General features: G+C 69.8%; 49 protein-coding genes, 1 tRNA gene and 4 pseudogenes (1 of these 54 cut by a window edge). 24 read left to right on the top strand and 30 right to left on the bottom strand.

From position 1 onward, the window contains the following. The 4 genes from ACFYZF_RS00510 to ACFYZF_RS00495 all read left to right on the top strand — a co-directional run. A protein-coding gene (locus tag ACFYZF_RS00510) for an acyl-CoA dehydrogenase family protein (RefSeq protein ID WP_387014180.1) crosses the window boundary here: on the top strand, nt 1-844 show its 3' portion. 296 nt of this gene lie to the left of the window's left edge; 844 of the gene's 1,140 nt are visible here — the last part of the coding sequence; its start codon lies beyond the left edge, outside the window; it ends in the stop codon at nt 842-844. Between the two features lie 55 nt (nt 845-899). Beyond that, entirely contained in the window at nt 900-2,501 is a 1,602-nt protein-coding gene (locus ACFYZF_RS00505) for an acyl-CoA carboxylase subunit beta (protein ID WP_387014177.1), read from the top strand. Between the two features lie 68 nt (nt 2,502-2,569). Next, on the top strand, nt 2,570-4,561 hold the full coding sequence (locus ACFYZF_RS00500; protein WP_387014174.1) for a biotin carboxylase N-terminal domain-containing protein: 1,992 nt from the start codon (nt 2,570-2,572) through the stop codon (nt 4,559-4,561). Further along, nucleotides 4,558-5,721, top strand: coding sequence for an acyl-CoA dehydrogenase family protein (locus ACFYZF_RS00495; protein WP_387014171.1), 1,164 nt, complete (start codon nt 4,558-4,560; stop codon nt 5,719-5,721). Before ACFYZF_RS00500 ends, ACFYZF_RS00495 begins: the two co-directional genes overlap by 4 nt. A gap of 161 nt (nt 5,722-5,882) precedes the next feature. Here the strand turns inward: ACFYZF_RS00495 and ACFYZF_RS00490 are convergent, their stop codons facing one another. The 7 genes from ACFYZF_RS00490 to ACFYZF_RS00460 all read right to left on the bottom strand — a co-directional run bounded on the left by ACFYZF_RS00490 (nt 5,883) and on the right by ACFYZF_RS00460 (nt 15,785). Next, nucleotides 5,883-6,731: an Eco29kI family restriction endonuclease gene (locus tag ACFYZF_RS00490; RefSeq protein WP_387014168.1), complete on the bottom strand. Its 849-nt coding sequence runs from the start codon at nt 6,729-6,731 to the stop codon at nt 5,883-5,885. 94 nt (nt 6,732-6,825) lie between these two features. Further along, complete coding sequence (locus ACFYZF_RS00485; RefSeq protein ID WP_387014165.1) at nt 6,826-8,226, bottom strand: sigma factor-like helix-turn-helix DNA-binding protein; 1,401 nt, start codon at nt 8,224-8,226, stop codon at nt 6,826-6,828. Next, the gene (locus ACFYZF_RS00480) at nt 8,223-8,807 is read right to left on the bottom strand and encodes a hypothetical protein (RefSeq protein ID WP_387014163.1); all 585 of its coding nucleotides are present in this window, start codon (nt 8,805-8,807) and stop codon (nt 8,223-8,225) included. The genes ACFYZF_RS00485 and ACFYZF_RS00480 overlap by 4 nt, the downstream gene beginning before the upstream one ends. A 2-nt stretch (nt 8,808-8,809) precedes the next feature. Continuing rightward, on the bottom strand, nt 8,810-10,480 hold the full coding sequence (locus tag ACFYZF_RS00475) for a DEAD/DEAH box helicase family protein (RefSeq protein WP_387014160.1): 1,671 nt from the start codon (nt 10,478-10,480) through the stop codon (nt 8,810-8,812). Then, nucleotides 10,477-12,840 (bottom strand): ATP-binding protein, encoded by a 2,364-nt coding sequence (locus ACFYZF_RS00470; protein ID WP_387014157.1) that lies wholly within the window; start codon nt 12,838-12,840, stop codon nt 10,477-10,479. Before ACFYZF_RS00470 ends, ACFYZF_RS00475 begins: the two co-directional genes overlap by 4 nt. Nucleotides 12,841-13,686: 846 nt before the next feature. Then, nucleotides 13,687-14,484 carry a very short patch repair endonuclease gene (locus tag ACFYZF_RS00465; protein ID WP_387014154.1) on the bottom strand — a complete coding sequence of 266 codons (798 nt, stop codon included), beginning with the start codon at nt 14,482-14,484 and terminating at the stop codon, nt 13,687-13,689. Continuing rightward, a complete protein-coding gene (locus ACFYZF_RS00460) occupies nt 14,481-15,785 on the bottom strand; it encodes a DNA cytosine methyltransferase (RefSeq protein WP_387014152.1) in 1,305 nt (434 codons plus the stop codon). The genes ACFYZF_RS00465 and ACFYZF_RS00460 overlap by 4 nt, the downstream gene beginning before the upstream one ends. Before the next feature lie 183 nt (nt 15,786-15,968). Between ACFYZF_RS00460 and ACFYZF_RS00455 the strand changes: the two genes are divergently transcribed. Then, nucleotides 15,969-16,391, top strand: a complete 423-nt coding sequence (locus tag ACFYZF_RS00455) for a DUF4259 domain-containing protein (protein ID WP_387014150.1) — start codon at nt 15,969-15,971, stop codon at nt 16,389-16,391. 50 nt (nt 16,392-16,441) lie between these two features. On the opposite strand, the gene ACFYZF_RS00450 is transcribed toward ACFYZF_RS00455, so the two are convergent. Together ACFYZF_RS00450 and ACFYZF_RS00445 are read right to left on the bottom strand one after the other, a co-directional pair. Then, complete coding sequence (locus ACFYZF_RS00450; protein WP_387014148.1) at nt 16,442-16,636, bottom strand: DUF397 domain-containing protein; 195 nt, start codon at nt 16,634-16,636, stop codon at nt 16,442-16,444. A gap of 11 nt (nt 16,637-16,647) precedes the next feature. Beyond that, on the bottom strand, nt 16,648-17,478 hold the full coding sequence (locus ACFYZF_RS00445) for a helix-turn-helix domain-containing protein (RefSeq protein WP_387014145.1): 831 nt from the start codon (nt 17,476-17,478) through the stop codon (nt 16,648-16,650). A gap of 221 nt (nt 17,479-17,699) precedes the next feature. Here ACFYZF_RS00445 and ACFYZF_RS00440 point away from each other — a divergent pair, with 221 nt between their 5' ends. The 3 genes from ACFYZF_RS00440 to ACFYZF_RS00430 are packed head-to-tail and all read left to right on the top strand — an operon-like array spanning nt 17,700 to nt 18,366. Beyond that, nucleotides 17,700-17,885 carry a hypothetical protein gene (locus ACFYZF_RS00440; RefSeq protein WP_387014142.1) on the top strand — a complete coding sequence of 62 codons (186 nt, stop codon included), beginning with the start codon at nt 17,700-17,702 and terminating at the stop codon, nt 17,883-17,885. Beyond that, nucleotides 17,882-18,100, top strand: a complete 219-nt coding sequence (locus ACFYZF_RS00435; protein ID WP_387014140.1) for a hypothetical protein — start codon at nt 17,882-17,884, stop codon at nt 18,098-18,100. Before ACFYZF_RS00440 ends, ACFYZF_RS00435 begins: the two co-directional genes overlap by 4 nt. A gap of 17 nt (nt 18,101-18,117) precedes the next feature. Then, nucleotides 18,118-18,366: a hypothetical protein gene (locus ACFYZF_RS00430; RefSeq protein WP_387015982.1), complete on the top strand. Its 249-nt coding sequence runs from the start codon at nt 18,118-18,120 to the stop codon at nt 18,364-18,366. Between the two features lie 30 nt (nt 18,367-18,396). Here ACFYZF_RS00430 and ACFYZF_RS00425 read toward each other — a convergent pair. Continuing rightward, a pseudogene (locus ACFYZF_RS00425) lies at nt 18,397-18,654 on the bottom strand (endonuclease/exonuclease/phosphatase family protein); the annotation flags it as partial. A gap of 178 nt (nt 18,655-18,832) precedes the next feature. Between ACFYZF_RS00425 and ACFYZF_RS00420 the strand changes: the two are divergent. The 3 genes and pseudogenes from ACFYZF_RS00420 (at nt 18,833) to ACFYZF_RS00410 (ending at nt 20,361) form a co-directional block, all read left to right on the top strand. Beyond that, entirely contained in the window at nt 18,833-19,708 is an 876-nt protein-coding gene (locus ACFYZF_RS00420) for a sulfotransferase domain-containing protein (protein ID WP_387014137.1), read from the top strand. Between the two features lie 85 nt (nt 19,709-19,793). Beyond that, nucleotides 19,794-20,036 (top strand): annotated as a pseudogene (locus ACFYZF_RS00415) (transposase); the annotation flags it as partial. 88 nt (nt 20,037-20,124) lie between these two features. Beyond that, nucleotides 20,125-20,361, top strand: a complete 237-nt coding sequence (locus tag ACFYZF_RS00410; protein WP_387014135.1) for a hypothetical protein — start codon at nt 20,125-20,127, stop codon at nt 20,359-20,361. A 30-nt stretch (nt 20,362-20,391) separates the two neighbouring features. Here the strand turns inward: ACFYZF_RS00410 and ACFYZF_RS00405 are convergent, their stop codons facing one another. Beyond that, on the bottom strand, nt 20,392-21,318 hold the full coding sequence (locus ACFYZF_RS00405; RefSeq protein WP_387014132.1) for an endonuclease/exonuclease/phosphatase family protein: 927 nt from the start codon (nt 21,316-21,318) through the stop codon (nt 20,392-20,394). A gap of 345 nt (nt 21,319-21,663) precedes the next feature. Between ACFYZF_RS00405 and ACFYZF_RS00400 the strand changes: the two genes are divergently transcribed. After that, the gene (locus tag ACFYZF_RS00400; protein WP_387014129.1) at nt 21,664-22,020 is read left to right on the top strand and encodes a hypothetical protein; all 357 of its coding nucleotides are present in this window, start codon (nt 21,664-21,666) and stop codon (nt 22,018-22,020) included. Between the two features lie 100 nt (nt 22,021-22,120). On the opposite strand, the gene ACFYZF_RS00395 is transcribed toward ACFYZF_RS00400, so the two are convergent. From ACFYZF_RS00395 to ACFYZF_RS00385, 3 genes and pseudogenes are all read right to left on the bottom strand, one after another. Beyond that, complete coding sequence (locus ACFYZF_RS00395) at nt 22,121-22,354, bottom strand: hypothetical protein (protein WP_387014127.1); 234 nt, start codon at nt 22,352-22,354, stop codon at nt 22,121-22,123. Between the two features lie 428 nt (nt 22,355-22,782). Next, nucleotides 22,783-23,194, bottom strand: a pseudogene (locus ACFYZF_RS00390) (VOC family protein). Nucleotides 23,195-23,428: 234 nt separating this feature from the next. Further along, a complete protein-coding gene (locus ACFYZF_RS00385) occupies nt 23,429-26,491 on the bottom strand; it encodes an NACHT domain-containing protein (protein WP_387014124.1) in 3,063 nt (1,020 codons plus the stop codon). 331 nt (nt 26,492-26,822) lie between these two features. Between ACFYZF_RS00385 and ACFYZF_RS00380 the strand changes: the two genes are divergently transcribed. Further along, the gene (locus ACFYZF_RS00380; protein WP_387014121.1) at nt 26,823-27,503 is read left to right on the top strand and encodes a peptidoglycan DD-metalloendopeptidase family protein; all 681 of its coding nucleotides are present in this window, start codon (nt 26,823-26,825) and stop codon (nt 27,501-27,503) included. Between the two features lie 124 nt (nt 27,504-27,627). Here the strand turns inward: ACFYZF_RS00380 and ACFYZF_RS00375 are convergent, their stop codons facing one another. After that, the gene (locus ACFYZF_RS00375) at nt 27,628-28,038 is read right to left on the bottom strand and encodes a VOC family protein (RefSeq protein WP_387014119.1); all 411 of its coding nucleotides are present in this window, start codon (nt 28,036-28,038) and stop codon (nt 27,628-27,630) included. Nucleotides 28,039-28,043: 5 nt separating this feature from the next. Then, nucleotides 28,044-28,493 carry a helix-turn-helix transcriptional regulator gene (locus ACFYZF_RS00370; protein WP_387014116.1) on the bottom strand — a complete coding sequence of 150 codons (450 nt, stop codon included), beginning with the start codon at nt 28,491-28,493 and terminating at the stop codon, nt 28,044-28,046. Nucleotides 28,494-28,641: 148 nt separating this feature from the next. On the opposite strand from ACFYZF_RS00370, the gene ACFYZF_RS00365 reads away from it, so the two are divergent. Next, a complete protein-coding gene (locus tag ACFYZF_RS00365) occupies nt 28,642-29,382 on the top strand; it encodes a hypothetical protein (RefSeq protein ID WP_387014114.1) in 741 nt (246 codons plus the stop codon). 12 nt (nt 29,383-29,394) lie between these two features. On the opposite strand, the gene ACFYZF_RS00360 is transcribed toward ACFYZF_RS00365, so the two are convergent. The 4 genes from ACFYZF_RS00360 to ACFYZF_RS00345 all read right to left on the bottom strand — a co-directional run bounded on the left by ACFYZF_RS00360 (nt 29,395) and on the right by ACFYZF_RS00345 (nt 34,392). Further along, entirely contained in the window at nt 29,395-30,432 is a 1,038-nt protein-coding gene (locus ACFYZF_RS00360) for a hypothetical protein (protein ID WP_387014112.1), read from the bottom strand. Then, nucleotides 30,432-31,370, bottom strand: a complete 939-nt coding sequence (locus ACFYZF_RS00355) for a transporter substrate-binding domain-containing protein (protein ID WP_387014109.1) — start codon at nt 31,368-31,370, stop codon at nt 30,432-30,434. Before ACFYZF_RS00355 ends, ACFYZF_RS00360 begins: the two co-directional genes overlap by 1 nt. A gap of 132 nt (nt 31,371-31,502) precedes the next feature. Beyond that, on the bottom strand, nt 31,503-33,314 hold the full coding sequence (locus tag ACFYZF_RS00350) for an alpha/beta hydrolase (RefSeq protein WP_387014107.1): 1,812 nt from the start codon (nt 33,312-33,314) through the stop codon (nt 31,503-31,505). A gap of 142 nt (nt 33,315-33,456) precedes the next feature. After that, complete coding sequence (locus tag ACFYZF_RS00345) at nt 33,457-34,392, bottom strand: zinc-binding alcohol dehydrogenase family protein (protein ID WP_387014104.1); 936 nt, start codon at nt 34,390-34,392, stop codon at nt 33,457-33,459. 77 nt (nt 34,393-34,469) lie between these two features. On the opposite strand from ACFYZF_RS00345, the gene ACFYZF_RS00340 reads away from it, so the two are divergent. Continuing rightward, a complete protein-coding gene (locus ACFYZF_RS00340) occupies nt 34,470-34,946 on the top strand; it encodes a MarR family winged helix-turn-helix transcriptional regulator (protein WP_387014101.1) in 477 nt (158 codons plus the stop codon). A gap of 200 nt (nt 34,947-35,146) precedes the next feature. Then, nucleotides 35,147-35,500: a hypothetical protein gene (locus ACFYZF_RS00335; RefSeq protein WP_387014099.1), complete on the top strand. Its 354-nt coding sequence runs from the start codon at nt 35,147-35,149 to the stop codon at nt 35,498-35,500. On the opposite strand, the gene ACFYZF_RS00330 is transcribed toward ACFYZF_RS00335, so the two are convergent. The 7 genes from ACFYZF_RS00330 to ACFYZF_RS00300 all read right to left on the bottom strand — a co-directional run bounded on the left by ACFYZF_RS00330 (nt 35,487) and on the right by ACFYZF_RS00300 (nt 43,442). Then, nucleotides 35,487-37,076 carry a serine/threonine-protein kinase gene (locus ACFYZF_RS00330; RefSeq protein WP_387014096.1) on the bottom strand — a complete coding sequence of 530 codons (1,590 nt, stop codon included), beginning with the start codon at nt 37,074-37,076 and terminating at the stop codon, nt 35,487-35,489. The two genes, ACFYZF_RS00335 and ACFYZF_RS00330, sit on opposite strands and share 14 nt — an antisense overlap. A gap of 29 nt (nt 37,077-37,105) precedes the next feature. Beyond that, nucleotides 37,106-37,585 carry a hypothetical protein gene (locus tag ACFYZF_RS00325; protein ID WP_387014093.1) on the bottom strand — a complete coding sequence of 160 codons (480 nt, stop codon included), beginning with the start codon at nt 37,583-37,585 and terminating at the stop codon, nt 37,106-37,108. 185 nt (nt 37,586-37,770) lie between these two features. Further along, on the bottom strand, nt 37,771-41,358 hold the full coding sequence (locus ACFYZF_RS00320) for an adenylate/guanylate cyclase domain-containing protein (RefSeq protein WP_387014091.1): 3,588 nt from the start codon (nt 41,356-41,358) through the stop codon (nt 37,771-37,773). Next, nucleotides 41,355-42,167, bottom strand: a complete 813-nt coding sequence (locus tag ACFYZF_RS00315; RefSeq protein ID WP_387014089.1) for an MBL fold metallo-hydrolase — start codon at nt 42,165-42,167, stop codon at nt 41,355-41,357. Before ACFYZF_RS00315 ends, ACFYZF_RS00320 begins: the two co-directional genes overlap by 4 nt. Nucleotides 42,168-42,289: 122 nt before the next feature. Continuing rightward, on the bottom strand, nt 42,290-42,751 hold the full coding sequence (locus ACFYZF_RS00310; protein ID WP_387014086.1) for a RidA family protein: 462 nt from the start codon (nt 42,749-42,751) through the stop codon (nt 42,290-42,292). Between the two features lie 5 nt (nt 42,752-42,756). Further along, complete coding sequence (locus ACFYZF_RS00305) at nt 42,757-42,912, bottom strand: DUF4177 domain-containing protein (protein ID WP_013736319.1); 156 nt, start codon at nt 42,910-42,912, stop codon at nt 42,757-42,759. Between the two features lie 44 nt (nt 42,913-42,956). Next, complete coding sequence (locus ACFYZF_RS00300) at nt 42,957-43,442, bottom strand: hypothetical protein (RefSeq protein ID WP_387014082.1); 486 nt, start codon at nt 43,440-43,442, stop codon at nt 42,957-42,959. Between the two features lie 615 nt (nt 43,443-44,057). Here ACFYZF_RS00300 and ACFYZF_RS00295 point away from each other — a divergent pair. From ACFYZF_RS00295 to ACFYZF_RS00285, 3 genes and pseudogenes are all read left to right on the top strand, one after another. Continuing rightward, nucleotides 44,058-44,621, top strand: a pseudogene (locus ACFYZF_RS00295) (hypothetical protein); the annotation flags it as partial. Between the two features lie 83 nt (nt 44,622-44,704). After that, a complete protein-coding gene (locus ACFYZF_RS00290; protein WP_387014079.1) occupies nt 44,705-45,682 on the top strand; it encodes an ArsA-related P-loop ATPase in 978 nt (325 codons plus the stop codon). Between the two features lie 53 nt (nt 45,683-45,735). Beyond that, on the top strand, nt 45,736-46,887 hold the full coding sequence (locus ACFYZF_RS00285; protein ID WP_387014077.1) for an ArsA family ATPase: 1,152 nt from the start codon (nt 45,736-45,738) through the stop codon (nt 46,885-46,887). Nucleotides 46,888-46,893: 6 nt separating this feature from the next. Here ACFYZF_RS00285 and ACFYZF_RS00280 read toward each other — a convergent pair whose 3' ends face one another. Next, nucleotides 46,894-47,226 (bottom strand): WhiB family transcriptional regulator, encoded by a 333-nt coding sequence (locus tag ACFYZF_RS00280; RefSeq protein ID WP_387014074.1) that lies wholly within the window; start codon nt 47,224-47,226, stop codon nt 46,894-46,896. Between the two features lie 398 nt (nt 47,227-47,624). Here ACFYZF_RS00280 and ACFYZF_RS00275 point away from each other — a divergent pair, with 398 nt between their 5' ends. Next, nucleotides 47,625-50,060: a penicillin-binding protein gene (locus ACFYZF_RS00275; RefSeq protein ID WP_387014071.1), complete on the top strand. Its 2,436-nt coding sequence runs from the start codon at nt 47,625-47,627 to the stop codon at nt 50,058-50,060. A 160-nt stretch (nt 50,061-50,220) separates the two neighbouring features. Here the strand turns inward: ACFYZF_RS00275 and ACFYZF_RS00270 are convergent, their stop codons facing one another. Together ACFYZF_RS00270 and ACFYZF_RS00265 are read right to left on the bottom strand one after the other, a co-directional pair. Further along, on the bottom strand, nt 50,221-50,925 hold the full coding sequence (locus ACFYZF_RS00270; protein ID WP_387014068.1) for a vancomycin high temperature exclusion protein: 705 nt from the start codon (nt 50,923-50,925) through the stop codon (nt 50,221-50,223). 1 nt (nt 50,926) lies between these two features. Continuing rightward, nucleotides 50,927-51,382: a GatB/YqeY domain-containing protein gene (locus ACFYZF_RS00265; RefSeq protein ID WP_387014066.1), complete on the bottom strand. Its 456-nt coding sequence runs from the start codon at nt 51,380-51,382 to the stop codon at nt 50,927-50,929. Nucleotides 51,383-51,407: 25 nt separating this feature from the next. Between ACFYZF_RS00265 and ACFYZF_RS00260 the strand changes: the two genes are divergently transcribed. The 4 genes from ACFYZF_RS00260 to fxsT all read left to right on the top strand — a co-directional run bounded on the left by ACFYZF_RS00260 (nt 51,408) and on the right by fxsT (nt 56,480). Beyond that, complete coding sequence (locus ACFYZF_RS00260; protein WP_387014063.1) at nt 51,408-52,301, top strand: metallophosphoesterase; 894 nt, start codon at nt 51,408-51,410, stop codon at nt 52,299-52,301. Between the two features lie 347 nt (nt 52,302-52,648). Beyond that, nucleotides 52,649-52,722: transfer RNA gene (locus ACFYZF_RS00255), tRNA-Pro, on the top strand. Nucleotides 52,723-53,184: 462 nt separating this feature from the next. Next, nucleotides 53,185-53,622, top strand: coding sequence for a hypothetical protein (locus ACFYZF_RS00250; protein ID WP_387014061.1), 438 nt, complete (start codon nt 53,185-53,187; stop codon nt 53,620-53,622). Next, the gene (gene fxsT / locus ACFYZF_RS00245) at nt 53,619-56,480 is read left to right on the top strand and encodes an FxSxx-COOH system tetratricopeptide repeat protein (protein WP_387014058.1); all 2,862 of its coding nucleotides are present in this window, start codon (nt 53,619-53,621) and stop codon (nt 56,478-56,480) included. Before ACFYZF_RS00250 ends, fxsT begins: the two co-directional genes overlap by 4 nt. Nucleotides 56,481-56,709 lie beyond the last annotated feature (229 nt).

Here is a 56,709-nt window from a genome sequence, read left to right as displayed (position 1 = left end):
GGTGGCCTCCGGCGACGAAGACCTGGTCGACCGGTACGTCCGGCCCACGCTCGACGGGGCGATGATCGGCGCGCTGGCCATCACCGAGCCGGACGGCGGCTCCGACGTCGCCGCGATCCGCACCCATGCCCGCCGCGACGGCGACCACTACGTGGTGAGCGGGTCGAAGACCTACATCACCAGCGGCGTACGGGCGGACTTCGTGACCACGGCGGTCTGCACCGGCTTCCCCGGCAGCGGGGAGCTCACCCTGCTGGTGATCGACAAGGGCACGCCCGGTTTCACCGTCGGCCGGCGGCTGGAGAAGCTCGGCTGGCACTGCTCGGACACCGCCGAGCTGTCCTTCGCCGACGTGCGGGTACCGGTGGCCAACCGGATCGGCGAGGAGGACACCGGCTTCCTGGCGATCGTGCAGCACTTCGCCGCCGAGCGGCTGTCGCTGGCCACCCAGGCGTACGCGACCGCGCAGCGCTGCGTCGAGCTGGCCGTGGGCTGGTGCCGGGACCGGTCCACGTTCGGCCGGCCGCTGGCCAGCCGGCAGTTGATCCGGCACCGGCTTGCCGAGATGCACACCCGTGCCGAGGCGGCCCGCGCGTACGTGCACGACGTGGCAGCCCGGGTCGCCGCCGGCGAGCCGGTGGTGACCGAGGTGGCGATGGCGAAGAACGTCGCGGTGGCCGCCTGCGATTTCGTCGTCGACGCCTCGCTGCAACTGCACGGCGGGTACGGCTACCTGCGCGACGCCGAGGTGGAGCGGCACTACCGGGACGCCCGCATTCTCGGCATCGGCGGCGGCACCACGGAAATCATGAACGAGATCATCGCGAAGGGCATGAGCCTGTGAGTGCGAGGAGTGAGCCGGGCCTGCGAGCCCCGCAGTCACGAACGAAAGGACCGCTGTGACCACACTGGACAGCGCGCTCGACCCGTCCTCGCCGGCCTGTTCCGCCAACCGGGAGGCGCTGCTTGAGCGCCTCGCCGAGCTGGACGCGGCCCTCGACCGGGCCCGCGCGGGCGGCGGCGAGAAGTACGTGACCCGGCACCACAGGCGGGGCAAGCTCCTTCCCCGGGAGCGGATCGAGCTGCTGCTCGACCAGGACAGCCCGTTCCTGGAGCTGTCGACGGTCGCCGCGTACGGGACGGACTTCCCGGTCGGGGCCAGCGTGGTGACCGGCATCGGGGTGGTCGAGGGCGTGGAGTGCCTGATCGTCGCCAACGACCCGACGGTACGCGGCGGCGCGGTGAACCCGTGGTCGCTCGCGAAGACCCGGCGGGCCGGCGAAATCGCCCTGACCAACCGGCTGCCGATGGTCAACCTGGTGGAGAGCGCCGGGGCGGACCTGCCCACCCAGGCGGAGATCTTCATCCCGGGTGGCCGGGTGTTCCGCGACCTGACCCGGCTCTCGGCCGAGCGGATCCCCACGGTCAGCGTGGTCTTCGGCAACGCCACGGCCGGCGGCGCGTACGTGCCGGGAATGTCCGACCACGTGATCATGATCCGGGACCGGTCGCAGGTCTACCTGGCCGGGCCGCCCCTGGTGAAGATGGCCACCGGCGAGGTCACCGACGACGAGTCCCTCGGCGGCGCGGCCATGCACGCCACGACGTCCGGCCTGGCGGACTTCCTTGCTGAGGACGAGCGGGACGGCATCCGGCTGGCGAGGCAGTGCGTCCGCCGGCTCAACTGGCGCAAGCAGGGCCCGCCGCCGCGCAACCCGGTCCCGCAGCCGCCGAAGTACGACCCGGAGGAGCTGCTCGGCATCGCCAGTGCCGACCTGAAGGTGCCGTTCGACCCGCGCGAGGTGCTGGCCCGGGTGCTGGACGGCAGCGAGTTCGACGAATTCAAGCCCGCGTACGGGACGGCCCTGGTCACCGGCTGGGGCGAGCTGCACGGGTACCCGGTCGGCGTGCTGGCCAACGCCCGGGGCGTGCTGTTCAGCGAGGAGGCGCAGAAGGCCGCCCAGTTCATCCAACTCGCCAACGCGTCCGACACCCCGCTGGTCTTCCTCCAGAACACCACCGGCTACATGGTCGGCACCTCCTACGAGCAGCGCGGCATCATCAAGCACGGCGCACTGATGATCAACGCGGTGTCGAACTCGAAGGTCCCCCACCTGACGGTGAACCTGGGCGCGTCGTACGGGGCCGGCAACTACGGCATGTGCGGGCGGGCGTACGAGCCACGGTTCCTGTTCACCTGGCCGAACGCCAAGTCGGCCGTGATGGGGCCGGCGCAGTTGGCCGGGGTGCTGTCGATCGTGGCCCGGCAGGCCGCCGCCGCCCGGGGAAACGAGTACGACGAGGACTCCGACGCCGCGATGCGGATGATGGTCGAGCAGCAGATCGAGTCCCAGTCCGGGGCGCTCTTCCTCTCCGGCCGGCTCTACGACGACGGGGTGATCGACCCCCGGGACACCCGTACCGTCCTCGGGCTGTGCCTGTCGGCGATCCACAACGGACCGGTGAGGGGCGCCGACGGCTTCGGCGTCTTCCGGATGTAGCCCGTGAGCGCGAGGAATGCAGCGAAGCGAAGTCCCGCAGTCACGAACGAAAGGCAGGCTCAGCGTTCATGATCACCCGACTGCTCGTGGCCAACCGGGGCGAGATCGCCCGGCGGGTCCTTGCCACCTGCCGGATCCTGGGCGTCGAGACGGTGGCCGTGCACTCCGACGCCGACGCGGACGCGCCGTTCGTCGCCGAGGCCGACCAGGCCGTACGCCTGCCGGGGAACACGCCCGCCGAGACGTACCTGCGGATCGACCTGATCCTCGACGCGGCCCGCAAGGCCGGCGCGGACGCCGTGCACCCGGGCTACGGCTTCCTCGCCGAGAACGCCGAGTTCGCGGCGGCGGTGACCGACGCGGGCCTGACCTGGGTGGGCCCGCCCGCGAAGGCGATTGCCGCGATGGGCGACAAGATGGCCGCGAAGTCGCTGCTGGCCGACGCGGGCGTGCCGATGCTGCCCACCTGGACCGAGGCCGACGAGATCACCGACTTCCCGGTGCTGGTGAAGGCGTCCGCCGGGGGCGGCGGCCGGGGCATGCGGATCGTCCGGGAGGCCACCGGCCTGGCCGAGGCCGTGGCCTCCGCCCGGCGCGAGGCGGCCGGCGCGTTCGGCGACGGCACGGTCTTCGTCGAGCGGTACGTCGAGCGGGGCCGGCACGTCGAGGTGCAGGTCTTCGGCGACACCCACGGCACGGTGCTGGCCCTCGGCGAGCGGGACTGCTCGATCCAGCGCCGGCACCAGAAGATCGTCGAGGAGGCCCCGGCGGTCCTGCCCGACGGGGTGCGGGAGCGGCTGCACGCCGCGGCGGTCGCGGCCGGCCGGGCGGTCGGCTACGTCGGCGCGGGGACGGTCGAGTTCCTGCTCGCGCCCGACGGGGCACTCTTCTTCCTGGAGATGAACACCCGGCTCCAGGTGGAGCACCCGGTCACCGAGGCGGTCACCGGCCTGGACCTGGTCCGGCTGCAACTGCTGGTCGCCGAGGGCGAGCCGCTCCCGCTGGCGGCCACCCCGCCCGTCAGCGGCCATGCGATCGAGGTGCGGCTGTGCGCCGAGGACCCGGCGGAGGGCTTCCGGCCCGCCACCGGCACCCTGCACCGCTTCGCCGTCCCCGGCATCGCGGGCGAGTTCGCCCCGACGCGCGGGCTGCGCCTCGACTCGGGCGTGGTCGACGGCTCGACGGTCGGCGTGCACTACGACTCGATGCTGGCCAAGCTGGTCGCCTGGGCCCCGACCCGCGCGGAGGCGGCCCGGCTGCTGGCCGGCGCGCTGGCCCGGGCCGAGCTGCACGGGGTGACCACCAACCGGGACCTGCTGGTACGGGTGCTGCGCAGCCCCGAGTTCCGCGCCGCCGAGGTCGACACCGGTTTCCTGGACCAGCACGACGATGTCTTCGCCCCGCTGTTGCCGCCTGACGGGGTGCCCCTCGCCGCCCTCGCCGCCGCGCTCGCCTCGGCGGCGGCCCGCCGGTCGGCGACCACGGTGCTCGCCGGGCTCCCCTCGGGCTGGCGCAACGTGCCGGCCTTCCCGCAGGTCGCCCGCTACGCCGGCCAGCACGGGGAGATCGAGGTCCGGTACCGGCTGGACCGCGCGGGCACGCTCGCCGAGTGGTCGACGCATCCGACGACCGGGGATGGCTCCGGCGACGACGCCCCGACCGTCGCCCTCGTCGGGGCCACCCACGACCGGGTGACGCTCGACGTCGACGGGGTCCGACGGGCTTTCCGCGTACACCGGGTGGGGTCGGCGGTCTTCGTGGACGGCCCGGACGGGGCGGCGAGCCTGGCCGAGCTGCCGCGCTTCCCGCTGCCCACCGTGGAGCTGGCCGCCGGGTCGCTGCTCGCGCCGCTGCCAGGCGCGGTGGCCCGGGTGCACGTCGAGGTCGGTCAGCGGGTCACCGCCGGTGACCTGCTGCTGACCCTGGAGGCGATGAAGCTGGAGCATCCCGTGCTCGCCCCGGCCGACGGCGTGGTGGCCGAGCTGCCGGTGCCGGCCGGCGGCCAGGTCGACACCGGGGCCGTGCTGGCCGTGGTCAACCCCGAGGAGGCCCCCCGATGAACTTCGACCTCACCCCCGAGCAGGACCAGCTCCGCGACGCCGTCCGGGCGCTGAGCCGCAAGTACGGCCACGGCTACTTCGTCGAGAAGGCGAAGGCCGGCGGGCACACCACCGAGCTGTGGGACGAGGCCGGCCGGCTCGGCTACCTCGGCGTCAACATCCCCACCGGGTACGGCGGCGGGGGCGGCGGCATCACCGAGCTGGCCATCGTCTGCGAGGAACTGGCCGCCGCCGGCTGCCCGCTGCTACTGCTCGTCGTCTCCCCCGCCATCGTCGCCACGATCATCACCAAGCACGGCACCGAGGAGCAGCGCGAGCGCTTCCTGCCCGGCATGGCCGACGGCACCCTCAAGGTGGTCTTCGCGATCACCGAGCCGGAGGCCGGGTCGAACTTCCACCGCCTCGGCACGGTGGCCCGCCGCGACGGCGACGACTGGCTGCTCTCGGGCCGCAAGTGCTACATCTCGGGCGTCGACGAGGCGCAGTACGTGCTGGTGGTGGCCCGTACCGAGGACTCGTCCACCGGAAAGCTCAAACCCGCGCTCTTCGTGGTGCCGACCGACGCGGCCGGGCTGACCCGCTCCAAGCTGGCCATGGAGATCGTCTCCCCGGAGAACCAGTTCCTGCTCTACCTCGACGACGTGCGGCTGCCCGCCGACGCCCTGGTCGGCGAGTCGCTGGACGCCGGCCTGCCCGCCCTGTTCGCCGGCCTGAACCCGGAGCGGATCACGGTCGCCGCGATGGGCGTCGGCACCGGCCGGTACGCCATCGAGCGGGCCAGCGAGTACACCGCCACGCGAAAGGTCTGGGGCGGCCGGAGCATCGGCTCCCACCAGGGGGTGGCGCACCCGCTCGCGCACGCGGCAGTGCAGGTGGAGCTGGCGCGGCTGATGATCCACAAGGCGGCGACGCTGTACGACGCGGGGCGTGATCTGGAGGCCGGGGTCGCCGGGAACATGGCGAAGTATGCGGCCGGGGAGGCCGCCGCGCTGGCGGTGGACACGGCGGTGCAGGCGTTGGGCGGGGCGGGGATGACTACGGAGTACGGGGTGGCGACGTTGTTGGGGGCGGTACGGGCGGGGCGGATCGCGCCGGTCAGTCGGGAGATGATCCTCAACTTCGTGGCGCAGCACGTGCTGGGGCAGGACAAGTCGTACTGAGGGGGTTACAGCGGCCTACTTTTGGTGCTCTTTGTCGCTATACTGAGGGGCGCCGTCACTCTTGTAGAGAATAAGCCCAAAACCATGCGATGAACGGCAAGGGGCCGACGCGAGTAATCGCTGCGCCGATGTCAATCAACCGCCGCCGGCGCCTCGATCACCTACACCCTCTGCGTCGCCTCCTCCTCCTCGGCGGCGACGTCTTGGAGAAGATCATTTTGGCCGTATCCCCTCAGCGCATTGGCCTCGGCGAGGGCTTGGAGGTCTTGACTGCCGTGGGCGGCGAGGTGAGCGCGGATCCGCTCGCTGGAGGTTTCTGCAGCGACCGCGCATGGCGTCGGCATCATTTCGTTGGTCGACCACCACCGCCCCGGATGTAGTTCGTCCCAGGCGGGACGCTGCTGAGCTAACCGCCGGTTTTTGCCGGGGTCATGATTGCCAAAGCCGTCGAGTTGCAGGTTCCACACCGGCTTGAGCTGACGAATCATGACGCGCTCCGCCAGCGGGATGAAGATCTCGACGGTGACCAGGTAGCGGACCATGAAGTCGGCAACGTCGAGGTTCTCGGCCGCAGCGATGGATTCCCGATGATCATCGAGCCGGTCCCACAGCGCAACCGTCTGGTTGCGACCGTCGACTTTCCCCTTGCGTGCGCCGGCAGGGACAGCTTTTCCGACGTAGATCGGTGTGTGGCAGGCGGGGTCGCTAATGGGCTCGTAGAGATCGCACGGACCGGTGTAGTAGATCGCGTAGACGCCAGCGCCGAGAAACGGTGGGACCGCCGCCAACGGCACCGGGTTACCGGCGAGGAGGGCCAGTTCGACGCTACGCGCGAGGTTGACCAGCGTGAGCGGGTCGTAAGACTCGCGCTGCTCCGCGCTTTCAAACCACTTCTTCGTTCGCCGGGGTTTGCCCTTACCTTTGGTGGGCTTGCCCTTCGCGTCCCTTCCCCCTGCTGCAGCAACCGTAGGCGGGGTAGCGACGCTGAACTCGTCCTGCTGGCCGACCAACTTTGCGCTCCCTGTAGGCCGATGTTCGGGCAATGGACCGCTGCGAAGGCGGACCTGAAGGGTAAAGGGTAAGGGCAGCCTGTCAGCCGATGCGTCAGTCGCCCGACCCAGTCTCCCGCGCGCCACCCGCAGCGCTCGGCGGCACTCGGGCCAGCCGGGCGTGACATGCGTCGGGCTCGCAGGCATGCCGCAGGTCCGCCTCGCCATCGTCGAGACGGAACAGGAGCGCCAACTGGCAGCCCACGGTCACACCCATCGGCTGGACGAGCGCTCGCAGCGCGGAGATCTGCGCAGCGCTGGTCGTACGCCGAACGGTGAGGATCTCATCGGTGCCGCGGAGGCGGAAGGTGCGCGAGGTCGGAGCGAGCCGGAGGCCAAGGCGCCACGTCAGCCAGGGATGGACGATGACGCCGCTACCGCGCAGGATGTCCTTGTCCACGGTCAGGCGGGCCCCGAGGACGAGCCCCGCAGGGTCGATGGCGATGGTCGGCGGACGGCGTGGCTCGCTCTCCTCCACCGGTTTCGCGCCATTTTCCACTAGGTCCAGGCGGCCGTCACTGCCAACGCCGATCTGGTCGCTGAGCAGGCATTGCTGGAGTCGGCTCCGAGTGACAGGGTAGCGCTGGGCGGTACGCGCGAAGAGCTCGTCGCGAGTGAGCGGTGCCGTCTCCCGTAGCACCTCGATCATGGCGTCGAGGGCGTTGCCGTGCCCGCTGGTGTGCGGCAGCGTCCACTCTGCCAGCGCCCAGAGTCCCTCAGGCTGGAGTTTGCGGAACCGTGCGTCGCGGCGCATGCCCTCTTCGATAGCGTGCACGCCCGTCGCCTGAATCGCATCGGCTAGGCGCGCGGCTTCGCGGGGCTCGCCCTCGTCCGTGAGCCATAAGTACGCAGCGTCGCGCTGCTCGGCGCGGCGTCGGACCCAGTGGCCACGCGAGTCCCGAGTCAGCGGGCTGCAGGGGTGCTCGATGATCTGCTCTACGGGAACAGCGATGGGAATGCCGAGCCCCGTCGCGCGTTCGCGCAGTTCGTCGGAGGGAAAGGGAGCCTGCCCGGCCAGATCACGCAGTACCCGGTCAAGGCTGGTCGCCGAAACGCTCCAAAGATCGTCGAAGCGGCCAGCCCAGGTTTGGGAGGGATACAGTCCTATCTGGCGTAGCAGCGCTCGCCTAGCATCCGGGATTCCGGTAGCGGGGATTCCCTTGAGATCTCCCTCGGCGACAACCACCTCGATGGCGGCGCTACTAATAACTCGATCACTCCACCCGGGCCACCAGACGTCGGCGAGAGCCGCCAGGGCGCGTTCGGTATTGCGGATGACCTGTCTGACCCGTTCTCGGGACACGTCGTGTACCGTGCCGATTGCCTCGAGGGTCTGGCCGGCAGAACGGCGGATTAGTATGTCGCGGGCTCGGTCGTCCAGTCTCGCCCACGCCGCCGCCAATCGGTGGTCACTGCTTTGTGTCGAAGGTGCTGCCATGATTGGCTCGTCGATCATTCGCGGCCCGTGATGTGAGCGACACGCAGCCCGCAGCGCTCTCCCATCTTCTGATGGAAGAGCCGTTCCTCCCGTTTGATGGGTTTCGCGAACGAGCTGACCACACACAAAACCCACGGGTCGCTGTCACCGTACGCTTGGGCCTTTAGCGCCGCCCAAACCAGATGTTTGAAGTCCTTAGCAGGTGCCCAAGCAAAATTGACGGTTTCATCAGCCCGGCAGGCGAGGACCCGCAGTGGTTTGATACTCAGGGTGTCCAGGTTGGCCTCCCAGTCCGGCCCGAGGGCCATGCGGATGTGCTCGCTGACCTCGGCGGTAGGGCTGTCCAAGGCGACGGCGTACTTGCCAACGCCGTTGCGGGCGCGGGCGTACTCCTTCATTGGCCCGTCCTTGATCCACACCCTGCGTTCCTGAGGGGTCTTAACCCAGAGCGACAGGCGGTCGGTGAAGCGGGGGTCCTGCGCCCATTGGTCGTAGCTGGCGCTTTTCTCGGTGTCGGTCAGGTGCTCCCAGTCCAGTTCTCGGGCGTCGGCGTAGAGGATCCAAACGATATCCATTTCGACATCCTTGGGCATTGCCATCTCTAGTCAACTCCTCCATCGGCGGGGAACTGCAGGCGTACCTCGTCGGCTGCGGTCTCAAGGCTGGCGGCGTCCTTGATCCAGTGATCGAGCAAAGCGCCGGCGGTTTCGTCGCTGAAGCTGATCCGCGAGCCGTGCCGCCGGGACAGAGTCAAGTCCTCGGTCTCGGCGGCATCCAATGATCGCCGAAGGTCGAGGGTGGCCGCGACCCGGCGGATGTCGGTGACGAAGTCGAGTACCCTAAGCGCCTCCTTGCCAGGGCTCAGTCGTAGACCACGACCGAGTTGCTGGACAAAGATGCGTCTACTGTGGGTGACACGCAGGAACGCGATGAGGTTGACGTCGGGTACGTCGACACCCTCGTTGAACACGTCCACGCAGGTGATGATGGGGACGCGGCCGAGCCGGAACTCGTTGAGCAGGACCTGCCTGCGCTGACGGGACAGGCCGCTGTGCAGGAATGACGCGGACCGCCACTCTTGATCGGCACCTGCGAGCAGAGCCGCCATGCGTTCCGCATGCTCGATGGTCTGACAGAACAGGATAGCTCGCGGATCGCGAGTCGCACGCCAAGCGTCTCGGAGTCGTTCGACAATCTCCTCGTCGCGCTGAGGCAGAAACAGTTTACGGTTGAGTTCCTTGATGGAGTATCCGTGCTGGCTGGCCTCCTTGACGGTGTCCCAGTCGACGTTGTCTACGAAGAGCCGATAATCCACAGCCGACAGGTAGCCCGCGTGCATGCCTTCAGCGATACCCATTGAAAAGCTCGGCGGCCCGAATCGGGTGGTAATGTCGAACTTGTCTCCTCGCCAGGGGGTGGCGGTGACCCCAAAGGTCAGCGCATCACCGCACAGGTCGAGTAGTTCCGCAAACCTACCCTGTTCGGCTACGTGGTGCGTCTCATCGACCATCACCAGGTCGGGTCGCCAACCGGACCGCACGGCACCGAGCACGGACTCGACGGTACCGACAAGCACTCCATCATGGGCGTGGGGCTTGTTGTCACCGGTGAGTAGCCGGGTCGGGACGCGCTTGTCGAGGTGCCGCCACATCGCACGCTCCAGTTGCTCGACCAAGTCCTTCATGTGCGCAACGACGAGAACTCGAACGTTGCGGCGTCGCCGGAGAACCCGATCAATGGTCTCTCCGCCCACCACCGTCTTCCCCAGCCCCGTGGCGAGGATCAACAGTGCGGTGCCGTTCGAGGCGAGATCGGCTTCGATAGCGTCGGCAGCTGCGGCCTGGTAGTCGCGCAGAGCGTAGCGGGCCGGGACTCGGTCCGGAATGCGCTGCCACAGCTGTGCGAGTGTGGGGCCGTCCCAGACCCGGATGGCCACCCCGATGGACCCCAATGCCTCCAGCCGCTGGGTCGCTGGGCCGTTGACACTGGTGTTGGTTACTAGGACGCACTTGTCGGCCCGGTAGCGGGTGCGGGCTCGTTCAAGGTCATCGACGCCTTCCCGGCCGACTGCGCCCCGGCTGGACCACTTGCATTGCAGCACCCACTGCTCGCGGTCACGGACGGCCAGCAGGTCAGCACCCTCGTCACCAGCACCATCGACGACCCGCACGTCGGAGAAGCCCATGTGCCACAACGCCCGCTCTACGACGTGAGTCAGCCCTCGTGGGCCACCCGCGAGGAGCTCCTCGGCCGAGAGGAACCCTTCGCTCATGCTTCGGCCGCGAGTTGGTCGTCGAGCATGCGCACACTCAGGCGGGTCCGCTGCAGGATCAGCGGGTTGTCCGCATTCGGATGCTCCACCAGCATCGCGACGTCGCCGAGTAGACCGGCGGTTCGAGCAAGACTCAATCGGGCCGGCGCGCGGGAGGTCAAGGTGGCGTAGGGATTAGTGAACGCCTTGCCGTCCATGAACGCCTCGGGCCAATACTCCAGTAGCCTGACCAAGTACAAGGGCGGGGCATGAAGGACGAAGTCGCCGTCCTCGCCGAGGGTGGCGGTTCGGGAGACCATGCCATTAGCGATCATGTCATTCTCGACGCTGCTCACTTCGTCGGGGCTCAGGTATTGGAAGGCACGGCGCGGTTCGTCCTGAACGCAGGCGGCCATACGCGCGCGGATGACGCTGAGCAGTTCCCGCGCCTCGCCTACGACAGCATGGGCGTTCAGGGCAGTGTGGGGCAGGCATTCCGCACGCAGCGAAGCGACCAGCTGAGACAGGCTCGTTGAGCTGTCCGCTCGCACTCGCAGGACGGCGGCGATCTCAATTAGCAGTGGTTCGGTAACATCGGCGCCTAGCTTGACGAACGCAGCATGAGCCGGATCAACGAAGGCGGTGGCGCTGCCACCTGAACCCTGAATCAGAAGTACCGGGGTTGCCTGGCCATGTTCATCGACTAGACGGGCGTTGGACAGACCTCGCGTCTCCACGGTCAGGTGACCCAGGCGGGGGAGGCCGAAGTCGCGTGAAAGTTCCGGGATGACCTCAGAGTCTGCGCGCAGACGCTCGATACGCTCCTGGGCGGTCTCCGTCTTTGGCCTCGCGCCCGCGCCAAGCTCGTAACCCTTACGGGGCGCCGGCGCCGTTTGCGCAGCCGACCCAGTGGGTTCGCCGGGCGATCTAGGCCCGCTGGACACTCCGAGCGCCTCCAAGACGGCCGCCTCGTCATGGCTAGTCGGGGTGTCCCGCTGAGCCGTGTCAAGCTTGGCGCGTTTGGCCCGCTCCTCGTGACTTTCAACGGCCTCCCACCACATCTCGTCGGTTTGGTAGCGCTGGTCGCCGTCGTGGAACCGCTGCGCCCAACGACGGGTTTCGTCATGGATGGGACCATTGCCGTCGCCGGGGATTAGGTGTCGCCTGCCGACCGCGTTGCGCCGAAACCCCTTATACAGTCGCCCCAGCGGACTGTCATTCTCCGGATACCCCAAGCGCTTAGCCTTTTCTGGCTGCAGGGGACCGGCTTCCCTGATGTAGTCAATCGCCGCCCGCCAGCCGCGGTCGCCGTAGTCGAAGGCGTTCTTTTGATACACCACTGGCACATGGTCGAGGTGGATCTCGCCAATAAGGCGGCCACCCTGATTCGCAAGTTCGATGGGATACTCCGTGTCCACCAGGCCGAGTGGATCGTTGGGGTTCTGCCAGTCGAACACACGCTTATCCCATTGAAGAATCTTACGGCCATTGCGGAGGAAGTCAATCCCGAACTCGCGCTTGTCCAAGTGCCGCTGCACACCGAGCCAACCATGTAGACGTCGCTCGCGTCGGCTGAGACGTCTGCTACCGCACCGCTGACAGGCGCTGCGGTCGGGCTCCTGCCAGTTACCGCAGTCAGCGCAGGCGTCAGCGTCAGCGTACCTCTCGTCAATCTCAATGTAGGCGGGGATGATCTCCGCCTTGGCGCCTACGCCGTAAGTGATCGACCGGCCCTTACCCCACCGACAGTGGCGGCGGGGCTTCACCTTCACGCCCTGCACATACAGTTCGAAGGGGCGGTTCTCCAACAACCACGCGTAGACGCTTCCGAGGGTCTTGCGGAGGTTGTTGGCATTGCGCCGCAGCCAGTCCGCCCGGTCGCCGTCAAGTTTGCTGATCTCGATCCGAGTGCCGTGTTCGTTCGGGTCGATTTTCGGCTCAGTGATATCGGTGGCCTCGAAGTCATCACCGATCTCGTCAAGATCGATCTCGACGCCGATCCAATCAGGGTCGCCAGGACGGGTGGTCAGGATGCGGGTACGCCGCCCCAACCGTGCGGTGGCTACGTTGAAGCCCATGCCGAAGAGGCCCAGCTTGTCGTAGCGGTCGTTGCTGGACCATCCAGCGCGCACAGCCATCTCCAGGACGTCGCGACTCATGCCCCGTCCAGTATCGGCGATCTCGAGACGAGCGTCGGAGAGCTTCGCTGGCCCCGGCAGGGAGACTCTGACCTTGAATCCGCCCGCCCACGGATGGTCGGCCCGCACGATCTCTGTGAAGTCGTCGAACGAGTTGTCGATCAACTCGGCAACACACTGCCAAGGATCGAAGTCGATTTCGCCCAACATGCTCAGAATCCGGGCGGAGGGCGTGATCTTCATGAACGGTGTCTCCAGTTGCGTCGCGCCGCGTGACAGACCAAATAGCAAGATGCCTTTAATACCACGGAACCCCGTCCGACCGCGCCAACAGGGAGGCTGCACGACTTGCCCGTGTTGGGCATTTTGCGTAGATGGGAGGCGGCGGTCATCACGCGACTCTAAGACAACAACAACCAGGTCAGCGAAAGAAAAGGAGCGCGATAGTCACGTCTGCGATGTGTAAGCTCCCTGCCGAGCTGCCAAAGCAGCTGGGGACGCGCCGGCCCGGACGAGGCAGAAACGATGGTGTAGGCGTTCCCGCAGTTGGTGGATATCAGCCAAGGCGGTAACCCCACAGTGCCAGGTGGCTTCCGAACGGCACCGTCTGGCTGGCGGTTCCTGCACAGCCCGACCGCCCACAGCCCGACAGGCGTCGGCCTCACCATCTCCAATACCTAAGCCGAGTCGGTCACCTCGGATCGGCGCCTCCCCGCCCTGACCCGGCCAAGCAACGCAGCTCTACGCAACCCCGACAAAACGTGCGGAAGTCGGCGCACTTGCGGATCGCCACCCTCGTCCGCACGAGTTTCGACCAACCCGACACCGACGCCGCCCATGCTTTGATGCAGCGAGTGTCGCATCCGTCAACGCCAAGTTGATGATTGCTGCCAGCCGCCTCGACGCACGGGATTTCGGCCCTCGATACCCCCGTCGCGATATCTCGATTTTTGGCGTGGCACCAGTGAGGCTTAGATCGGCTCACGCCCGGATCTTTATGCTCCGAGCCCTTAACCTTGGAGCCTTCTCTTGACGGCAAGCTAGCAAGCGCCAGACCCAGAGGCCGCAGCCGCTAATCGGTACCAAGAATCAAGACGGATAAGGTTGCTTGACGGGAACGGAACCGCGAACCACCTCCTCAATCCAGGATGCAGCATCAGTGGGGTCCTCATGCTCCCAAATTCTTATGACGATCCAGCCAGCCTCTGCGAGTATCTGGTTAGTCTCCCGGTCGCGAATGCGATTCCTGTCAATTTTCTCATGCCAGAACTGGTCATTGACGCGAGCGGGACGGTAGTGCTCAGGGCATCCATGCCAGTAGCAGCCGTCGATAAAAACCGCAACGCGCGCAGTGGGGAACACGACATCGGCAGTGCGGCGCAGGGCGATTAGCGGCCTAGCGTTGACCCGGTATCGCAAACCTCTCTTGTGTAGGACCGACCGGAGGCGGCGCTCGGGGCCTGTATCGCGGGCCTTGTTGGCACGCATGACCGCACGCACGGCTGGGCTCTTCGCCCAAGAGCTTTCGGCGGCGTCCACCGCAACGATCAGCTCCTTAGCTGACGCCAGGCGCCATCCCTGGGCCAGGTTCTCGGCCCGCGTGTCGTGCTCGACCTCGCCGAGGTAGCGGGCGGGTGAGCGTCCTCGGTCGGACCAGCGTAGGTAAGCCCGGATCCGGCGAGTACGAGGCAGCAGCTTGAGTTCGACGGATGCGCGTGCCCGCCGTCCGTCGCCGAGGTCAACCCACCGATAGTCCTGCCCGCCAGCGGCGCGGTCCTGTTCGAGCGTCGCCGCCCTCCTGCTGCGGCCCTGCCGCCCCTTCCACGCCTTTGAACTCGGGGGCTTGTCCGCCCATCGGTTGTCGGACCGGGTCGCGGTCGAAGTCACCGCTCACTCTCAGCCTCGTCGAGGGCCGTGGCAATAGCTCGGGCGAAGAACTCGCCAAGCATGACGGGCACGGCGTTGCCGAGTTGGCGCATCTGCTCACCCCGCGGACCGGCAAGCTTCCAGTCATCGGGAAACGTCATGACTCGCGCTGTCTCACGTACCGTCATATACCGATGTTTGTAGGCGTAGGGTGAGCCCTCAACCGGTTCGGGCAGCAGGTTGTCTGTCAACATCACCGACTCCCCACCGGGCACGCCATGCACCCCGGCCTTCACAGTCTTCGCCGGCCGATCAAGCTCATTCGGAGTGTGGCCAGCATAGATGCGCGCGTCCGGCCACCCGATGTGATGGGTGAACCCACCAAGTAAATACTCTCGCCGGTCGAGCTTGTCCCAAGGCACCGGTGGTAGTGGTGGCTGAGCGTCGAGGCCCTTCAGCGCATCCCGCATAGTGCGCCATGGGAGCATCCCGTCGTCCTTCGGCGGAGTGTTCGGCAGTCGGGACATGACACGCTCGCGAACGTGGTGAGGGACATCCGGGTGCCGCTCCCAGTATGAGCCTTCCAACATCGAACGGATCAGCGCTGTCTCGGAGTAGCGGGGGCGAACGGCCCGCCTGAAGCGCTCGATGTCGACCCCACGGTCTGACCTAAACGCCACAATGATGATCCTGTTGCGGATCTGGGGAACGCCGTAGTCGGCGGCGTTGACGGCCGTGGTCACGACGTCGTATCGCTGCTTCAGATCTGGCGGCTCCTCGAGCAGCTGCTCGCGAAGCACTTCGTCGTGCTCGCGCCAGGTGGTGTTGGGGTCACGGTCTACGAACGGAAGCCGCAGCTCACGCTCGATGTACTCGAAATACGGCTTGAAGGAGGGACGCAGCAAGCCGCGGACGTTCTCGCAGATAACGGCTTTGGGTTGGATCTTTTGGATGGCGCGGAACATCTCCGGAAACATGTTGCGCTTGTCCTCGTCGCCCTTGGCCACGCCGCCGAGGCTGAACGGCTGGCAGGGCGGCCCACCCGCGAGCAGGTCCACGCGATCCCATAGGTATTCAAACTGAACCCCGCTCACATCCCCCTCGACCAAGGGCCACCGCTCGCCAGGGCCAGGGATCCGCTCCTCGTCACCCCTCGAAACGGCCACGTTGGCCTTGAGGGTGTCGCAGGCATACCTCACCAGCTCGTTCACGAGCAGAGGCCGGAAACCCGCTCGATGCACGGCCATCGCCAGCCCGCCGCCGCCAGCAAACAACTCCACCGAGGTTCGGTCACTGGCTGGTTGTTCTGGCGGCTCAAGCATGGCAGAAGCATACCGCGGAGTTGTGGATCTTTCTAGTGACACGCCCTGCCCTTGAGGCGGGCGGAGCGGTCTTCCGCCGACGGTCTACGGCACGGGCGACGGAGATGAGGAACCCAGAAATCCGAGCCTCAGCGCAGGCCACGCGCACGGTGTGGTTTGGTTACGCGATCCCAAGGAGGAGCGATGGCGACGTGGCAGTTCGGCCCGTTCGACAACGACGACGCGGTCGAGTGGTGCGGGGCCCTCGAAGACAGCACACCCGACCAACGCGTGGACCTCGTGCGTCATACCCTCGAAGCAGCCGTCATAGCGGAGCCCGCTCTCTCCCCGGAAGGCGCCGCCCGAGCAATCGCCGCAGCCGCGACGGTGCTCCAGTCACTTACCGACACGCCGTCGTCAGACTCGGCCTACGGCCCACGTTTCCTCCTCGGCCGCGACGACGTTCAGGTCACCCCATCGCTGCGAGACCTGGCCACGCGGGCACTCGACACGGTGCTCGCCGACGGGTCGACGTGGCGCCTGCGGTGGGCCGACAACGTCGAGGAGGAGGAGGCGTTGAGCGTAATTGAGGAACTCCGCATCAGCCTCGCCGCAGAGACGCCATAGCCTTGGCGCCCGTTGGCCAGGGAGGCAAGCGGAGGACCGGCCCCTGGTAGTCAGGCGTCGAAGCTTCCGTCCTTGACGCCCTTGACGAAGCCGGCCCATTGGCCTGCGGTGAAGGACAACAGCGGGCCGTGCCGGTCCTTACTGTCGCGGACCATGACCCCCCGCGACGGGATGGCCACCTCTACGCAGTTGCCGCTTGAGCCGGACCTGGTGCTCTTGCGCCAAGTTTCGCGAGGCAGGTCCATGCTGCGCCCTCCTACGTGATCAGCTCCGCCGCCATCGCCCGGAGCGTATCTCGTGTTGGCTTGGGTGCCAGAGCAAGGGCTTGAAGCTGCTCATGCGCGGCGGCGTAGGCCGCAATCTCGGCGGGGCGGTCCAGGTACAGGGCGCCGGTCAGGGTGTCGACATAAACCATCCGCTCCTCGGCTGCCTCCGGGTACGGCTCGGGCATCGGTGGGAAGTCGAGGATCACGAAGCTCCCGTCAAAGCCGACTCCGGCTGCGTACGGGAGCAGTTGGATCTGGATGTTGCTTCGGGTCGACTCCTCGATGAGCCGCGTGAGCTGACCGTGTAGTACCTCGGGGCCGCCGACCATACGCCGGGCCGCTCCCTCGTCGATGACCACGCGCACCATCGGTGGGTCGTCGGAGGCCAGGATGGCCTGCCGCTCCATGCGCAACGCGACCTGACGCTCCACCTCGCCGTCTCGCATCGGAACCGGCGCACCCTGGAAGGCCGCTCGGGCGTAGTCCTCGGTCTGCAACAGTCCGGGTGCCATCTGGCACTCGTAGGTGCGAATCACCGATGCCTCGGACTCCATCCCGACGTAGGCCGTGAACCAGTCGGGCAGGACGTCGGTATACCGCTGCCACCACCCGCGCTGCTTCGCCTGGCGGGCTACCGCGATAACGGCTTCGGCTTGGTCGCCCTCCACGCCATACAGAGCCAGCAGCGCCCGAACGTCGTTCGGATGTGGCCGGACCTCGGCTGTTTCGACCCGACTGAGCCAGCTCCCGTCATGGTCGACTCGGCGAGCTGCTTCGACTGACGTCATACCGGCCCGGTCGCGGAGCTGTCGCAGGGTCATCGCCAGTCGTCGACGCCTGACTGTGGGGCTCTGACGTTGAGGCACCCGCCCATCTTGCCACGACCGGGACAGAATTTAGGTTCGCAGACACGCCGAAGGGAGAAAGAGCATACGCATATTGCGGTTTCGCGCTTCTGCATGCAATGGTGTTGCCGGGCGTGGTGGTCGGATGACCGTGCGTGGCCCGGCTGCCATGCCCCCTCACACGAGGAGGCATGGGGATGAGCAGACGTGTCACCTACGGCCAGTACCTGGCCGCCGTCGCGATGACCCTCGCTCGCCGGCACAAGCCGGTCTGGTCGTGGATCAGGTGGCGGTACGTCTGCAAGTGCGGCAACGAGCTGCCCTGCCGGCATAGACACAAGATCCCGATTAACCGGGGCCACTGGCCGGGTGAGGACCAGTGACCGCGCACGGCCCCGTCCTGCCCATCTGGCTGTGCGGCGGCTGCGCCGCCCCCTGGCCCTGCGCCACCCGCCGACACGAACTGCTCCAGGAGTACGCGGCCTCACAGGTCGCCCTGGCGCTCTACATGGGGTCGTACCTCGTGGCCGCCAGTCAGGACATGAGCTGGGCCCCGGCGGGGACGCTCCACCGTCGCTTCCTCGGCTGGCTGCCGTGATCGATTTTCGCGCCGGAATGGTCCTCCACGTGACCCGGGCGGCGAGCCCACAGTTCGTTCAGCCGATCTTCTTCCGGCTGATCCGGGTGCACAAGGACTGGATCACCTACGACCACTGGATCTGGCTCGACGGCTACCAGCTCAACGCCAAGGGCGACGCGGTGGCGCAACGGTTGATCTTCGTACAGCCGGCGGGGTTGATCGTCCAAACGCAGCCACTCCCGGCACACCGCCCGGGACCGCGCAGATCCGTTGCGCGAGCCTAGTGTGCCCGGGTCAGCAGGACACGGCCGTGCTCAGTTGATGCTGACCGTCACCGTGCCAACCACCACGCGGTGATCCGAGCAGGCGCCGATCGTGCAGGTGGTCGGAATGGCCAGCGAGTCGGCGGTGTAGCTGCCCGCGAGCTTGTTCTCCCGTACGAAGATCAAGTCGATCTTGTTGCCGAGGCCGCACGGCCCGCCGGTGTTGCCGGCCCCGACGGTGGTCTCGCCATAGCCGACGCAGCGGGAGTCCAGGTCGTCCAGCTCCCGGTAGAAGCCGGTGTTGCTACTGCAGCCCGATCGCACCAGAGAGCGCGACGAAGGCGTACGAGAGTGCCGGGATCTTCGAATCGGCCCGCAGGCTGGTCGACGGTCGCCCGGTTCGATAGGTTAAGTCGACTATGGATGGACCAACGGAAAGCGGGGAGGACCGTTGCGCCAACCGACGGTTCGGTACCAAAACGAGCTCATGGACAGCGGACGGTGGGAGGGTTTTCCGCTCCGCGAAGGTGACATCGTGGTTTCGACCCCCGCAAAGTGCGGGACGACGTGGACCCAGACGATCTGCGCCTTGCTGATCTTCCAGACACCGGAGCTGCCGGCACGGCTGGACGACGTCACCTACTGGCTCGACATGTTGACTCGCAGCCGGGACGACATCTTCGCGTTCTACGAGGCGCAGCGGCATCGCCGTTTCATCAAGACTCATACGCCCTTCGACGGGCTGCCCATCCATGATGGGGTGACCTACGTCGCCGTCGGTCGGGATCCGCGGGACGTCGCGATCTCCTGGGACGCCCATTCCCAGAACGTCGCCCAGGAGGCCTTCGACGCGATGCTGGCGGCCGGCGGTAACCCGGCGCAGGAGCCCGCCGGTACGGCTCCGGCGCCTGCGGAGTCCGCGTACAACCGGTTCTGGGCCTGGCTGGAGGACACCAATGTGCAGGTGGGCCTGCCGTCGATGCTGCACCACCTGTCGGGGTTCTGGGCCGAGCGGGAGCGGCCCAACGTGCTGCTGCTGCACTACGACGATCTGAAGTCAGATCTTGAAGGCCAGATGAGGTTCCTCGCCGGGCGCCTCGGAATCGAGGTGCCGGAGTCGCGCTGGCCGGATCTGGTGCGGGCAGCAACATTCGACTCGATGCGCGGCCGGGCGGAGGCTCTGACCCCGGTCGCGGCGATGTGGAGCGATCCAAAGCGGTTCTTCAACCAGGGTGTCAGCGGCCAGTGGCGGGACCTGCTCGACGAAGATGACCTGCGACGATACGAGGATCGGGTCGCGAAGCTGGCCGAGCCCGACCTCATCGACTGGCTGCACCGCGGCCCCATCGTCTCCGCCCTCTGAACCTACGCCATTATCCTCCTCGCTATCCCGCCTTAGACCGTGTGTCAGTTGGGGTTGTTGAAGTGCAAGGTCGTTCGTTGACTGGGTGTGGATTGTGGAGAAGTACTGCCCGGACGCGTTGTGGCACCTCGCGCATCCGTTGCTGCCCCCGCACCCGGAAAGGCGTCAAGGTGGTAGGCGGTCCCGTAGCGATGATCGGGCGACGCTCGCGGCGATTCTGTACGTGTTGGAGTCCGGCTGCTCCCGGCGCAAGCTGCCCGGTTCGTTCCCGGTGCACTGGCGCACCACGCACCGCCGGTTCGCCCGATGGGTCGCGGCGGAGGTGATGACCGCTCTGCACCGGGCCGTGCTCGACGTCCTCGGTGCGGCCGGGCAGATCGACTGGTCCCGGGCGATCGCCGACCGCGGCGGCTCACGTGACCCGGGCGGCGAGCCCGCAGTTCGTTCAGCCGATCTTCTTCCGGCTGATCCGCGTGCACAAGGACTGGATCACCTACGACCACTGGATCTGGCTCGACGGCTACCAGCTCAACGCCAAGGGCGACGCGGTGACGCAACGATCGATCTTCGTACAGCCGGCGGGCTTGATCGTCCAAACGCAGCCACTCCCGGCACACCGCCCGGGACCGCGCAGATCCGTTGCGCGAACCTAGTGTGCCCGGATCAGCAGGACACGGCCATGCTCAGTTGATGCTGACCGTCACCGTGCCAGTCACCACGCGGTGATCCGAGCAGGCGCCGATCGTGCAGGTGGTCGGAATGGCCAGCGAGTCGGCGGTGTAACTGCCGACGAGCTTGTTCTCCCGTACGAAGATCAAGTCGATCTTGTTGCCGAGGCCGCACGGCCCGCCGGTGTTGCCGGCCCCGACGGTGGTCTCGCCATAGCCGACGCAGCGGGAGTCCAGGTCGTCCAGCTCCCGGTAGAAGCCGGTGTTGCTGGCGTTGTTGGCCACGTTGAGACTCGGCGCGTACCAGTTGTTCAGCCGGCCGTAGTGGGGCTGTGCGTTGAAGTCGCCGGCGATGAGCACCGTGTCACCGTTCGCCGCGAAGGCCTCCAGCCGGCTGCGCACCGAGTTCAACTGCTGGACGTTGATCGCCGTGCCGTTGATGACCGTGTTCGACGGCGTGATGTGCGTGGCGCAGAACCGCAGGTGCGGCCGGGCGGACAGCGGGGCGCAGAGCAGGGTCCGCCGCTCGGCACTGCCGTCCGACGGCAACGTGTAGCGGTTCGCCGCACCGAGTGGCGCCTTGCTGAAGATGGCGTTGCCGAACGCCTGCCCGTTGCAGACCGTGTCGCGGGACGACTCGAAGCGGGCGAAGTTGGTGGAGTCCTGCGGCCAGCCGGAGGCCCTCAGGTCGGCGACGATCGCCTGGTACTGCTGGTAGCAGAGCTCGTTGAGGCCGACGAAGTCGGCGCCCCGGGCGCGGATCGAGCCGGTCAGGGCCGGGATGAGGCCGTCGGTGGTCGAGGCCCGGTGCATGGTCCAGCCCGCGACGTTCCAGACCCAGAGGTCCTGTGTTGCTGTGGTGGCCGCCGAGGCCGGGGCCGCCGAGGTGAGGGCGAGGACGAACGCGCCGAGCACGGCGACACAGAGCCTCATCAACCGCATGCGTCTCCCCCAACGAACTGATCATCACCGATTCATCGGAGATGATGACACAGGTAGATCGATCAGGCGAGCCCTACACAGCAGACCCTTCAGCCCGATCACGGCGCTGCACTCAACCTCTACCGCCGGCCACCACCGTCCGCGAGGGAGAGTGGAGGCTGAGAGCAGGGGTGGTTGAGGACCTGACGTCCAACGCGAACCGGCCGTTCAGCCGCGTATTGGCGGTGAGGGTCATAGCTGCGGCCTTCGCCCGGCCCTTGGACACGATGGCGGCGGGGTGCTTGCCGCGCCGAGGCCCATGATGGGTCATGACTTCGCGAACCGGCACGTCACTAGGCTGAGCTGATGATGATCGAAGACCGCCGGCGGCCCTCCCGTCTCAGCGGTTTCCGGGTCTGTCTCCTCGGCGGCGCCTTCTTCCTCGCGTTGCTGGCGGTCCTCCAGCCGATCACCCGGTACGAGGACTGCCCCAACTACGGCGGAAACGGCAACGCGAGCACGTTCGCGAACCCCGCCTGGGACTTCTACCTGACGGCCCTGCTGTTCGGCTGGGTGCTCCTGGTCGTCCTGGAACAGACGTTGTCGATCACCCGGCGCGGACGTGGTCGCGCCGACTTCGCACTCCGGGCGGCCGGCGCGATCACGTTGACGGCGATCGCCTCGTGCGGCCTCTTCGTCAACGTGGCGGTGCTCTGCCACTGACCGGCCGGCCCAGCCGTGAACCGACCGGTCCCCGTTCTGCCTCAGGAGCACGCACGGGCGGGACATCCCGAGCCGCCACTCGACGTCGACGGCCGGGACGTCACGACGCGGCTGGCCTCGACACCGCGCCTCGCCCGCCGCGCCGCTTGGCGGCGTACGGCAGCACGAACATGTACAGGCCCGTGACGAGCAGCAGGGCGAGCGGAAGCAGCGGCAGGTAGAACACCCATTCGGGCAGCGCCCCGCTCGCCGCGACGAAGCCGAGGATCACGGTCACCGTGAAGGCGATGGACACCCACCGGTGGAGCTGTCGAATCCACTTGTTCCAGCGCAACGAAATCTCCTTTGCATACAGACAGGCTCAGAACTTGGCAGACGTTGCCGCGGGTGCTGGCGAGCCCAACAATCCCGCAGACAGTCACCAAGGGTTACCGGAGTCGGGCCCGACCCACCCCCTCCTCGACCCTTTGCTCTGCTGCGGCGGAGGCAACAGTCACTCGATGTGAAAATCAGCGCACAGACGTCACCCCGGGTTGATTCGGAGATTCTCCTGCTCAAAGCTGGTGTTGCCGGGAAGGCAGCAGAGCAAAGCGGGCGAGGGGGTACCGGAGGGCGCGGCCAGCTGTCACGGAAGGTAGTGACTCGGGCCTCACGGGCCACCACTACCTACAGTCTTCAACCGGTGTGTCTCGCCGGGTGAGGCGTCCGCCCCCACACCGGCGCTGCACGGTGCCGCCGGTGCGGCTCGCGGTCGCGGTCGGGCTAGCGCACTTCCTGGATGCGGACCATGTTGCCCGCCGGGTCGCGGAAGGCGCAGTCACGAATCCCGTACGGCTGCTCGACCGGCTCCTGGACGACCTCGACGTCACCGGCCTGCACCTTCTCGAAGACACCATCGAGGTCGGGGGTCGCCAAGATGATCCAGCCGTACGTGCCCTTCGCCATCATCTCCCGGATCACCCGACGCTCCTCGTCGGTGACACCCGGGTCGGCCAGCGGTGGCGCCAGGAGGATGCGCGTGTCCGGCTGACCCACCGGCCCGACCGTGATCCACCGCATCTTGCCGCTGCCCACGTCGCTGCGTACCTCGAAACCGAGGACATCACGGTAGAAGACCAGGGACGCCTCGGGGGTCGTCGTGCGGAAGGAAGCTCGTGTGAATGGTGACGTCCATGGCCATAACGCTAGGCGCGGCACGACGGCCCACGCTTCTTGATTCCTGACCGGTCTGCTCCGGCTGCCTGAAGGCCTCAGCGGTTGAGGAAGAACTCGGCACCTTGGACGTACTCCATCACCTTGACGAACTCGGGGTCGTTGAGCCTGCGGTTCATCTCTTGAGGCACCATGGGAACCTGAATGACACGTCGGCCCGCCTGCCGGCATCGGCCGCCTCCGTCAGCCAACCGTCTCAGCCGGCCGGGGAGTCGAGCAGGCCCTTCGCAGCGGCATCGTGCCGCTGGAGCAACGCCCGATAGGGGTTGCGCAGCGCCCGTTCCCGCCGGCTGGTCCAGGTGGTCAGGACCGCGATCGCGATGGCCACCGCGCTGAGCGAGAACGCGGTGGAGAAGGCCCCGATCCATCCGGCGAGGGTGGGTACGCCGATGAACGGGCTCGTCGCGAGGAACGCTAACGCACCGAGGACGCCGAGGATGCCGAGGACGGGAGGGTCATCAGCGCTGCTGTACGCGAACATGGCGACGAGGCCGAGTATGAAGGCCCCCAAGGACAGCACGACCACCAGGGCGAGCCAGAGCGGTCCCCACACCCACGATCCGGTCAGCGTGGCCACCGAGCGGACCACCCCGATGCCGACGACGGCGACGCCGAGCAGCACTCCGATGGTGACTGCGGTCTTGCGGCACACCGTGAGCACGGTCGGGGCCTCGGGCCGATCGTGCAACGTCCGCCAGTCGCGGGCCTCGGCACCGAGGCTCGTCGAGAGCCAGAGTCGGGCGGCGAGGCCGACCAGTACGGGCCCCGGAAGCTGCCTCAGCAGCGCGTTGCGCGAGTCACTCGCGCGCAGGTCGAGCACCGTCAGGGCGAGCCGACGAGCCAGCTCCGGTTCCGATCCGTGGATCAGGTCGAGCAGTTGCTCCACGTCGGCTGGGGTGAGGTCCACTGCGGCGATGCGCCGTCGGAACCCGAGCCGGCGGGCGGCGGCGACCAGATCCTCGCTCACCTCCGCAGGCACCTTCCCGGCCTTGAAGGGGCTCGGCTTGGCACCGATGCCCAGTGCCAACCGGACGTCCACTCCCTCGACGTCCGGGGGCACGTCCGCCGCCGTCGACCGGTCGATCAGCCAGCCCACCCGTCCCATCGTCCGGGCCATCGGATCCGTGGCGCCAACGGTGAAGGGCGCCCACAGCCAGTCGTACCACTGCCGATCCCCGTCGCGCACGAACGGGCCGGGGTTGAAGTGGCGCAGTTCGTTCTCGACGTCCGGGGCACCGATCAGCGCCGCCAACCGCCACGCGGCCCGCGCGGCGACCGGCTCGGCGCCCCACAACTGCTCGGCGATCGCCACGGCGGCGGCCGGAGTCCCGATCGCCGCCAGGTCGTCCACGGCGACCAGCGAGCCTGCCTGTGCCCGATCCAACAGGACCGGGATGGCGAGTTCGCCGGTGGACCGAAGGGCCGCCCGGGCCGCGGGCGAGTCCTCCGCGAGTTCGCTCAGTGCCTCGATCGCCTCCCGGCGGCGTGACTCGGCCAGGGCAACCGCCGCGTCCTCGCCGGTCGGCCCGCCAGCCGCCGCGGCCACCCGGAGCTGGTCGAACAGGCGCTGACCGAGGGGCCCGGCAGTGCCCGCCACCGCGCCCAGGGCGGCCAGCACGAGATGCTTGTCGGTGCGGGACTCGCCGAGGTGCAGCAGGAAGCCGTCCACGATGTAGCCGGCCAGGCGGTCGTCGATCTGCCGGGCCTCGGCCACGCACTCCAGGGCGAGGAGCTGATCCCGCTCGTTCCCGCCGAGAAACCGCCTGACCAGGCCGGAGGCGTCCCGGTTGGCACCGGCGCACCACAGCTTGACGGTCTCCCGCCAGCGCTTCGGGTTCTCCGAGTAGAGGGTGAGCAGTCGCTCCGGGTCGTCGGCCAGTTCCACCGCCGCCAGGTACTCCTGCAGGGTGAGGTGGGCGAACTCGTAGAGCAGATTGTTGTCGTCGGTGCGCAGCAGCAGTCCGCTGCGCTCGATGATCTCGTCGACCAGGTGCGGCAGATCCTTGCCGTCCAGCCGGAACCGGGGTAGGACGCGGCTGAGCGCCGCGTAGATCTCCTCCTCGGAGATCACCCGCTGGTCCGCCTGTTCGGAGGTCGCCCCCTGGGCAGCCAGCGCGACGGCGCGCAGCGCCATCAGCTTGTGGCCGGCCTTGTAGCGGGCGAGGCTGCGGTGGCGGCCGAGGTCGCGGTCGCGCCGGAGCAGGTGGTCGACCGCCTGCTCGTAGAACTCGGCCCGGGAGTTGGGCATCATCGGTCCGGAGCCGGGATCGGCCTCGTACAGGGTGGCGATCATGGTCAGCATCAGCGGGCTGCGGGCGAGCCGCATGACGGTGGGGCTGCCGCGCAGGTCCGCCATCAGCTGCTCCACCGCCTGCCGGGGGTCGGTCGGCGCCTCGGTTCCGGAAAGCCTGCGATGCCGGGTGAACCACAGTCGCAGGAAATGCCGAATGCCCGCGTCGTCGAACCCCGCCACCCGGATCTCCCGGTCGAACGTCGGCCGCAGGTCGCCGTCGTACACGGCGTCTCGACAGGTGACGACGATCTGGCAGGTCGGGTAGCGCTCGGCGAACTCCTTGATGTCTCCGACGATGTCGGCCCGCCGGTCGGTGACCACCTCGTCGAGCCCGTCGAGGAAGACGCAGAACTGACCGTGGGCGAGGGCGAGCAGCGTGACCTCTTCCGCATCGGGCACCAGCGGCGGAGCGGGCTTGCGTCTCTGGCGGCCCCGGCCGGGAGGCTCGTCGTCGGGGCGGTTGAGCGCGTCCACGACGAGCTGTCGGATGGACTGCTCCTGCCGGTTGTACCGCGTCAGCTCGACCAGCACCGGGACCCGGTCGGACTCCTCCGTTCCTGCGGCCCAGCGGAGCATCGAGTGCCGCAGCAACATCGACTTTCCCGCACCGGCCGCACCGAGGACGACCGTACGGAGCTCGGTGCGCAGGTCTCGCTGGACGTCGACCCGCCGGCCGTCCTGCTCGTACTGCAGCGGCACGTAGACCTCGCCCAGGGCGACCGACACGTTCTGCAGGAAACCCAGCTCCACGCTGCTGTACGTGCGCAGCGCCCAGGCCCGATAGCGACGCCAGTCGTCCTTTCGGATGCCACGACGCCGACCGGACATCCGCCGCCACACCCGGGTCAGTGCCCCCTGGAACCAGTCCGAGAAGAACTGCTGCGCCACTCCGGCGACCACGGTGAGCAGGAAGAGCCCGACCGCCGCGTACTGCAGGCCGAAGGGCAGCTCAGGCAGCTCTGGCACGCGATCGCCTCCTCACCTTCCGACGCTGGGCAGGAGCCCACCGTAGTCGTCGGCCATAACGGTGCCACTCCACTAAGGAGATCGATTCACCGACCTGTTTGGAGGGCTGACGATTCCCCAGGCCGGAGCGACCTTCGCCCCCTCGACTCGACCTTTATCGATCTATACCATCACCCAGGTCGAAGATCGTCGATCGCCTGCCTAGGTGGGCTCGTCGGAGGTGAGTCCCCTGCGCCGCTTAACGCAGATCCTGGTCACTGCCATGGTTTCCTGCCTGGCCATAGCCCTGTCCCCCGTACCGGCACATGCCGCCGCCCAGGTCAGGGTGGCTGTGCCCAGTGGGCTCCCGCTGAACATCCGTAACGCCCCGGCGTTGAGCGGGGCGGTGACCGGCAGCCTCGCCAACGGCACCGTCGTCACCATCACCTGCTACATCCGAGGGGATGCCGTCGAGGGCATCGGCGGTGTCACCAACATCTGGGACCGGCTCTCGGGCGGCGGGTGGGTCACCGACGCATTCCTGGAGACCGGATCGAACGGTCCCGTCGTCCCGCTCTGCGGGAGCTCCGCCCAGTTCAAGCTGCCGTTCCCCGCCGGACGTGCCTACACGATCACCCAGGCGGCGGGCAGCAGCTTCTCCCACAACGATGCCTACAACCGGCACGCCATCGACTTCGGCATGCCCGTCGGCGTGCCGATCCTCGCGTCCGCGGCGGGCACCATCCGCTTCGAGGGCTGGGCGGGCGGCGGCGGGATCATGGCACTCGTCGACCACGGCAACAACCGATGCTCACAGTACGCACACCTGAGCGCCACCATCATCAACACCGGTGACCGCGTGGCGCAGGGGCAGCGGATCGGAACATCCGGGGCGACCGGCAACGTGACCGGCCCCCACCTGCACTGGAACATCGTCAACTGCGACTCGCAGACCAGCCGCGAGATCCCCAACAGCGTCGAGGTCGGCACCAGGTACGTGGTGGGTAGCGCTCCGGTCAGCAAGAACGGCTGACCGGAGCCGCCGAAGGAGCCCGAGCGGAACCTCGGTGGCCGCCAGGCCGGCGGCCACCGACGTCTGGTGCGGGCTCCTTCACCGTGCCGTCCACGCAGGTCGGGACTGCGCGATCGCCGTACGGCTAGCGCGTCTCCTGGATCCGGATCAGGTTGCCCGCCGGATCGCGGAAGGCGCAGTCGCGGGTCCCGTACGGCTGCTCGGTCGGCTCCTGGACGACCTCGGCGTCGCCGGCCTGCAGCCTCTCGAAGGTGCCGTCGAGGTCGGGGGTGGCCAGCATGATCCAGCCGTACGTGCCCTTGGCCATCATCTCGGCGATGATGCGGCGCTCGTCGTCGGTGACGCCGGGGTCGGTGGCCGGCGGCGCCAGGAGGATCGACGTGCCGGGCTGGCCGACCGGGCCGACCGTGATCCAGCGCATCTTGCCGCTTCCGACGTCGTTGCGGACCTCGAAGCCGAGGACGTCGCGGTAGAAGGCCAGGGAGGCGTCCGGGTCGACGTGCGGCAGGAAGCTCGTGTGAATGGTGATGTCCATGGCACTCACGCTAGTTGCGGCGCTGTGACCTGCGCTTCTCGATTCCTGATCGGTCTGGTCACCTGTTTCGCCACGCACGACGGCATCCCCGCCGTCGCGGCTGCCGCCTGGCGGCGGTAGACGCTGGGCGGCACGCCGACCAACTCGGTGAAGCGGGTGCTGAAGGTGCCCAGCGACGCGCAGCCGACCGCGAAGCAGACCTCGGTGACGCTGAGGTCGCCGCGGCGCAGCAGCGCCATCGCGCGCTCGATCCGCCGCGTCATCAGATAGCTGTACGGCGACTCACCGTAGGCGATCCGGAACTCGCGGCTGAGGTGCCCGGCCGAGATGTGCGCTCCTCGGGCGAGCGCCTCGACGTCCAGCGGCTGCGCGTACTCCCGGTCGATCCGGTCGCGGACGCGGCGCAGCCGCGCGAGGTCGAGCAGGTGCTGCACGGCGGTGGATCTGCTGGTCACCTACGCGATCCTGCCACGCCCACCGTGAGTCACCCAGCACCGACGACGGCCGTCAAGGTCGGGACGATCGAGATCTTGGAAGGAAGCGGCCCCTGGAGGGGCCATTTCGTTCCAAGATTCGCGTTGACCGGGCCGGGATACTGGGGCCGTGCGGGAGGATGTCGAGTTCGGGCGGGCAGTGGAGCGGTTGTATGGCGCCTTCGCCCACCATTCGTTGCCGGCCGACATGGCCGCCTGCGAGCACTGCGTGGACCCGGCCGAGGTGGCGCTGTTCGCGCGTACGCCGCTGCGAGAGCTGGCCCCGGACCAACTCGACACCTACCTGATTCACCCGGGTACCTGGGGAGACGGGACGGAGTTCCCGCACCTGCTGCCCCGGCTGCTGGAGGCGTACGCGACCGGCGAGATGGAGGACGGCCCCTGGCCGGACAGCGTGACCCGCCGGATCAGCAGCCGGTGGCAGACCTGGCCGGCCGCCGAGCGGGACGCGGTCGAGCACTTCATCCGCGTCTGGTGGCACCGGAACCTTGACGGGTACCCGTCCGTCACGCCCGCGCTGGACCTGTTGGAGGCGGTCGCTGAGCTGGGGGTCGACGTCGGGCCGTACCTGGCCGGGTTCGCGGGCGTCCCGGGCGAGGCCCCCGCCCGACACCTGGCCGACGTCATCCACCACTGGTCGTACGGCGGCTCCCTGCACGGCGACGCGGAGGAGTCGATGCGACGCTGGCTGGCCGGCCCGACACCGGTCGACGTGCTGCTGTCCGCAGCGGTCGCCTCGGCCAGTCCGGAGATCGCCGCCGAACTGGCCGAGGCCGCCGAGCACGCCTGCCTCATCGGGGAGAACCTGCTCACGGAGGGCGTGCTGCCGGACGCCGTCCCCGAGCGCTGACCGAAGGACAAGTCAGCCCGTCGCGCGGCAGGCGGCGTCGATACGGTGCAGCGGGCGGACCCGGCGTCCAAGCCCCTCCAGCAGCGAGTCCTCCACGTGGAAGTCGTGCACCCGCAGCCGGTGCCGGGGCAGTTCCTCCTCGCTCGGGCAGAGCACCTGCGCCTTCACCTGGTCGATCGGCACGTACCGCACGCCGCCCTGTTCCTGGAGCAGCACCATGTTCACGTCGTCGACGACGACCACGTGGCCGCGCACGTCCTCCATCGCGCCGGACTCGGTCTGCACGGTGCTGACGGTCAGCGGCAGCACCGGCGTGCTGATCACCGGCAGCGCCGCCCACACCAGCATGGCCAGCACGGCGGCCTCGGTGGCCGAGGCCAGCGGCCGGATCACCGCCCCGGGCAACGGCCCGGCGATGCCGAGCGCGAGCACCGGCGGGACGACGAGCAGCGCCATGACCAGTTGTTCCCGCTGCTGCCAGGCGTCGATCAGGGTCGGCGTCAGCAGGAAAAGGTACCCGCCGAACAGGGCCGCGACGATCAGCACCCGGGCTGCGCGCAGGTCGTGCAGCAGCTCCGGGCGGAGCTGGAACGCGGCGGCGAACGCGGGCAGCAGCAGCGGCAGGTAGAGCAGCGGCCAGGTGATCAGGGCGAGCAGGAAGCTGGCCACCACGAACCAGGCCGGGGTGATGTCCGCCCAGCGGGCGAAGAGCGGGCGGCGGTACCCGGGCAGCCGGTCCACGCTGACCCCGAGGACCGCGCCGAGGGCGAACACCGCGACCAGACCGGTGGAGAGCAGCCGGGCAGCCGTGGTGAGGAAGCCGGCGAGCAGGTTGACCGGCCCGACGTTGGCGACCAGCAGGAGGGTGGTCTGGAGCTCCCCGCCGGCCTCCACACCGAGCCGGAGCACCGAGAACACGGCGGGCACGGCCACCACTGCCGTCCAGAACGACTGGCTGGCCCGGGCCCGGCGCTCGTCCAGTTGCCGCGCCTCGCCGGGCCGGGGCGTCGGCGTTCCGGCGTCCACGTCGGTGACGGGCGGGGCGGTCACTACCGGGGCGCCTTGTCGTCGAAGTCCACCAACTCCGGCACCTTCAGCGGCGGGGGCTGGACCTTGGGCGCCCTCAGCCACGGCCCGAGGGTCTGGTGGTACGCGGTGAGCCAGGGGCTGCTCAGCCCTTTACGCCCCTGCTGGTAGCTCTTGTCGAGGAAGAACGCGACGAGGTCGCGCAGCGCCGGGTCGCTGATCGGCACCCCGACGCCGATCTGCTCGCTGGTGCCGAAGGGCATGTCGATGATCGTGAAGTCTTTCGGGTGCTTGGAGAGGAAGCCGGCGAGGATGGTCTCGTCCGAGCTGACCGCGTCGTAGCGTCCCTCAAGGATTCCGTCGACGCAGTCGCCGACCTCCTTGACCACGAACACCCTGATCTGGTGCCTTCCCAGCTCGGCCTCGGTGGTCGAGCCGCCGCTGGTGCAGACCTTGTAGCGGGGGTCGCGCAGGTCCTCGATGGTGTGGATGCTGTCCTTCAGCCGGGTCGGGACCATCGCCTCCTGGGTCGTCACCAGGTACGGCCCGGCGAAGCTGACCAGCTTCTCGCGCTCCTCGGTCATCGAGAAGGTGGAGACCACCAGGTCGACCGCCCCACCCTGGAGGGCGGGAATGCGGTCCTCCGTGGCCACCGGCACCCACTCGATCCGCTTGTCGCCCTCGTAGCCGAGCTGGGCGGCGATGTACCGGGCGATCTCGACGTCGAACCCGCTGTAGGTGCCGCCGTGCAGCTCGCTCATCAGCGGGCCGGTGGTGGAGACGCCGATCTTCAGCGTCGGCTGGCCGTAGATGTGCGTCTTGCTCAGCGTCTCCTTCACGGACGGGATCTGCGGCTCCTGCCGGCTGTCGCAACCGGCGGCAGCGGCAAGGGTCAGGGTCAGCGCGACCGCCAGGGTGGTGGCGACCGAGCGGACCCGGGACCGGGTGAGGAACATTTTCATCGGCGACCTCGCTGACGGGTGCACCTGTGGGACACCGAGAGTAGCTGCTCATGCCCATCCGCGTGGTCACCCGCGCGGCCAGGCCCGGGGGTACGACAGACGCCCGATCGCCGCCGTACCCCCGGGTTGTCCTCAACGGACGGTCAGCGAACCGATCCCGGGCAGCGGGGCCACCACCGGCGGCAGCCGCTTCGGCTCGCCCCGGGCCGGGGCGCCCCGGTTGGCCAGGGCGCTCTTGGCCGCCGGGGCCCGCTCGGCCGCCGCCGCCCCGGGTTGCTCCGCGAACGGCTGGATGTCACCGACGCAGACCTTGCCCTTGGCCGGCAGGATCCCCCTGATCAGGTACGCGTCGATCGCGCCGGTCGCGCACGCCGAGGTGCCGTACGCGGTGTGCCCCCAACTGTCGCTGCTGAGCAGGCGGCTGTTCGGCAGCAGCGCCGCCGAGCCGACCGCGCCCTGGTAGTTGGTCGCCGGGTCCCAGTAGTTGCCGACCACCAGCACCGGGGCGCTGGTCCGCCTGGTGAACGGGCCGGTGTAGGCGTCCTCGTCACGGACCGTCCAGGTGTTGCGGGCGCACGACGCGGTGAGCCAGGCCCAGAGCCGGCCGAAGTACGGGGCCCGCTCGTCCTCCTTGGCGGCCAGCGCCGGCCAGGTGCCGGCGTCCTTCGGGTGGTACGCGTCGGTGCAGTCCACCCCGAGGAAGGTCTCCAGGGTGTTGTCGTACGGGAAGTCGTACCCCCTGCGCACCTGCTGGCCGGCGGTGGCGGCCCGCCGGGCGATCGCCGTCCGGGCCTCGGCGCGGCGGGCGGCCGTGGCGGCGGCCGGGTCGGTGAGCACCAGCAGTTCGGCGGTGATCGCAACGATGTCCGCGTAGCCGGACGGGCTGTAGAGGGCGTTCAGCGCGGCCCCGACGAAGTCGGCGTAGCTGACGGTGTACGTCTCCCCGGTGTCCGGGTCGTCGATGACCACGGGCTTCTTGCGCAGCCGCTTCGCCACCAGCTCGAACGAGGCGACCGGGTCGCCGGCCGCGAGCGGGCAGGCCGCCGCCCCGGCCTTGTCGCAGCGCACCAGGATCTCGCGCAGCGCCGCGTACGCGCCGTCGGCGCTGCGCAGCCGGGTCTCCTGGAGCTGGTTGCGCGCCTTGCCCTGGCCGACCCAGGCGTTCGGGTTGAGCACGCCGTCGACGACCAGGGCGCGGACCCGGTCGGGGAACATGTTGGCGTAGTACTGGCCCAGCGCGGTGCCGTAGCTGAAGCCGAGGTAGGTCAGCTTCGGGTCGCCGACCGCCCGCCGCAGCACGTCCATGTCCCGGGCAACCTCGGCCGTGGACATCGCGCCGGTCAGCGGCCTGCCGGTGGTGGAACAGCCCTTGCCGACCGCCTTCGACGCGGCCACGTACGCCTTCTCCTCGGCCTTCGTCCACGGGAAGGCCACGTTCAGCCCCGCGTACGCCTTGGTCTGCTCCTTGACCGACGGGAAGCACCGGACGTTCTGGCTGGCCGCGACGCCGCGCGGGTCGACGCCGACGATGTCGAACCGGTCCAGCAGGTCGTCGCCGAGGAAGTACGGCGCGGCGAGCGCGATGTCCGTCCCGGAGCCGCCGGGGCCACCCGGGTTGACGAAGAGGCTGCCGATCCGACGCTGCTGGTCGCGGGCCTTGACCCGCAACACCGCCACCTCCGTGGTGGCACCCGTCGGGGCGTCGTAGTCGCGCGGGAGGTCGACGGTGGCGCACTCGGCGTAGCCGTAGCAGGCGTACCAGTCGAGCTTCGGGGTGGGGACGCGGTCGACCCGCCGGGCCTCGACCGGGTCGGTCCGGTCCGACGTGGCCGGACGACCCCAGCCGGTGGTCTGCGGTGCCGCCGAGGCGGGCGCGAGCGCCGTTCCGGCGAGGACGATGCCGGCGATTCCTGCTGCGGCCAGGGACCGGGTTCTCCGTGGCATGCGGTTGCCTTCCGGTGGGGAACAGGACGCGTCGAGGAAACCTCGACCTGCGTCACTCTAGGAAACCGAGCCCAGGAATACCGCCCACAAAAGGCCCGGGAAAGGGTCATTTCCCCGACTGTTGTAACGGATCCCGGATCAATCAGGGGATGAGGACGACCTTGCCGAGGTTCGCGCGAGCCTCGATGATGCGGTGTGCTGTCGCAGCATCGGCGAGGGATATCTCCGCGTGTACGGCGGCACGTAGCTGAGTCGTTCGGCTGAGTTGCCATAGCTGCTGATGGTGTTGGTCGTAGAGTTCGCGGTGGGTCCGGGCGAAGTGGGCCATGGCCAGCCCAGTGATGGTCTTGGAGCCGGCGAGCAGTTCGTAGGCGGGTATGGTGCCGCCGCCGGAGCTGAAGAAGACGAGGCATCCACCAGGGCGCAGTGCTGCCACGGCGGGGCGGAGAAGGTCACCTCCGACGCCGTCGAGAACGACGTCGACGGGGTCCCCCCAGTTGTCGCTGTCGTACGTGACGACGTGGTCGGCGCCGAGGCCGTACAGGAAGTCGGCCTTGGCCCGGGAACTGACGGCCGCCACGACCCGTCCGGCTCCCTGGTGCTTGGCGAGCTGGATCGCGAGGTGGCCCACCCCGCTGGCCGCTCCGGTGACGAGCACCGAGTCGGCGGGTGTCACGCGGGCGATGGCCAGGGCGGCGAGCGCGACGTGCCCGCTGCGTACCAGCGCCACCGCCTGTTTCGCGCTGGCATCGTCCGGGATCCGGCTTGCCATGAAGGCCGGGGCGAGCACTTCGTCGGCGTAGGAGCCGGTGAAGGTCAACGAGGTGACGCGATCACCGACTGCGAAGCCGGACACCTGCGAGCCGACGGCGATCACCCGACCGGCGATCTCGCCGCCGAGAACGCCGGGCAGTGGCGTGCTGTCGCCGCCGTCTCGGACCTTGCGGACCGCGGGCAGCGTCACGCCGATCGCCTCGGTGCGCACCAGGAGGTCGCCAGGCCCCGGCTGAGGGGTGGGTGCCGATTCGAGGCGGAGCACCTCCGGGCCGCCGTGCTGGTAGTAGCGGACTCGACGCATGGCCCTCCAAACTGTTGGGTGTACCCCACAGTATCGGAAATCATTGGGAGACCCCAACGGATAGGTAGCATGGATGGGTGACAGACGGTTCGCAGGCTCCCGCACGTATCCGCACCCTGCCCAGTTGGCTGCTGGGTCGCGCCGCAGCTCGTGGTCACCGGCTCGTGGCCGAGGCGTTGGCGCAGGCGGGGATGCGGATGATGCACCACGCGGTGCTCTGCGCCGTGGCGGAGCGGGAGCCGGTTTCACAGGCCGACCTTGGCCGGTCCCTGCGTGTTGACCCGAAGGACATGGTCGCGATCCTGAATGACCTGCACGAAGACGGCCTGATCATTCGGGCTCCCGACCAGAGCGACCGGCGAAAGAACGCCGTATCCATCTCTGAGGCCGGCACCCGGCTCCTGCGGCGCACCCAGAAACTCGGCGACGAGGCCAACGACCAGCTGACGGCGGCTCTCACCGCGGCTGAACGCGAGCAACTCGTCCGCCTGCTCGAACGCATCGTGTCGCCAGTCGAGGCCTGTCAGACATCGGACGAGACGCCTGGTCGATGACGCCCTCCGCCGCGCTTCGCGTCCGGCTGCGCCGCAGTCCACTGCGGAAAGGGCAGCCGGCCGTTCAGGCGAGAAGGGCAGCCGGTCGTTCAGGCGAGCCACCCGGAAAGGGCAGCCGGCCGTTCGGGCGAGCCACCCGGAAAGGCCCGCGGCCCGGGACGGCGGTTGAACAGGCCGGCCGGCTCCGCCATCCTTGACGGGTGACCCGATTCCCTCGGCCCGACGCGCTCGCCGGGGCGGTCGCCGCCTCGGTCGCGGTGCTCGCCCTGCTGGTGACGCTGGCCTGGTGGCGTCCGCGCAGCATCCTGGCGGTGGTGCTCGCCCTGCTCTGTGTCCTGCTGGTGATGGTCGCCGGGGTGTTGGTGACCGAGGCGCGGCAGCCCCGCGAGGAGGCCCGCGAGCGCACGGGCGACGGGCCTGCGGAGTGGCCGATGCCGGGCATCGCCGGCCTGGGCGGCGTCGACGCGGACACGCTGGAGGCCCTGGACAGCCGGAGCGCGCTCCGGGCGGTTCAGGAACGCCGTCGGCGCACGGGCGGGGTCAGCGACCGGTGAGGGTCGGCTCGTCGAGCCCGTCGACGCCGCGCCCGGCCAGGCAGCGGTACGTCCTGTCGGTGTCCGCTTCCTCCGGCGGCAGCACCTCCAGGTGCCAGCCACTGGTGTACGCGATGCCGCTGGTCAGCCGGAACGTCATCGGGTTGCAGACCCGCCGCACGGCCGGGTCGGCGCTGACCTGGGCGTGTCCCGCGCCGACCAGGGTGGCGGGCAGCTCGCCGGCCGCGTAGGTCTCCCAGGTGTGCCGGCCGTCGCAGGGCAGCCGGGGGGCCTCGGCCCGGGTGCCGCGCACCAGACGCACCGGCCCGAAACACTCCAGCTCGGCGACGCACCGCGCGCCCGTCGGCAGCCCGCCGGTTCCCGGCGAACCCGGCACGCAGCCCGGCAGCGCGCCCCACGGCCCGATCGCCGACGTGGCGACCGCGCTGGCGACCGGCGTGGGCTTCAGGACGGCCGGGGCGCCACCGGCCACCCAGGCTCCGCCGCCGGCCGACGCGGCCAGCGCGAGCGCCCCGGCCCCGCCGAGGAACCAGCGCCGCCGCCAACGCCGGCCGGACGTCGTCGACACGGTGGGGTGGTCGTCCTCGACCGGGGGGCGCTGGGCGGGCGGGCCCGGCCGGCTGGTGCCGTACAGGCCGCCCGAGGTGGACGGGCTGCCGGTGACGGTGATGGTGCCGGTCGTCGGGCCGGACGGGCCGCCCGAGGACGGGCCGCCGGACACGGGAGCCCCGCTGACCGGCGCGCTGACCGGGTCCAGCGGCAGGGCGGCGAGCAGGCCGCGCAGCTCCACTGCGGACGGGCGGGCACCCGGGTCGTTCGCCATGCCCGCCCGGAGCACGTCGAGCAGTTCCTCCGGCGCCCCGGGCAGCCCGGGGATCGGCTGGTGGAACAACTCCAGCACGGTGACCAGGCTGGGATTGCGCTCGGACTGCCAGCGGGGCGGGCGACCGTGCATCACGGCGTAGAGGGTGGCGCAGAGGGCGTACACGTCGACCGCGGGCGACGGCGGGCTGTGGTTGAACATCTCCGGCGGCGCGTACGCGGGGGTGAGCACCTCCAGGGTGACCGACGCGTCCCGCACCTCGGCCAGCACGGCGAGCCCGAAGTCGGCCAGCACCGCCGGGTTGAAGTGGGAGTGCAGGATGTTCGCCGGCTTGACGTCGCGGTGCAGCACCCCGTTGGCGTGCGAGTGGGCCAGCGCGTCGGCGATCTTCACACCGAGGTCGCGGGTCTCCGCCGGGCCCAGCGGCGAGGTGCGCATCCGCTCGGCGTACGACCCGTCGCACAGCTCCATGATCAGATAGGGGTGCCGGTCGACGGTGACCCCGACGTCGAACAGGTCCACCACGTGCGGGTGCGACGACATCCTTCCGGCCGCCCGGGCCTCGCGCAGGAACCGGGCCTGGTCCCGGTCGTTGTCCAGGGTGCGGTTCTCCACCTTGACCGCGACCTCGCGCCCGACGGAGATCTGGGTGGCCCGGTACACGGTGGCATAGCCACCCCGGGCAAACGCCTCCAAATCGGTCAGACCGGGCACGATGGGCAGCCGCAGGGCGCCAGGCGAGGTGTCGGTCACTGTTCGAAAATACCCAATGGCTCGGCCGCTCAGCGGTTCGCGCCAGCGGGCGGGACGACACCGTCCACCGCGCCCGACCGGTCGCCGTTCGTGGCCGGTGGCATCGCGGCAGGCCGGCGGGCGTCCCGGCGCAGGGCCACGGCGGTGGCGACCGCGCCCAGCCCCTCCCAGAGCGCCACCGTGAAGAACCGGCCCGGCGCGATGTCGGCCAGCACCGCGATGGTGAACACGGTGAAGGTGACCAGCCGGAAGAAGACCGTGAACCGGTAGAAGGGCCGCCACTCGGTGGCGGTCGCCAGCAGGTAGTAGACCCCCATGTTGAACGACGCCATGGACGACGCGGTCAGGAAGGTGCCCGTGTAGTCACCGGCGGCCCGGCTCTGCGGCACCTCGAAGCCGAGCATCCGCAGCTGGGCCTCCGGCCAGAGCAGCCCGAGCGCGCCCATCAGCAGCGCCAGGACGCCGAAGACCGCGATCGTCCAGCCGGCGCTGGAGCGTGGCAGCCTCATCGCGTCCTCCCCCAGGACCGGCACGGTCGCCACAGCGGACCGCCACTCGGAAATGACACCGTAACCGGTGCCACCCGCCGTCGCATCGGCGGAACCGGCAGACTAACCGACCCGCGCCCCGACCGTCCGGCGGGACGCGACGGGGCCCGCCGCGATGCGCCGAACGCGTCGGACCGGCATCTCGCTCACCCCCGTAGGCGGACCCGCAACGCGTTCGCCGCCAGCCGCTCGCTGCGCTGCTCCGTCGCGTACGCCAGGCGGACGGCCTCCTCGGCACTGGCCAGCGCCTCGGCGGGCCGGCCGCAGGCGGCCAGCGCCTCGGCCAGCACGCTCGCCGCGATCACCTGGCTGCGCACGTCCTCCGCCGGGACGGCGACCGCCCGTTGGGCCCAGTCCAGGGCCTGCTCGTGCTGGCCGTGGGCGAGCAACGCCGAGGCGTACCGGGCCATGGTCTGACGGCGGGAGAACAGCAACGACGGCGCGTTCGTGGAGGCGGTGGCCACCGGGGCGAGCAGACCCACGGCGGTGGCGGAGTCACCGGCGGCCAGCCGGGCGGTGGCCAGCAGCACCCGGGGGCCCACCTGGGCGGGCGCCTGCGGGTTGTGCGGCTCGACGGCGGTCAGCACCGCACGCGCCGCGCGCTCGGCGGTGTCGCAGTCGCCCATGTCCAGCGCCACGAAGCCGCGCAGCGTGCCGGCCATCCCGGTGAGCAGCGGGTGCGAGGTCCGTTCGGCGTACGACATCGCGTCGCCGAGCAGGTCAGCGGCGTGCTCCGGCTCGCCCAGCCCCCGGGCGACCACCCCGCGCGCCACCAGGGCGAAGCCCTGCCCCCAGTCATCGGAGACCTCGGCGAAGTCCCGGTACGCCCGGCGGGCCGCCCGGTCGGCCTCGGCGATCTCGCCCAGCTCCGCGCCGGCGAACGCCTCGACCGCGCGCAGCGTGCCGACCGCCCACGCCTCACCGACCCGCTCGCCGAACGGGAGGAAGACCCGCGCGAGCCGGCACGCCTCCCCCAGCCGGCCGGCGAGCAGCCGGGCGAACGCGGTGGTGCCGCGCAGCCAGGCCCGCCCGTACGGGTCCTTCAACTCGGCGAAGAGCCGGGCCGCCCGGCCGAGCACCGCGTCGGTCCCGGCGAAGTCCCCCCGGGTGGTGGTCACCCAGGCCAGGTTCTGCAACGACCACGCCTGCCCCCGCCGGTCCTGCGCGGTCAGGCTGACCTGGTACGACGCCGCGAGCCGACTGCTCGCCTGACCCAGCCGGCCGGCCACGAAGTCGGCCATGCCGAGCCGGCGCATCGCCGAGGCGCGCAGGGCCGGCAGCTCGCCGGCCGTGGCCACCTGCAACGCCTCCTGCCAACAGGCGACCGCCCGGGCCTGGTCGCCCTGGGTCTGGTGGGCCTGCCCGGCGAGCAGCAGGGCGCTGGTCCGGGCACCGGCGTCGTCCCCGGCGTTGGCGGCGATCTTCTCCGCGTAGGCGAGCGCGTCGGCCGCCCGGCCGACCTGGAGCAGGGCGCGGGCGTGCGCCACCCGGTCGGCCGCCGGCAACCCGTCCCGGGCCAGCTCGGCGGCGCGCTCGGCGTACTCGACGGCCACGGCCGGCTCCCCGGCCTGCAACGAGCGGCGGGCGGCCCGGCCCAGCGCGGTCACCCCGAGCGTGGCGACGGTGCGCGCCGGCGCGTCCGGGCGCAGCTTCACCGCGTCGGCGAGCGCGGCGGCCCGCTCCACGTGCTCGGCGACGAACGCGTCCCGGGCCGCGTCGGTGAACCCGCCCGGGGCGGCTGGCCCGCCGGGCACGCCGGGCACCGCCCAGCGGGCCAGCGCGGCGTGCCGCTCGGCCAGCTCGGCCTTGCTCACCCCGGAGTACGCGGCCTCCCGCATCAGCGGCGTGGCGAAGGCGTACCCGGTGCGGGTCCGGTGCAGCATCCGGCGTTGCAGCAGTTCCTCGACGGCCCGGTCGAGCTCCACGGCCACCACGGCGGCCGGCCGGCCGGCCCACCCGGCGCGCTGCTCGCGCAGCGCCTCCAGGGCACCCGCCGGCACGGTGTCGCCGACCACGGCGGCGTCCCGCAGCACCGACCGGGCGTCCGGCGGCAGCGCGTCGATCCGGGCGGCGAGCACGGCGGCGAGGTCCCGGGAGAGCAGCCGGCTGCCGAGCGAGCCGGGCGCGAGCCGCCAGCCCGCGTTGGCGGGGGCGGACCGGTCGGCCACGGCGGTCAGCGCGCCCCGCTCCATCAGCAGGGTGACCAGCTCGGCGAGGTAGAACGGATTGCCCTGGGCCGTGATGAGCAGCCGGTCGGCGTCGGGCTGCGGCAGCTTCCCGCCGCCGAGGTAGCTGGTGAGCAGCCGGGCCGCGTCGGCGCCCCGCAGCGGGGGCAACGCGTGGACCTCGGCGTCCGCCACCCGGGTCAGCGCCCCGGCGGTACGCACCAGCTCGGGGCGGCCGAGCAGCAGCACCAGCACCGGGCCGGTGATCCGGGACAGGGCCAGCCCGAGCGCCCGGATGGTCTCGGCGGTGGCGTCGTGCAGGTCGTCGACGATCACCACCAGGGGCGCCTCGGCGGCCAGGGCGCTGAGCAGGTCGGCCACCGCGTTCGGCACGGCGTCCGCGTCGACGGGCGGCTGGGCGGAGCCCCACTCGCCCTGGTCGGCCGGGCTCCCGGCGGGCAGGTCGGCGTACCCGAGCAGGGCCAGGAGCTGGTCGACCGCGACCGGGGCGACGTCGTCGCCGAGCCGGCCGAGGCGGTGGCCGAGCCGGCGCAGCCGCTCCTCCACGGCCGGGCGGGTCAGCGCGGTGGCCGGGTCGTTGGGCAGGCCGACGGCGGCCCGGACCAGGTCGGCCAGGGGCGCCAGCCGGCGGCGCTCGCCGAACGCGGCGCAGCGCACCGAGAGCACCCGGGCGCCGGTGTGCGCGGCGTACCGGCCGGTGCCGACGTCGTAGCCGGCGGCGAGGCGTTCCACCTCGGCGGAGAACCGGGACTTGCCGATCCCCGCCTCGGCGGTCATCAGCAGCACCCGGGGCTCGCCGCGGTCGATCACCTCGGCGAGCCGGCCGGCCACCCGGCCGACCTCGGTCTCCCGGCCGACGAACGGCGCCTCGTCGCCGAGGCCGGACCGGGTGCCCGGCGCGTCGAGCAGGCCGAGCAGCTCGTACGCCTCGACCGGCTCACGCTTGCCCTTGAGCCGCAGCGGGCGCAGCGTCCGCCAGGACGCCACGTGCCGGGTCGCGGCGGAGGTACGGGCTCCCGCGTAGACCGCGCCGACGGCGGCGGCGTCGGCGAGCCGTGCGGCGGTGTTCACGGTGTCGCCGATGACCGTGTACTCGATCGCCGCCTGGATGCCGGCGATCACGTCGCCGGTGTTCAGCCCGACCCGCAGGCCGAGCGGCGCACCGCCGCCCCGCTCGTCGTCGAGCACCCGGCGCACCGCCCGCTGCATGGACAGCGCGGCGCGGACGGCCCGTTCGGCGTCGTCCTCGTGGGCTACCGGGGCGCCGAAGACCGCCATGATCCCGTCGCCGGTCAGCTTGTCGACGTGCCCGCCGAAGGTCTTCACCGCCCCGGCGAGGGAGGCGAGCACCCGGTCGGTGACCGCGCCGACCCGCTCCGGGTCGAGGTCCTCCGACCAGGAGGTGAAGTCGGACAGATCGCCGAACAGCACGGTGACCACCCGCCGCTCGGCGGTCGGCAGGGCGGCGGCGGCCGGCAGGGCGACGCCGCAGTTGTGGCAGAACCGCGCCCCCGGAACGGCCAGCGTGCCGCAGACCGGGCAGGTCACGGCCGCTCCACCCCGTCCGGGGCGACCCCCAGGTACTCCAGCTGGGCCCGGACCGACCACTCGGCCGCCCACCACAGCGAGCGGTCCACGTCGGCGTACACCCGCGCCACCACCTCGGGCGCGGTGACGGCGCCCTCGGCGACCGCCCGCCGGACCTGGTCGAGCCGGGCGCGTCGGTGGGCGAGGTAGAACTCGGCGGCGACCCCGCAGTCGGCCAGCGCCGGGCCGTGCCCCGGCAGCGCCGGCACCCCCCGGTACGTCGACAGCAGCTCCAGGCTGGTCAGGTAGTCCCCGAGGTGCCCGTCCGGGTGGGCGACGACGGTGGTGCCCCGGCCCAGGATGGTGTCGCCGGTGAGCACCACCCGCTCGCCGTCGTGCTCCACGAGGAAGCAGATCGAGTCGGCGGTGTGGCCCGGCGCGGGGAGCGGCCGGATGACCAGGCCCGCCTGGTCGAGGTCGCCGCCCGGGTCGAGCGGCGGCCCGCCGTGGCTGTGCGCCGGGTCGACGGCCCGCACGGGCGCGCCCCCGAGCAGCTCGCGCAGCCGGGGCGAGCCCTCGGTGTGGTCGGGGTGGCCGTGGGTGATCAGCACGGTGGCGACCGGGCCGTGCGCCGCGATCGCGGTCAGGTGCCCGTCGTCGGCCGGCCCGGGATCGATCACCACTGCCGGTTCGCCGGGGCCGGACCGCAGCACCCAGGTGTTGGTGCCGTCGAGGGTCATCGGCCCCGGGTTCGGCGCGCGCAGCAGCGTCACCCACCCGGGCAGCTCGCCCGCCAGCGCCCCCATGGCCGCCGTGATGTGCCCCGTCATGTCAGCGATCGTACGACCCCGCCCGCCGCTCCCCGCGATCTTGCACTTACGGCCCGGGATTTGTGCCCGTTCACGGCTTTGATCCGGGCCCTGAGTGCATGATCGCGGGGAGCGGCGGGGGATCAGGCGACCTCGACGATCAGCTCGACCTCGACGGGGGCGTCGAGGGGGAGTTCGGCGACACCCACTGCGGAGCGGGCGTGCCGGCCGGCCTCGCCGAAGACCGCGCCGAACAGGTCGGACGCGCCGTTGATCACGCCCGGCTGGCCGGTGAAGCCCGAGGCGCTCGCCACGAACCCGGTCACCTTGACGATCTTGACGACGTTCTCCAGGCCGACCAGCGCGTCGACGGCGGCGAGGGCGTTCAGGGCACACCGCTGCGCCAGGTCCTTGGCCTGCTCGGCGGAGACCCCGGCGCCCACCTTCCCGGTGGCCAGCAGCTTGCCCTCCGCCACGGGGAGCTGCCCCGAGACGTAGACGTGCTGCCCGGACTGGACGGCCGGCACGTAGCTGGCCACCGGGGGCACCACCTCGGGCAGGGTCAGCCCGAGCTCGGCGAGTTTGGCGTGCGGTCCGTTGCTCACGTCGCTCACGCCTTCGGGCGCTTGAGGTACGCGACGAGTTGCTCCGGGTTGGGGCCGGGGACCACGGACACGAGTTCCCAACCGTCCTCACCCCAGTTGTCGAGGATCTGCTTGGTCGCGTGGACCAGCAGCGGCACGGTCGCGTATTCCCACTTCTGCATCGGCGCAGGGCTCCCTATAAGGCGGTGATGTTTCCGCCCACAGCCTACGATCCGGCGCCGCCGGGCGGCGCGGGACGCTGCTCCGGGGCAGCAGGCGGCTCGCCGCAGGGCCCCTCGTGGTCGTACCGCTGGGGGCAGCGGGACCGATCGGGCAGCAGGAGGTCGCAGAAGACCCGGTGCCGGTTGTTCTGGTCGTCGGCGGTGGAGACGGTGGTCTCGCCGGCGTCCAGCTCAGGCAGGAAACCCAGCGAGATCGCGACCTTGCCGGCCAGCGCGGCCGCCGCCGCCAGGTCTGCCACCCGGATCGGCAGGTGGATGACGTACCCCGGCTCCTCCTCCTCCCGGGAGCGCTCGGCCGGGCGGCTCAGGGTCCGCAACATCTCCCCCGGGTCGGTGAGCCGCCGGTAGGACCGTTCGTTGAACGGCAGGCCCGTGACCGGTCCCTCCTCGCCCACGGGGCCGGTCCCGGCCCGCCGGGCGCTGCCGCAGGACGGGAACTGGGCTCGGGAGATGTTCTCGGTGTCGCGCATGTACTGCCTCCGGGCCTCGCACCTGATCAAGTTTCACCATGTGGCTCGGACATCTGCCGATCCGTCCCCCGCGCCGGCACGAACGTAGGACCGATTCCCGACAGGAACAACGGGACGCGCATGTCCCGGCACCTCAAGTCACATATGCGACAGATCGGGGGTCCGGTACCGGATGGCGGGGATCGGCACTCCATGAGCGACGGACCGCTCCACCCGGCCCGGGGACCCACCCGCCGGGCCGTTCACCGCTACCCTTCCGAGGACGACACGCACGGCCCGTCCGCCTTCGTTCGACCAGCCCTCCCGTCGGAGCGACGACGACGGGCCGCACCCCGGGGGATCGACATGACCCAACCGCCCGACGGCGGCGCCACCGGCACGCCCAGCGGTCCGCCCAGTGGCCCGCCCTCCGGCGACCACGCCCCCGGCCCGCCCGGCCATGCCTCACCCGGCCAGGCCCCACCCCAGCAGGTCCCGCCCGGCTACCTCCCGCCTGGCCAGGTCCCGCCCGGCACCACACCCGGCCAGTTCGGCGGCCCCGCCCAATTCGGCGGACCACCTCAGTTCGGCGGACCACCCCCGGTCGGCGGCCCCGCCCAGTTCGGCGGACCACCCCCGGTCGGCGGACCACCCCAGTTCGGCGCGCCCGGCGGCCCGGGAAGCCCCGCGTCGGGCGCGATGCCGCCGCCCCCGCCGGGCTACCCGCCGTACCCCGTCGCTGCCCCGGCGGCGCCGAAGAAGCGGCGCGGCGTGCTGATCGTCTCGATCGTGGCCGCCCTGGCGCTGTTGCTGTGCGGCGGCGGTGGAGCCGCCGCCTTCCTCACCCTGCGCAACGTCGAGAGTGGCGAGGGCGCGAAGGAGCCGGCCGAGGCGGTGGACGCCTTCCTCATCAGCGTCTACCGCGAGCGGGACGCGAAGAAGGCCGCCAGCCACGTCTGCTCCGCGTCGCGGGACGACAAGAAGATCGCCGCGAAGGTGGCGGAGGTGCGCGGGTACGTCGAGCAGCACAAGAGCGCCCGGTTCTCCTGGCCCACCCCGAAGGTGGACAACCAGACCGGCGACCGGGCCACGGTCAGCACCAAGGTGACCATGACCACGTCCGACGAGAAGGTCGCCGACCAGGACCTCCGTTTCACGGTCGTGCGGAAGACCGGCTGGTGGGTCTGCGAGATCGCCTGACCGCTCGGGCGACGGCGGCCGGCCCGGACCACCGGGGGAGCCGGCCGCCGTCGCCCGGGCCGCCGGGTGGATAGGCTCGACGGGTGCGAGCAGCTGAACGGCGGGCCGACCCGACCGGCGCCGAGTGGCCGGCGCGCCTCCACGTGGTGACCGGCAAGGGCGGCACCGGCAAGACCAGCGTGGCGGCGGCGCTGGCCATGGCGCTGGCCACCGAGGGCCGGCGCACCCTGCTGGTGGAGGTCGAGGGGCGGCAGGGCATCGCCCAGCTCTTCGGCACCGACCCGCTGCCGTACGCCGAGCGGCACCTGACCACCGCCCCCGGCGGCGGCGAGGTGCGTGCCCTGGCGGTGGACGCCGAAGAGGCGCTGCTGGAGTACCTCGACATGTTCTACAAGCTCGGCGCCGCCGGCCGGGCGCTGCGCAAGTTCGGCGCGATCGACTTCGCCACCACAATCGCCCCCGGCCTGCGCGACGTGCTGCTGACCGGCAAGGTCAAGGAGGCCACCACCCGCACCGCCGGCCAGCGCCGGGCGTACGACGCGGTGGTGCTGGACGCGCCGCCGACCGGGCGGATCGGCCGGTTCCTCAACGTGACGGCGGAGACGGCCCGGCTGGCCAAGGTGGGCCCGATCAAGACCCAGAGCGAGGGGGTCGCCGCGCTGCTGCGCTCCCCGATGACCGCGGTGCACGTGGTGACGCTCCTGGAGGAGATGCCGGTCCAGGAGACCGTCGACGCGATCGCCGAGCTGACCCAGCTCGGCTTCCCGGTGGGCCGGGTGGTCGTCAACGCGGCCCGGCCGCCGCGACCCACGGGCCGGGCGGTGAGCGGGGCGGAGCTGAAGCGCGGGCTGGTCGCCGCCGGGCTGCCCGCCGACCGGAACACCGTGGCCGGGCTCGCCGCCGAGGCGCGCGACCAGCTGATCCGCCGGGAGATGGAGGAGTCGCTCCGCACCGAACTGGTCGAGCTGGGGCTCACCCTGACCGAGCTGCCGCTGCTGCCCGACGGGGTCGACCGGGCGGGCCTCGAGACGCTGGCCCGGGCGCTCGTCCGGGCGGAGTGACGCACACTGCAGCCAGCACGGCGCGGAGATCCCCCGAAGCCCGATACGCTCGATTGGTGCCTTCCGAAGACGCGGCGCCGCAGCTGGACGTCGACCAGATCCTCGCCGACCCCGGCGTGCGGATCGTGGTGTGCTGCGGGGCGGGCGGGGTGGGCAAGACGACCACCGCCGCCGCGCTCGCGCTGCGGGCCGCCGAGAAGCACGGTCGGCGTACGGTGGTGCTCACCATCGACCCGGCCCGCCGGCTGGCCCAGTCGCTCGGCCTGACCGAGCTGGACAACACTCCCCGCCAGGTCAAGGGCATCGACGTCGAGGCCAGCGGGGGCGAGCTGCACGCCATGATGCTCGACATGAAGCGGACCTTCGACGACGTGGTGCTCCAGCACACCGACCCGGCGAAGGCGGCGGACATCTTCGCCAACCCCTTCTACCAGGCCATGAGCTCCACGTTCGCCGGCACTCAGGAGTACATGGCGATGGAGAAGCTCGGCCAGCTGCACGCCCGGGGCGAGTGGGACCTGATCGTGGTGGACACCCCGCCGTCCCGCTCGGCGCTGGACTTCCTGGACGCGCCGGCCCGGCTGTCCCGCTTCCTCGACGGGCGGATGCTGCGGCTGCTGATGGCGCCGGCGCGCAGCGGGGGCCGGAGCATGTTCAGCCTCGTCACCGCGAGCTTCGGCATGTTCTCGAAGGTGGTGCAGAAGGTGCTCGGCGCCCAACTGCTCACCGACCTGTCCGGCTTCGTGGCCGCGCTGGACTCGATGTTCGGCGGATTCCGGCAGCGGGCCGAGCAGACGTACCGGATCCTGCAGGCACGGGAGACGGCCTTCCTGCTGGTCGCGGCCCCGGAGCCGGACGCGGTTCGGGAGGCGGCGTACTTCGCCGGGCGGCTGGGTGAGGAGCGGATGCCGCTGGCCGGCCTGGTGCTCAACCGGGTGCACCGGCCGGCGGTCGACACCCTGGACGCGGCGACCAGCCTGGCCGCCGCCGACCGGCTGGCCGAGGCCGGCGGGCACTCCGGGACCGTCGACGTGCTGCGGGCCCACGCCGCGCTCACCCAGCAGGCGCACCGCGAGCAGCGGGTGGCGGCCCGGTTCAGCGAGGCGTTCCCGCAGGTGCCGGCGGTGTCGGTGACGGCGCAGCCCGCCGACGTGCACGACATCGACGGGCTGCGGACGATCGGCGCGGCGATCAGCCGGCCGTGACCGGCGTCAACCGGCCGTGACCAGGACCTTGTCCTTGCCGGGCTTGTCCTTGCCGGGCTTGTCCTTGGCGTTCTTCTTCATGGCCGCCTCGAACATCTTCCGCCAGCTCGCGACCTGGGGGTGCCGGCGCAGCAGGGCCCGGCGTTCCCGCTCGGTCATGCCGCCCCACACCCCGAACTCGATCCGGTTGTCGAGCGCGTCGGCCAGGCACTCGTACCGAACTGGGCAGCTCCGGCAGATCCGCTTCGCCACGTTCTGTTCAGCGCCCTGTACGAACAGCGCGTCCGGGTCCCCGTTCTGACACGCCGCCAGCGACGGCCAGTCAGTGATCATGCCCATGTGTACACGTCCCCCCTTGCAGTACCTACCGACGTCGCGCGACCAGCCGTCGAATACTCCTGCCGTCCCGCCCGACCCCCCGGGCAGCCCGGACGACGCGTGGCTCGGTCACCGCCACCATCATGCTCTGTAGTCGACTGATTACGCAACGTTGTCGGCAAAATCCACTATTACGGACACTCCCGGCTTCCCGGGCCTTCGGCCCCCGTCTACCCGGCCGCAGTACGTGAAAACGCCGCGCCGCTCCTCCGATCGGTGAAGACTCGTCGCCGGATCCACGCAACCTCGCACCAGGGTTCGTGCGTTTAGCACAACGAGGTCGGCGCGCGCAGGAAATGGGAGAAAGACGCCCAAGCGCCCCTCATTCCCTACTCGCGTACTCTGTCGAGGTGACCTGGATGCGGAAACGTGACCACAATGTGCTGACCAACGCCGCATCGCTACTCATCTGTGGCCTGCTGGCCGGCGTGGTGGTCGCGGCGGCGGCCTTCCCCGCGGTAGCGATGTCCGGGCTGGCCGCCAAGGCCGGCGCGGAGACCTTCGGAGCGCTGCCCAAGGAGCTGATGGTGGGCCTCCCACCCCAGCAGACTTTCCTGCTCGCCTCCGACGCCAAGACACCGCTGGCGATCATGTACGACGAGAACCGGCGCAACGCGAAGCTCGCCGACATCTCGCCGTACATGCAGAAGGCGATCATCGCCGGCGAGGACCACGACTTCTACAAGCACAACGGCGTCGACCTCAACGGCATCGCCCGCGCGTTCGTCAACAACCAGTCCGGCGCCAACTCCCAGCAGGGGGCGTCGACCCTGACGATGCAGTACGTCCGGCTGGCCATCGCGTACTCGGCCACCCACCCGGCCGACGTGGTCGCCGCGACCGAGGACACCAGCGCCCGCAAGCTCAAGGAGATGCGCTACGCCCTCCAGGTCGACAAGGAGCTCTCCAAGGACGAGATCCTGGAGCGCTACCTGAACATCGCCTCCTTCGGCAACGGCGCGTACGGCATCTACGCCGCCAGCCAGGTCTACTTCAACAAGCCGCCGAGCAAGCTCAAGATCGAAGAGGCGGCCATGCTGGCCGGCATGGTGAAGGCTCCGACCACCAACGACCCGACCACCAAGGCCGGATACCCGCTGGCCCTCGCCCGGCGCGACTACATCATCGGGAACATGGTCGACATCGGCGCCATCACCAAGGAGGAGGGCGAGGCCGCCAAGGCCACCAAGATGGTGGTCAAGACCAAGAAGACCCCGAACGGCTGCGTCGCCACCAACAAGAAGGAGTGGGGCTTCTTCTGCGACTACTTCTACCGCTGGTGGCTGCAGCAGGAGACGTTCGGCTCGACCTCGTACGACCGGGAGCGGCGGCTCAAGAGCGGCGGCTACACCATCGTCACCAGCCTCGACGTGCAGGCGCAGAACGGCGCCGACAAGGCGGTCCGCAAGGGCCTCGGGGTCAACAGCAAGGCGGCCCGGATGGTCTCGGCGATCGAGCCGGGCACCGGGCGGGTCCGGGCGCTCGCGGTGAACCGGAACTTCAAGATCGACGATCCGAAGAAGCCGCAGAACAAGATGAGCAGCGACCCGGCGAAGGCCAAGAAGAAGATCCGGGGCAACTACCCCAACACGGTGAACCCGCTGCTCACCGGCGGTGGAGACATCAAGGGGTATCAGGCCGGCTCGACGTTCAAGATCTTCACGATCGTCGCCGCCCTGGAGAAGGGCATCCCGCTCAGCTACACGATCAACTCGCCGAAGCAGTTCAAGTCGGAATACATCATCGACAGCAGCAGCAACGCGGCCTGCCCGGGCACCCACTTCTACTGCCCCACCAACTCCACCGAGTCGATGGCCGGCGTACACAACATGTGGAGCGCGTTCGGCAGCTCGGTGAACACCTACTTCGTTCCGCTCCAGCAGCAGGTCGGCTCGGAGAACGTGATCAAGGCGGCGCAGAAGATGGGCATCCAGTTCCGCTCGGCCGAGGACGCCAAGTTCGCCAACAACAAGGAGGCGGCGCACCAGTGGGGCGCGTTCACCCTGGGCGTCTCGGCCACCACGCCGATGGACCTGGCCAACGCGTACGCGACCCTGGCGGCCGACGGCAAGTACTGCGAGCCGATCCCGGTGCAGGAGATCAAGGGCCCGGACGGCAAGAAGCTGGACATCGCCAACCCACGCTGCGAGCAGCGGATCAGCACCGAGGTCGCCCGGGCCGCCGTGGACGCGGCCCGCTGCCCGGTCGGCGACCGCTCGTCGACCTCCAAGTGCGTCGGCGCGACCGCCCGCAACGTGCGCAGCATCGTCGGCAAGCCGGTGGCCGGCAAGTCCGGCACCACCGACTCGGAGAAGACCTCGTCCCTGGTCGCGATGACCAAGCAGTACGCGGTCGCCGGCATCCAGGCCGACCCGGACTGGCCGCAGACCAACCAGAAGATGGGTCACGACGTCTCGACGGGCATCAACCCCCCGGTGTACGAGACGCTGCGCGACGCCATGAAGGGCAAGAAGGGCATCGAGTTCACCCCGCCCAGCGGCAAGATCATGGAGGGTGACCAGCGCTCGATCCCCGACGTGAAGTGCCAGGACCTCGAGACCGCCAAGAACCGGCTCAAGGGCGCCGGCTTCGACGTGGTGGTCTCCTCCGGCCGGGTGGCGTCGAGCTGCGCGGCCGGCAAGGCCGCAGGCACCAGCCCGAACGGCCGCACCATCAAGGGCGGAGTGGTGACCATCGAGGTCAGCAGCGGCAGCAACAAACCGGTCACCCCACCGAACAACGACGGCACCGGTAACGCGCCCGGCCAGGGAGGCCGCCCGGGTCGTCCCGGCTGACCCACCGGCCCTGGGCCACGATGCGACGGGCGGGCATCCCTTCGGGGGTGCCCGCCCGTTCCCGTTCCGTCACCGACCATGGATTTGGGTCACCGCAACCGGGACACCGCCCAGCAGAGGCGCAACCACGACAGTCCCGGCCAGTGCGGCCCGGATGGGCTCAGCTGTCCCGTAGCGCGTCCTGGACAGCAGGGTCTGCGGGCGAGCGGACCGCTGGCGGCCTGAGCCGCGCAGCGTCCCACGCCGCCTTTCCGCTGGCAAAGTAGTCGCGGACCGCCTTCTCCGCGAGCAGGGTGGCAGCGCAGCCGGCACAGCGGGCGGCCACCCCGTCGACGTCGAGGCCGAGGCGCCGGCACAGCGTCACTGCCCGCGACAGGTGGTAGGACTGCGTCACGATCAGCGCCCGGGTGACCCCGTACACCTCACGCGCCCGGGCGCAGCTGTCGTAGGTGTCCAGGCCGGACGGGTCGCCCACCACGCGCCGCGGGTCGACCCCGAGCCCGGTCAGGTACGACGTCATCACCGCCGGCTCGTCGCCGGACGCGCCGCCGCCGTCCCCGGACACGAGGATCACCCGGGCCCGCCCGTCGCGCACGAGCGCGGCGGCGGTCTCCAGGCGGCCGGCGAGCCGTTCCGCCGGTCTGCGGCGGTCCGCCGCCACCTCGGTCCCGAGGACGATGACGACGTCCGCGGCCGGCGCATCGGCTTCGCCGTACACGTGACCGTGCGCGGCAATCTTCGTCCACAGCCAGGGGGCGCTGACGAGAAGCAGTACGACGACGCCCGCGGCGGCCAGGCGCGTCAGGCGTCGCCGTCCCCCGAGCAGACGACGCGCCCGGCCGATCCGCGCGGCCGGGGGCGCCACGTCAGAGGCCGAGCTGGCGGCGCACCTCGGCGGCCACCCGGCCCCCCTCGGCCCGGCCCGCCACCGCGGCCTGGGCAGCCTTCATGGCCTGGCCCATCTGGGCCTTGCCGCTGAACCCGCCGGCGGCCAGCGCCCCCGCGACCAGTTCGGCCAACTCCTCGTCGGAGAGCTGCTTCGGCAGGTAGCCGTCCAGCACCTCGCCCTCGGCGGTCTCCTTCGCGGCCTGCTCGGCGCGACCGGCCTCGGCGAAGGCGGTGGCTGCCTCGCGCCGCTTCTTCGCCTCCTTGGTCAGCACCGCGAGCACCTCGTCGTCGGTGAGCTCACGCTTGGCCTTGCCGGCGACCTCGGCCGTGCCGACGGCGGCCAGCGCCATCCGCAGGGTGGAGGTGGTCAGCTCGTCGCGTGCCTTGAGTGCGGCGCGCATGTCGGCGGTGAGGCGGTCCTTCAGCGTGCTCATGAACGGTGAAACTACCCTGATTGGCATGCGAAAGCGCACACTATTCCGGCTCGCCCTCGGTACCGCCGCCGCCGGAGCGGCAACCCTGGCGTACGCGTCACTCGTCGAGCGCAACATGTTCACCCTGCGTCGGTTCGATGTCCCGGTGCTGCCGGCCGACGCCGAGCCGCTGCGGATCCTGCACCTGTCGGACCTGCACATGATGCCGGAGCAGCGACGCAAGCAGGACTGGGTGGCGTCGCTCGCGGCGCTGGACCCGGACCTGGTCGTGGTCACCGGGGACAACATGGCCGACCCGGGCGCGGTGCCCGGCGTGCTGCGCGCCCTGCACCCGCTGCTGGACCTGCCCGGCGCGTTCGTCTTCGGCTCGAACGACTACACCGGGCCGGTGTTGAAGAACCCGTTCAGCTACCTCCTTCCCGACCGGGAGTACACCGAGGGCGTCGAGCTGCCGTACGAGGAGCTGCGTGACGTCCTCACCGGGGCCGGCTGGGCGGACCTGAACAACGCCCGGACGACGGTCAAGGCGGGCGGCCGGCTGATCGAGCTGGTCGGGGTCGACGACCCGCACGTCGCGCGGGACGACTACCCCGCCGTCGCCGGCCCGGTCTCCGCCTCGGCGGACCTGTCGATCGCCCTGGCCCACTCCCCCGAGCCGGCCGTGCTCGACCGGATGGCCGAGGACGGCTTCGGCCTGCTGCTCGCCGGCCACACCCACGGCGGCCAGGTCTGCGTGCCCGGCTACGGGGCGCTGGTGACCAACTGCGGGCTGCCCCGGTCGATGGCGAAGGGCCTGCACCGCTGGCCCGGCTCCGACTCCTGGCTGCACGTCTCCGCCGGCTTGGGCACCCACCCGACCGCGCCGGTCCGGTTCGCCTGCCGCCCGGAGGCGAGCATCCTCACCCTGATCCCCCGCTGACCCACGCCCGGCTAGGCGCGGCCCGACGCGGCCCTTGAGTCCGAGTGTGATCTGCGCCGCTTTGGAGCTGCCCCGCGTGCGCTACCGCCGGTCGGTCCGGCCCCGGACCGGCCGGCGGGCGGGCGGGTGGGCGGGCGGTCAGGCTCGGGCAACGGGTTCGCCGGGCGCATCCGTCACCCTGCGCGGCGGGCCGACGAGGGCTACGAGGCTGGTCGGCGCGCCTTTGGAGCTGAGTCGTCTGCGACATCGGCCCCGGGGCAGCCCGGGGCCCGGCGGGGTGGCAAGCTGCGGACGGGGTACCGAGTTTGACCATCGGACGGGGTGGGCTAGTATTTGTCCGCACGCCTCGGGGTGTGGCGCAGCTTGGTAGCGCGCTTCGTTCGGGACGAAGAGGTCGTCGGTTCGAATCCGGCCACCCCGACAGAGGTCAGAGGGCACATCCGATCGATGGATGTGCCCTCTAGTGCTTTCTGGGTGACTAACTGAGTGACCACCGGTCCGGGGTGAGTGCGAAGGTCCGGTCCATCGCGATAGCGCCGCTGAGAAGTACCGGCCTGAGCTGGTGGCGGTCGCAGGTTACGGCTAGTGCGCCTCCTACGGGGGCGCTCAGGCTCCAGGATGGCCGAAGATCGTCGGCACGTCGCGGTCCGTGGGTGGTTGCGGAAGAGAGCCATCCTGCCTGCCATCGACCCGGGCGAGCCGCGCAGACCGCCGCCCGCTCCCCAGGAGGGCGGGTCGGCGGCGAACGGGATGGCGTGGCCGCCGGCGTGATATGTCGGATGCCGGACTGTTCGTAAATTGGTTTTGGTTGTGGGTGTCGTCTATACCGTAGATCGGATATGCCTGACGGCAGGTTGTTGATCGACCAGTTTGGGGGTTCGTCATGCTGGCGGAGGCGTTGGGTGCGCTGGCAGTCGCTGGTAGTACGGCGTTGGTTGGCGCAGCGGCCACTGATGGCTGGCAGATGGTCAAGCGTGGCTTCGGTCAGTTGTTCGGGCGAGGCGATCAGAGTCGGGCCGCTGCTGTTGAGGAGCGGTTGGAGCGGACTCGCGCCGTAGTAGAAGCCGCAGGACCGCAGGATGAGCGGGTGCGGTTGGAACAGCAAGCGGCATGGACGGCGCGTCTGGAGGATCTTTTGAGCGATCACCCGGAGGCGGCCGATGAGTTGCGTGCTCTAGTGGAGCGGGTTGCCGAGGTCACGGGGACACGTTCGGCCGGTCATGTTGTTCAGCACGCGGTCGCTTCTGACCAGGCTCAGCAGGTCGTGCAGGGCCACGGTCAGCAGACGAACGTGTTCGGCAGTCGCGGCGGGGCGGCGTGACGACGAACAGCGCTCAACCTGAGGTAGCTTTCCCATCCCCAGCACTGGTGACGCCGGCATCTGATGTGACACAGGCGGTGTGGACTGCCGGCCAGGGCAGCACAGGGGCGCAGGGTACGGGTAACCAACTGAACGTCTTCCTGCATTCCCCGCCGACTCAACGAACGTCGGCCGAAGAAAAGGCACCAGCAGCATCGCCTGCCGGGCGGGTTGCCGGCGCGTTACCGGCGGTGTGGAACATTGCTCCTCGTAACGCTGGTTTCGCCGGCCGGGAGAACGAACTCGCGCGGCTACATGAGCAGCTGCATGTGGGTGGCGCGGCGGTTGTTCAGGCACTGCACGGCATGGGGGGAATCGGTAAGACTCAGCTCGCTACCGAATACGCCTACCGCCACGCGGCGGACTACGACGTGGCGTGGTGGATATCGGCCGAACAGGCCGGGCTGATCGGTGAGCAGTACACCGCGCTCGGTTCAAGCCTCGGTATCCTGGATTCGGATGCGGACAGTGTGACCTCGGCTCATGCGGTCAAGAGTCACCTGCGCGGCCGTGACCGATGGTTGCTGATCTTCGACAATGCCGAGTCGCCGGACGACATCAGCCAATGGCTGCCCGGAGGGCCTGGCCACGTCATCATCACCTCTCGGCACCAACGCTGGACTCAGCTGGCTGTGTCGGTTGAGGTTGACGTGTTGACCAGGGCAGAGTCCATTCTCCTGCTGACCGCCCACCATCCGATGCTCAGTCCGGACCAAGCGAATGAGTTGGCCGAAGCCCTGGGCGACCTTCCACTGGCACTCGTGCAGGCCGCTAGCTTCTTGGCAGAAACCGGCATGTCGACCCAGGAGTACAGACAGGCACTGACAGAACAAGCGGGTGAGGTGCTCAGCGAGGGCCGGCCCATCAGTTATCCCCGCTCGCTGGCTGCCACCATCGCAGTTAGCACCGGCCGGCTTGCCGACGTTGACCCCGCATCTCTGGCGATCCTCCGGCTGTGCGCGTTCCTTGCTCCGGCGCCGGTGCCCGTAGATCTGTTGGCCGCGATCGTGCAGTTTGAGGCAGCAACCCAGGAGGATGACTCCTGGGGCCTGGCTCCGCTGACGGCGGTGATCGACAAACCCATGCCGCGTGCGCGTAGCGTCGGCCGCATCGGCGACTACGGCTTGGCCAAGGTTGCGGTAGAGGGCATTACGGTGCACCGATTGGTACAGGCCGTCCTGCGTGATCAACTGCCCTCTACGGCAGTCGAGCAGCTACGGACGCGGATCGAAGCCGTGCTCGGTATGGCCGACCCCGGTGACCCACGTGATACCGCTGCCTGGCCAAGCTGGGCTCGCCTGCTACCCCACCTTCTCGCAGCCGATCCTGCCTCTACCGACAACCCGGACCTTCGTGACCTAGCCTGCCGCGCGATCGTATTCCTGATCGTCCGTGGAGATGCCCGGCCCGCGCAGCAACTAGCCAACCACCTTTACGAACAATGGCGTCACACACTCGGACCAGACCATTCCCACACCTTGAAAGCTGTCACGGAACTGGTCTGGGCGTACAGGGATCTAGGCGAACTCAAACAGCTGCGCTCGCTGATCGAGGACACCCTGACCCGTCAGAGACTGACACTGGGCGAAGATCACCCCGACACCCTCCGATCAATCAGCTACTTGGCCGTCATTCTCGATATGCGGGGCGATCATAAACAGGCGCGGCGTATGGAAGAGGATGTGCTGGAGCGGTGGCGGCGGGTGTTGGGTGAGGACCACCCCGAGACCCTGAGTGCCGTCAGTAGCCTGGCTGGCACGCTGCACAGCCTCGGCGAGTACGAATCGGCGCGGCAAATGCAGCAGGATGTGCTGGAGCGACGGCGGCGGGTGTTGGGTGAGGACCACCCCGACACCCTAAGAGCCGTCAGTAACCTGGCTGGCACGCTGCACAGCCTCGGCGAGTACGAATCGGCGTGGCAAATGCAGCAGGATGTGCTGGAGCGGTGGCGGCGGGTGTTGGGTGAGGACCACCCCGAGACCCTGAGTGCCGTCAGTAACCTGGCTAGCACGCTGCACAGCCTCGGCGAGTACGAATCGGCGCGGCAAATGCAGCAGGATGTGCTGGAGCGACGGCGGCGGGTGTTTGGTGAGGACCACCCCGACACCCTAAGAGCCGTCAGTAACCTGGCTAGCACCCTGCACAGCCTCGGCGAGTACGAATCGGCGCGGCGTATGGAAGAGGATGTGCTGGAGCGACGGCGGCGGGTGTTGGGTGAGGACCACCCCGACACCCTGAGTGCCGTCGGTAACCTGGCTAGCACCCTGCACAGGCTCGGCGAGTACGAATCGGCGCGGCGTATGGAAGAGGATGTGCTGGAGCGGTGGCGGCGGGTGTTTGGTGAGGACCACCCCGACACCCTAAGAGCCGTCAGTAACCTGGCTAGCACCCTGCACAGGCTCGGCGAGTACGAATCGGCGCGGCGTATGAAAGAGGATGTGCTGGAGCGGTGGCGGCGGGTGTTGGGTGAGGACCACCCCGACACCCTGAGAGCCGTCAGTAGCCTGGCTAGCACGCTGCACAGCCTCGGCGAGTACGAATCGGCGCGGCAAATGCAGCAGGATGTGCTGGAGCGACAGCGGCGGGTGATCGGCACGGACCACCCGGAGACGTTGGTTTCGGCCGTGAACCTTGCAATGTCCTGTGCCGCCCTGAATCAAAAAATGGCTGCACGTAAAATGGCCGAGGAGGGGTTCCAGGGACTCCGAACTGCCCTTGGAAATGGACATTACTTGACCCAATGGTCTCGCAAGCAACTCAACGGAATCGCCGCTTCTATGGGCGGGAGACGTCAAAGAAGGAACGGCCATCGCAGGTGACCTAAATTCTGCGTAAACAGCACGATTATCCCAGCCTGGGATTGTGACACGCCAAGGCACACGGCCGTGTGAGCCGTCGGCTACGGACCACGACCATATGCGTAGACCAGTACGCCGCGGGGCCCGTTTGGGTGGGCAGCAACAAGGGCCCCGGGGGGGGGGGGGGGGGGGGGGGGGGCGGGTCCGGGCCGGTAGTGGGAGACGGAAACACCCCCGGGCCGGCCGGGCC

Origin of the sequence: Micromonospora sp. NPDC001898, assembly GCF_042891255.1 — a bacterium.
In the GTDB taxonomy this organism is placed as follows: Bacteria; Actinomycetota; Actinomycetes; order Mycobacteriales; family Micromonosporaceae; genus Micromonospora.
This window is presented reverse-complemented; position numbering and strand designations above follow the sequence as displayed.

What these genes read in the sequence shown, in the direction of transcription:
- ACFYZF_RS00495 (WP_387014171.1), top strand. Translation starts at nt 4,558, where the DNA reads ATGAACTTCGACCTCACCCCCGAGCAGGACCAGCTCCGCGACGCCGTC.
- ACFYZF_RS00355 (WP_387014109.1), bottom strand. Translation starts at nt 31,370, where the DNA reads ATGAAAATGTTCCTCACCCGGTCCCGGGTCCGCTCGGTCGCCACCACC.
- ACFYZF_RS00405 (WP_387014132.1), bottom strand. Translation starts at nt 21,318, where the DNA reads ATGCGGTTGATGAGGCTCTGTGTCGCCGTGCTCGGCGCGTTCGTCCTC.
- ACFYZF_RS00500 (WP_387014174.1), top strand. Translation starts at nt 2,570, where the DNA reads ATGATCACCCGACTGCTCGTGGCCAACCGGGGCGAGATCGCCCGGCGG.
- ACFYZF_RS00450 (WP_387014148.1), bottom strand. Translation starts at nt 16,636, where the DNA reads ATGGACCTGCCTCGCGAAACTTGGCGCAAGAGCACCAGGTCCGGCTCA.
- ACFYZF_RS00305 (WP_013736319.1), bottom strand. Translation starts at nt 42,912, where the DNA reads ATGCAGAAGTGGGAATACGCGACCGTGCCGCTGCTGGTCCACGCGACC.
- ACFYZF_RS00420 (WP_387014137.1), top strand. Translation starts at nt 18,833, where the DNA reads ATGGACAGCGGACGGTGGGAGGGTTTTCCGCTCCGCGAAGGTGACATC.
- ACFYZF_RS00265 (WP_387014066.1), bottom strand. Translation starts at nt 51,382, where the DNA reads ATGAGCACGCTGAAGGACCGCCTCACCGCCGACATGCGCGCCGCACTC.
- ACFYZF_RS00475 (WP_387014160.1), bottom strand. Translation starts at nt 10,480, where the DNA reads ATGAGCGAAGGGTTCCTCTCGGCCGAGGAGCTCCTCGCGGGTGGCCCA.
- ACFYZF_RS00350 (WP_387014107.1), bottom strand. Translation starts at nt 33,314, where the DNA reads ATGCCACGGAGAACCCGGTCCCTGGCCGCAGCAGGAATCGCCGGCATC.
- ACFYZF_RS00485 (WP_387014165.1), bottom strand. Translation starts at nt 8,226, where the DNA reads ATGATCGACGAGCCAATCATGGCAGCACCTTCGACACAAAGCAGTGAC.
- ACFYZF_RS00250 (WP_387014061.1), top strand. Translation starts at nt 53,185, where the DNA reads ATGCTGGCGGAGGCGTTGGGTGCGCTGGCAGTCGCTGGTAGTACGGCG.
- ACFYZF_RS00440 (WP_387014142.1), top strand. Translation starts at nt 17,700, where the DNA reads ATGAGCAGACGTGTCACCTACGGCCAGTACCTGGCCGCCGTCGCGATG.
- ACFYZF_RS00275 (WP_387014071.1), top strand. Translation starts at nt 47,625, where the DNA reads ATGCGGAAACGTGACCACAATGTGCTGACCAACGCCGCATCGCTACTC.
- ACFYZF_RS00345 (WP_387014104.1), bottom strand. Translation starts at nt 34,392, where the DNA reads ATGCGTCGAGTCCGCTACTACCAGCACGGCGGCCCGGAGGTGCTCCGC.
- ACFYZF_RS00455 (WP_387014150.1), top strand. Translation starts at nt 15,969, where the DNA reads ATGGCGACGTGGCAGTTCGGCCCGTTCGACAACGACGACGCGGTCGAG.
- ACFYZF_RS00470 (WP_387014157.1), bottom strand. Translation starts at nt 12,840, where the DNA reads ATGAAGATCACGCCCTCCGCCCGGATTCTGAGCATGTTGGGCGAAATC.
- ACFYZF_RS00480 (WP_387014163.1), bottom strand. Translation starts at nt 8,807, where the DNA reads ATGGCAATGCCCAAGGATGTCGAAATGGATATCGTTTGGATCCTCTAC.
- ACFYZF_RS00325 (WP_387014093.1), bottom strand. Translation starts at nt 37,585, where the DNA reads ATGAGGCTGCCACGCTCCAGCGCCGGCTGGACGATCGCGGTCTTCGGC.
- ACFYZF_RS00460 (WP_387014152.1), bottom strand. Translation starts at nt 15,785, where the DNA reads ATGCTTGAGCCGCCAGAACAACCAGCCAGTGACCGAACCTCGGTGGAG.
- ACFYZF_RS00280 (WP_387014074.1), bottom strand. Translation starts at nt 47,226, where the DNA reads ATGGGCATGATCACTGACTGGCCGTCGCTGGCGGCGTGTCAGAACGGG.
- ACFYZF_RS00445 (WP_387014145.1), bottom strand. Translation starts at nt 17,478, where the DNA reads ATGACCCTGCGACAGCTCCGCGACCGGGCCGGTATGACGTCAGTCGAA.
- ACFYZF_RS00315 (WP_387014089.1), bottom strand. Translation starts at nt 42,167, where the DNA reads ATGACGGGGCACATCACGGCGGCCATGGGGGCGCTGGCGGGCGAGCTG.
- ACFYZF_RS00430 (WP_387015982.1), top strand. Translation starts at nt 18,118, where the DNA reads ATGGTCCTCCACGTGACCCGGGCGGCGAGCCCACAGTTCGTTCAGCCG.
- ACFYZF_RS00300 (WP_387014082.1), bottom strand. Translation starts at nt 43,442, where the DNA reads ATGCGCGACACCGAGAACATCTCCCGAGCCCAGTTCCCGTCCTGCGGC.
- ACFYZF_RS00400 (WP_387014129.1), top strand. Translation starts at nt 21,664, where the DNA reads ATGATGATCGAAGACCGCCGGCGGCCCTCCCGTCTCAGCGGTTTCCGG.
- ACFYZF_RS00260 (WP_387014063.1), top strand. Translation starts at nt 51,408, where the DNA reads ATGCGAAAGCGCACACTATTCCGGCTCGCCCTCGGTACCGCCGCCGCC.
- ACFYZF_RS00375 (WP_387014119.1), bottom strand. Translation starts at nt 28,038, where the DNA reads ATGGACATCACCATTCACACGAGCTTCCTGCCGCACGTCGACCCGGAC.